The sequence below is a fragment of the Haladaptatus pallidirubidus genome (assembly GCF_020700235.1).
GTDB classification, from domain to species: Archaea; Halobacteriota; Halobacteria; order Halobacteriales; family Haladaptataceae; genus Haladaptatus; species Haladaptatus pallidirubidus.
Genome location: NZ_CP085301.1, coordinates 3,011,477 through 3,069,147 on the forward strand (window position 1 = coordinate 3,011,477; position 57,671 = coordinate 3,069,147).

The 57,671-nt window shown below is 60.5% G+C and carries 52 protein-coding genes (2 of these 52 running past the window's edge); 24 read left to right on the forward strand and 28 right to left on the reverse strand.

Translation table 11 applies throughout. The features are described from left to right. The 5 genes in view from LIX15_RS33100 to LIX15_RS16275 are tightly spaced (at most 38 nt apart) and all read right to left on the reverse strand, a layout consistent with a single transcriptional unit that may run on beyond the window. Nucleotides 1–921, reverse strand: the 5' portion of a protein-coding gene (locus LIX15_RS33100; protein ID WP_303657532.1) for an ABC transporter ATP-binding protein. It extends 384 nt beyond the left edge of the window; 921 of the gene's 1,305 nt are visible here — the first part of the coding sequence; the start codon lies at nt 919–921; its stop codon lies beyond the left edge, outside the window. Between the two features lies 1 nt (nt 922). Next, nucleotides 923–2,056 (reverse strand): ABC transporter ATP-binding protein, encoded by a 1,134-nt coding sequence (locus tag LIX15_RS16260; protein ID WP_227774201.1) that lies wholly within the window; start codon nt 2,054–2,056, stop codon nt 923–925. A 9-nt stretch (nt 2,057–2,065) separates the two neighbouring features. After that, nucleotides 2,066–3,055 carry an ABC transporter permease gene (locus tag LIX15_RS16265; RefSeq protein WP_227774202.1) on the reverse strand — a complete coding sequence of 330 codons (990 nt, stop codon included), beginning with the start codon at nt 3,053–3,055 and terminating at the stop codon, nt 2,066–2,068. A gap of 2 nt (nt 3,056–3,057) precedes the next feature. Continuing rightward, entirely contained in the window at nt 3,058–4,056 is a 999-nt protein-coding gene (locus LIX15_RS16270) for an ABC transporter permease (protein ID WP_227774203.1), read from the reverse strand. A gap of 38 nt (nt 4,057–4,094) precedes the next feature. Further along, nucleotides 4,095–5,699 carry an ABC transporter substrate-binding protein gene (locus LIX15_RS16275; protein ID WP_227774204.1) on the reverse strand — a complete coding sequence of 535 codons (1,605 nt, stop codon included), beginning with the start codon at nt 5,697–5,699 and terminating at the stop codon, nt 4,095–4,097. A 489-nt stretch (nt 5,700–6,188) separates the two neighbouring features. On the opposite strand from LIX15_RS16275, the gene LIX15_RS16280 reads away from it, so the two are divergent. The 6 genes from LIX15_RS16280 to LIX15_RS16305 all read left to right on the forward strand — a co-directional run bounded on the left by LIX15_RS16280 (nt 6,189) and on the right by LIX15_RS16305 (nt 14,244). Next, the gene (locus LIX15_RS16280) at nt 6,189–8,039 is read left to right on the forward strand and encodes a cation:proton antiporter domain-containing protein (RefSeq protein WP_227774205.1); all 1,851 of its coding nucleotides are present in this window, start codon (nt 6,189–6,191) and stop codon (nt 8,037–8,039) included. A gap of 371 nt (nt 8,040–8,410) precedes the next feature. After that, the gene (locus LIX15_RS16285) at nt 8,411–9,553 is read left to right on the forward strand and encodes a PstS family phosphate ABC transporter substrate-binding protein (RefSeq protein WP_227774206.1); all 1,143 of its coding nucleotides are present in this window, start codon (nt 8,411–8,413) and stop codon (nt 9,551–9,553) included. A gap of 102 nt (nt 9,554–9,655) precedes the next feature. Then, nucleotides 9,656–10,759 (forward strand): phosphate ABC transporter permease subunit PstC, encoded by a 1,104-nt coding sequence (gene pstC / locus LIX15_RS16290; protein ID WP_227774207.1) that lies wholly within the window; start codon nt 9,656–9,658, stop codon nt 10,757–10,759. Continuing rightward, entirely contained in the window at nt 10,756–12,351 is a 1,596-nt protein-coding gene (gene pstA / locus LIX15_RS16295) for a phosphate ABC transporter permease PstA (protein WP_227774208.1), read from the forward strand. Before pstC ends, pstA begins: the two co-directional genes overlap by 4 nt. Next, the gene (pstB, locus tag LIX15_RS16300; protein ID WP_227774209.1) at nt 12,348–13,253 is read left to right on the forward strand and encodes a phosphate ABC transporter ATP-binding protein PstB; all 906 of its coding nucleotides are present in this window, start codon (nt 12,348–12,350) and stop codon (nt 13,251–13,253) included. Before pstA ends, pstB begins: the two co-directional genes overlap by 4 nt. Nucleotides 13,254–13,266: 13 nt before the next feature. Continuing rightward, nucleotides 13,267–14,244, forward strand: a complete 978-nt coding sequence (locus LIX15_RS16305) for an AbrB/MazE/SpoVT family DNA-binding domain-containing protein (RefSeq protein WP_227774210.1) — start codon at nt 13,267–13,269, stop codon at nt 14,242–14,244. A gap of 42 nt (nt 14,245–14,286) precedes the next feature. Here LIX15_RS16305 and LIX15_RS16310 read toward each other — a convergent pair whose 3' ends face one another. Then, the gene (locus tag LIX15_RS16310; RefSeq protein WP_227774211.1) at nt 14,287–15,093 is read right to left on the reverse strand and encodes a hypothetical protein; all 807 of its coding nucleotides are present in this window, start codon (nt 15,091–15,093) and stop codon (nt 14,287–14,289) included. An 87-nt stretch (nt 15,094–15,180) separates the two neighbouring features. Continuing rightward, a complete protein-coding gene (locus LIX15_RS16315) occupies nt 15,181–15,555 on the reverse strand; it encodes a helix-turn-helix domain-containing protein (protein ID WP_227774212.1) in 375 nt (124 codons plus the stop codon). A gap of 155 nt (nt 15,556–15,710) precedes the next feature. On the opposite strand from LIX15_RS16315, the gene LIX15_RS16320 reads away from it, so the two are divergent. After that, nucleotides 15,711–16,193: a histidine kinase gene (locus LIX15_RS16320; protein WP_227774213.1), complete on the forward strand. Its 483-nt coding sequence runs from the start codon at nt 15,711–15,713 to the stop codon at nt 16,191–16,193. A 107-nt stretch (nt 16,194–16,300) separates the two neighbouring features. On the opposite strand, the gene LIX15_RS16325 is transcribed toward LIX15_RS16320, so the two are convergent. The 3 genes from LIX15_RS16325 to LIX15_RS16335 form a co-directional block, all read right to left on the reverse strand. Then, a complete protein-coding gene (locus tag LIX15_RS16325; protein WP_227774214.1) occupies nt 16,301–17,014 on the reverse strand; it encodes a DICT sensory domain-containing protein in 714 nt (237 codons plus the stop codon). Between the two features lie 3 nt (nt 17,015–17,017). Then, the gene (locus LIX15_RS16330) at nt 17,018–17,401 is read right to left on the reverse strand and encodes a DUF7344 domain-containing protein (protein ID WP_227774215.1); all 384 of its coding nucleotides are present in this window, start codon (nt 17,399–17,401) and stop codon (nt 17,018–17,020) included. Between the two features lie 83 nt (nt 17,402–17,484). Then, on the reverse strand, nt 17,485–18,099 hold the full coding sequence (locus LIX15_RS16335; RefSeq protein WP_227774216.1) for a hypothetical protein: 615 nt from the start codon (nt 18,097–18,099) through the stop codon (nt 17,485–17,487). Between the two features lie 222 nt (nt 18,100–18,321). Here LIX15_RS16335 and LIX15_RS16340 point away from each other — a divergent pair, with 222 nt between their 5' ends. Beyond that, nucleotides 18,322–18,480 (forward strand): hypothetical protein, encoded by a 159-nt coding sequence (locus LIX15_RS16340; protein WP_227774217.1) that lies wholly within the window; start codon nt 18,322–18,324, stop codon nt 18,478–18,480. 20 nt (nt 18,481–18,500) lie between these two features. Here LIX15_RS16340 and LIX15_RS16345 read toward each other — a convergent pair whose 3' ends face one another. Further along, on the reverse strand, nt 18,501–19,631 hold the full coding sequence (locus tag LIX15_RS16345) for an NAD(P)/FAD-dependent oxidoreductase (RefSeq protein WP_227774218.1): 1,131 nt from the start codon (nt 19,629–19,631) through the stop codon (nt 18,501–18,503). 102 nt (nt 19,632–19,733) lie between these two features. Next, nucleotides 19,734–21,269 (reverse strand): flippase, encoded by a 1,536-nt coding sequence (locus tag LIX15_RS16350; RefSeq protein WP_227774219.1) that lies wholly within the window; start codon nt 21,267–21,269, stop codon nt 19,734–19,736. 364 nt (nt 21,270–21,633) lie between these two features. Between LIX15_RS16350 and LIX15_RS16355 the strand changes: the two genes are divergently transcribed. Both LIX15_RS16355 and LIX15_RS16360 read left to right on the forward strand, forming a co-directional pair. Continuing rightward, nucleotides 21,634–22,920: a hypothetical protein gene (locus LIX15_RS16355; protein ID WP_227774220.1), complete on the forward strand. Its 1,287-nt coding sequence runs from the start codon at nt 21,634–21,636 to the stop codon at nt 22,918–22,920. Between the two features lie 154 nt (nt 22,921–23,074). Then, on the forward strand, nt 23,075–24,337 hold the full coding sequence (locus tag LIX15_RS16360) for a glycosyltransferase family 4 protein (RefSeq protein WP_227774221.1): 1,263 nt from the start codon (nt 23,075–23,077) through the stop codon (nt 24,335–24,337). A gap of 40 nt (nt 24,338–24,377) precedes the next feature. On the opposite strand, the gene LIX15_RS16365 is transcribed toward LIX15_RS16360, so the two are convergent. The 4 genes from LIX15_RS16365 to LIX15_RS16380 are packed head-to-tail and all read right to left on the reverse strand — an operon-like array spanning nt 24,378 to nt 27,672. Beyond that, nucleotides 24,378–25,085 carry a TOBE domain-containing protein gene (locus LIX15_RS16365; RefSeq protein WP_227774222.1) on the reverse strand — a complete coding sequence of 236 codons (708 nt, stop codon included), beginning with the start codon at nt 25,083–25,085 and terminating at the stop codon, nt 24,378–24,380. A 25-nt stretch (nt 25,086–25,110) separates the two neighbouring features. After that, nucleotides 25,111–25,890, reverse strand: a complete 780-nt coding sequence (locus LIX15_RS16370; protein ID WP_227774223.1) for an amino acid ABC transporter ATP-binding protein — start codon at nt 25,888–25,890, stop codon at nt 25,111–25,113. After that, the gene (locus LIX15_RS16375) at nt 25,887–26,603 is read right to left on the reverse strand and encodes an ABC transporter permease (protein ID WP_227774224.1); all 717 of its coding nucleotides are present in this window, start codon (nt 26,601–26,603) and stop codon (nt 25,887–25,889) included. The genes LIX15_RS16370 and LIX15_RS16375 overlap by 4 nt, the downstream gene beginning before the upstream one ends. Nucleotides 26,604–26,643: 40 nt before the next feature. Next, entirely contained in the window at nt 26,644–27,672 is a 1,029-nt protein-coding gene (locus LIX15_RS16380) for an ABC transporter substrate-binding protein (protein WP_227774225.1), read from the reverse strand. Between the two features lie 313 nt (nt 27,673–27,985). On the opposite strand from LIX15_RS16380, the gene LIX15_RS16385 reads away from it, so the two are divergent. Together LIX15_RS16385 and LIX15_RS16390 are read left to right on the forward strand one after the other, a co-directional pair. Further along, nucleotides 27,986–28,615, forward strand: a complete 630-nt coding sequence (locus LIX15_RS16385; RefSeq protein ID WP_227774226.1) for an SOUL family heme-binding protein — start codon at nt 27,986–27,988, stop codon at nt 28,613–28,615. A gap of 86 nt (nt 28,616–28,701) precedes the next feature. Beyond that, the gene (locus LIX15_RS16390; RefSeq protein WP_227774227.1) at nt 28,702–29,904 is read left to right on the forward strand and encodes an NAD(P)/FAD-dependent oxidoreductase; all 1,203 of its coding nucleotides are present in this window, start codon (nt 28,702–28,704) and stop codon (nt 29,902–29,904) included. Between the two features lie 31 nt (nt 29,905–29,935). Here LIX15_RS16390 and LIX15_RS16395 read toward each other — a convergent pair whose 3' ends face one another. Continuing rightward, complete coding sequence (locus LIX15_RS16395; protein ID WP_227774228.1) at nt 29,936–30,397, reverse strand: thiol-disulfide oxidoreductase DCC family protein; 462 nt, start codon at nt 30,395–30,397, stop codon at nt 29,936–29,938. 118 nt (nt 30,398–30,515) lie between these two features. Beyond that, nucleotides 30,516–30,980: a nucleoside deaminase gene (locus tag LIX15_RS16400; RefSeq protein WP_227774230.1), complete on the reverse strand. Its 465-nt coding sequence runs from the start codon at nt 30,978–30,980 to the stop codon at nt 30,516–30,518. A gap of 182 nt (nt 30,981–31,162) precedes the next feature. Here LIX15_RS16400 and LIX15_RS16405 point away from each other — a divergent pair, with 182 nt between their 5' ends. After that, nucleotides 31,163–32,518: a hemolysin family protein gene (locus tag LIX15_RS16405; RefSeq protein ID WP_227774232.1), complete on the forward strand. Its 1,356-nt coding sequence runs from the start codon at nt 31,163–31,165 to the stop codon at nt 32,516–32,518. A 168-nt stretch (nt 32,519–32,686) separates the two neighbouring features. Here the strand turns inward: LIX15_RS16405 and LIX15_RS16410 are convergent, their stop codons facing one another. Further along, the gene (locus LIX15_RS16410) at nt 32,687–37,780 is read right to left on the reverse strand and encodes a S8 family serine peptidase (RefSeq protein ID WP_227774234.1); all 5,094 of its coding nucleotides are present in this window, start codon (nt 37,778–37,780) and stop codon (nt 32,687–32,689) included. 483 nt (nt 37,781–38,263) lie between these two features. On the opposite strand from LIX15_RS16410, the gene LIX15_RS16415 reads away from it, so the two are divergent. The 9 genes from LIX15_RS16415 (at nt 38,264) to LIX15_RS16455 (ending at nt 46,973) form a co-directional block, all read left to right on the forward strand. Beyond that, nucleotides 38,264–39,508 carry a LeuA family protein gene (locus LIX15_RS16415; RefSeq protein ID WP_425556796.1) on the forward strand — a complete coding sequence of 415 codons (1,245 nt, stop codon included), beginning with the start codon at nt 38,264–38,266 and terminating at the stop codon, nt 39,506–39,508. A gap of 296 nt (nt 39,509–39,804) precedes the next feature. Then, nucleotides 39,805–39,963, forward strand: a complete 159-nt coding sequence (locus LIX15_RS16420; protein WP_227774235.1) for a hypothetical protein — start codon at nt 39,805–39,807, stop codon at nt 39,961–39,963. Then, complete coding sequence (gene ilvB, locus LIX15_RS16425) at nt 39,960–41,780, forward strand: biosynthetic-type acetolactate synthase large subunit (RefSeq protein WP_390184207.1); 1,821 nt, start codon at nt 39,960–39,962, stop codon at nt 41,778–41,780. Before LIX15_RS16420 ends, ilvB begins: the two co-directional genes overlap by 4 nt. Before the next feature lie 26 nt (nt 41,781–41,806). Then, nucleotides 41,807–42,514 carry an acetolactate synthase small subunit gene (ilvN, locus tag LIX15_RS16430; protein ID WP_345412329.1) on the forward strand — a complete coding sequence of 236 codons (708 nt, stop codon included), beginning with the start codon at nt 41,807–41,809 and terminating at the stop codon, nt 42,512–42,514. Between the two features lie 12 nt (nt 42,515–42,526). Beyond that, entirely contained in the window at nt 42,527–43,570 is a 1,044-nt protein-coding gene (gene ilvC / locus LIX15_RS16435; protein WP_227774238.1) for a ketol-acid reductoisomerase, read from the forward strand. Further along, a complete protein-coding gene (locus LIX15_RS16440; protein WP_227774240.1) occupies nt 43,563–43,937 on the forward strand; it encodes a DUF7989 family protein in 375 nt (124 codons plus the stop codon). Before ilvC ends, LIX15_RS16440 begins: the two co-directional genes overlap by 8 nt. Then, a complete protein-coding gene (gene leuC / locus LIX15_RS16445; RefSeq protein ID WP_227774242.1) occupies nt 43,934–45,355 on the forward strand; it encodes a 3-isopropylmalate dehydratase large subunit in 1,422 nt (473 codons plus the stop codon). The genes LIX15_RS16440 and leuC overlap by 4 nt, the downstream gene beginning before the upstream one ends. Continuing rightward, complete coding sequence (gene leuD, locus LIX15_RS16450) at nt 45,352–45,993, forward strand: 3-isopropylmalate dehydratase small subunit (protein ID WP_227774243.1); 642 nt, start codon at nt 45,352–45,354, stop codon at nt 45,991–45,993. The genes leuC and leuD overlap by 4 nt, the downstream gene beginning before the upstream one ends. Further along, nucleotides 45,990–46,973 (forward strand): isocitrate/isopropylmalate dehydrogenase family protein, encoded by a 984-nt coding sequence (locus tag LIX15_RS16455; RefSeq protein WP_227774245.1) that lies wholly within the window; start codon nt 45,990–45,992, stop codon nt 46,971–46,973. The genes leuD and LIX15_RS16455 overlap by 4 nt, the downstream gene beginning before the upstream one ends. A 33-nt stretch (nt 46,974–47,006) precedes the next feature. Here the strand turns inward: LIX15_RS16455 and LIX15_RS16460 are convergent, their stop codons facing one another. From LIX15_RS16460 to LIX15_RS16500, 9 genes are all read right to left on the reverse strand, one after another. After that, nucleotides 47,007–47,237 (reverse strand): DUF6199 family natural product biosynthesis protein, encoded by a 231-nt coding sequence (locus tag LIX15_RS16460; RefSeq protein WP_227774247.1) that lies wholly within the window; start codon nt 47,235–47,237, stop codon nt 47,007–47,009. A 227-nt stretch (nt 47,238–47,464) separates the two neighbouring features. After that, nucleotides 47,465–48,250, reverse strand: coding sequence for an ABC transporter permease (locus tag LIX15_RS16465; RefSeq protein ID WP_227774248.1), 786 nt, complete (start codon nt 48,248–48,250; stop codon nt 47,465–47,467). Then, on the reverse strand, nt 48,247–49,236 hold the full coding sequence (locus LIX15_RS16470; RefSeq protein ID WP_227774250.1) for an ABC transporter ATP-binding protein: 990 nt from the start codon (nt 49,234–49,236) through the stop codon (nt 48,247–48,249). Before LIX15_RS16470 ends, LIX15_RS16465 begins: the two co-directional genes overlap by 4 nt. Nucleotides 49,237–49,281: 45 nt before the next feature. Continuing rightward, a complete protein-coding gene (locus LIX15_RS16475) occupies nt 49,282–50,598 on the reverse strand; it encodes an aspartate aminotransferase family protein (RefSeq protein ID WP_227774252.1) in 1,317 nt (438 codons plus the stop codon). A gap of 28 nt (nt 50,599–50,626) precedes the next feature. Then, complete coding sequence (locus LIX15_RS16480; RefSeq protein WP_227774253.1) at nt 50,627–51,952, reverse strand: dicarboxylate/amino acid:cation symporter; 1,326 nt, start codon at nt 51,950–51,952, stop codon at nt 50,627–50,629. Between the two features lie 281 nt (nt 51,953–52,233). Continuing rightward, nucleotides 52,234–53,949 carry a dihydroxy-acid dehydratase gene (gene ilvD / locus LIX15_RS16485; RefSeq protein WP_227774255.1) on the reverse strand — a complete coding sequence of 572 codons (1,716 nt, stop codon included), beginning with the start codon at nt 53,947–53,949 and terminating at the stop codon, nt 52,234–52,236. A 79-nt stretch (nt 53,950–54,028) separates the two neighbouring features. Continuing rightward, on the reverse strand, nt 54,029–54,277 hold the full coding sequence (locus LIX15_RS16490) for a hypothetical protein (RefSeq protein ID WP_227774257.1): 249 nt from the start codon (nt 54,275–54,277) through the stop codon (nt 54,029–54,031). A gap of 135 nt (nt 54,278–54,412) precedes the next feature. Continuing rightward, nucleotides 54,413–54,655: a DUF8152 family protein gene (locus tag LIX15_RS16495; RefSeq protein ID WP_227774259.1), complete on the reverse strand. Its 243-nt coding sequence runs from the start codon at nt 54,653–54,655 to the stop codon at nt 54,413–54,415. An 81-nt stretch (nt 54,656–54,736) separates the two neighbouring features. Beyond that, nucleotides 54,737–55,624, reverse strand: coding sequence for a sulfurtransferase (locus tag LIX15_RS16500; RefSeq protein ID WP_227774261.1), 888 nt, complete (start codon nt 55,622–55,624; stop codon nt 54,737–54,739). A gap of 122 nt (nt 55,625–55,746) precedes the next feature. Between LIX15_RS16500 and LIX15_RS16505 the strand changes: the two genes are divergently transcribed. Both LIX15_RS16505 and LIX15_RS16510 read left to right on the forward strand, forming a co-directional pair. Beyond that, complete coding sequence (locus LIX15_RS16505; protein ID WP_227774262.1) at nt 55,747–56,019, forward strand: hypothetical protein; 273 nt, start codon at nt 55,747–55,749, stop codon at nt 56,017–56,019. Nucleotides 56,020–56,252: 233 nt separating this feature from the next. Beyond that, nucleotides 56,253–57,671, forward strand: partial view of a catalase gene (locus LIX15_RS16510; protein ID WP_303657533.1) — the 5' portion only. 168 nt of this gene lie beyond the right edge of the window; the window shows 1,419 of its 1,587 coding nt (coding positions 1–1,419); its start codon is at nt 56,253–56,255; its stop codon lies off the right edge, out of view.

Consider the following 57,671-nt stretch of genomic DNA (forward strand, 5'->3'; position numbering starts at 1 on the left):
TCGACAGCCGCTCGGCGGGTCGATGGGACTCGGAACGTCGCCTTCGAGGACGCCGCGGGTTCCGGTTTCGCGCGGGTCTGGAACCGGAATGGATTCCAAAAGCGCCTGCGTGTAGGGGTGCTGTGGGTTCTCGTACAACTCCTCTTTGTCGGCGAGTTCCACCATCTGTCCGAGATACATCACCGCCACGCGGTCGGAGATGTGACGAATGACCGAGAGGTCGTGGGCGATGAACAGGTAGGTCAGTCCGAACTCGTCCTGAAGCGACCGCATCGTGTTGAGCACCTGCGCCTGAATCGAGACGTCGAGCGACGAAACGGGTTCGTCGCAGACGATGAAATCCGGATTCACGCTCAGAGCGCGGGCTAGATTCACCCGCTGGCGCTGGCCGCCCGAAAAGGCGTGCGGATGGCGGTTGTAGTGTTGCGGGTCGAGTCCAACCTTTTCGAGCAGTTCGCGTGCGCGTTCCTCGCGCCCATTCGCGTCGTACATCCCGTGGGCTTTCATCGGTTCCTCCACGATGGGGCCGATTTTCATCCGCGGGTCGAGCGAGGATTGCGGGTCTTGGAAAATCATCTGCATGTCCTTGCGCTGGCTTCGCACCTCCTCGGCGCTCAGGTCGGTTAAATCTCGACCCTTAAACGAGACGGTTCCGTCAGTTGGTTTGAGCAGTCGAAGGATGGTTCGGGCGAGCGTACTCTTTCCGCATCCCGACTCTCCGACCAGTCCCAACGTCTCTCCCTTGTGGATGGTAAACGAAACGTCCTCGACCGCTCGAACCGACTCCTCCTCGCCGAACAACCCGGACAGGAAGCCGCCGCCGTCCGTGAAGTGTTTCGTCAATCCCTCGACTTCGAGGAGCGGTTCGCCCATCGCCGTCTCATCCGCGTCGAGTCGTCCCATCGACATCGAATCGGACATCTCAGTCACCCCCTTTCGACGTGTCGCTGACGAAGTCGCCGGTGATTCCCGCCTTCGCTTGCACCTCTATCGGTTCGCTGAACCAGTATCCGGCGTCGAACTCGTCGTGCTTGATGCACGCCGCCCGGTGCGACTGCGTATCGTGATCGTTCCCGTCGCCGATCTCCCGGCAGTCCGGGTGAACCTCGACGCAGGCTTCCCGGGCGTCGGGACAGCGCGTGTGGAAGCGGCAGCCGCGCGGCGGGTTGATGGCTTCCGGCATCACACCCTTCACGGGTTCCAATTCGTGAACCGTCTGGTCGGGTCGCGGCATCGAGTTCAACAGGGCCTCCGTGTAGGGGTGCTTCGTGTCGTAGAACAGGTCGTCAACCGTGGCCTGCTCCACTATTTCGCCGAGATACATCACGTTGACGCGGTCGCACAGTTCAGCGACGACGCCCATGTCGTGGGTGACCCAGATGAAACTGGTGTCGTATCTGTCCTGCAGTTCGTCCACCAGCGTGAGGATTTGGCCCTCGACGGTCACGTCGAGGGCCGTCGTGGGTTCGTCCGCGATGATGAGGCTCGGTTCGCAGGCCAACGCCATCGCGATGAGGACGCGCTGGCGCATCCCCCCCGAAAATTGGTGGGGGTAGTTATCGTAGCGCGTTTCCGGTTCCGGAATCCCGACCTCGCGCAACATGTGAATCGCCTCCTCCTTCGCCTCTTCCTTCGAGAGGTTTCGATTGATTTCGATGAACTCCCGAAGTTGATTGCCTACCGTGAACACCGGGTTCAGGCTCTCCATCGGGTCTTGGAAGATGATGGCTATTTCCGTGCCCCGAATCCGGCGTCGCATCGCTTCGTTCGAAAGCATATCGTCGCGCGGTTCGAGGTCGCCGCCCGGCCCCTCTTCGAGACCGAAGAGAACGTCGTCTTTGAACCGGACTTCGCCGCCGACGATTTCGCCGGGGTGGTCGATGAGTCGGAGGATGCTCTGGGCGGCGACGCTCTTTCCGGCCCCGCTTTCGCCCACGAGGCCGACGATTTCGCCCTCCCTCACGTCGAAGGAGATGCCATCGACGGCGCGAACGACGCCCTCTTCGGTGAAGAACTGCGTTTTCAGGTCGTCTATCTGGAGTATCGTCTCAGTCATTTTTGGATTTCAGTTTTTGATTCGCGGGTCGAGCGCGTCTCGGAGGCCGTCGCCGAGCAGGTTGAACCCCATCACCGTGATGAGGATGGCGATGCCGGGCCACAGGCTGAACCACGGGTCGGGGAGCATGTAGCCCCGCGACTGGTTCAACATCTGCCCCCACGACGGCGTCGGCGGTTGCGCGCCGAAGCCGAGGAACGAGAGTCCGGCCACGATGAGGATGCTGATGCCCACTTGTAGGGTTGCCTGTACGAGGACGGGCGCGAAACTGTTCGGAATGACGTGCCGGAGGATGATGTTGCGGTCGCGAACGCCAGCAGCCCGCGCCGCCTCGATGTACTCTTCTTCTCGCACGCTGACCACCCGCGACCGAATCAGGCGGGCAAACACAGGAATCGTCGTGATGCCGACGCCGATCATGGCGTAGGTTATATCCCGCCCGAACGCGGCCATGAACGCGATAACCAGCACGAGGAACGGAATCGCGTACAGCGTCTCCACGAAGCGCATCAGCGCGTCGTCTATCCAGCCGCCGTGGTAGCCCGCGACGGCGCCGACGAGGGTGCCACAGACGAGGCCGAAACCGGTTGAAACGATGCCGACCTGCATGGCGATTCGAGTGCCGTACACGAGCCGGACGAGAACGTCGCGTCCGCGATGGTCGGTCCCGAGCGGGTACTGCCACGTCCCCGTTCCGAACGTGTTTTCGATCCCGACGGGCGGAAGGAGGATTCTCGCGTTCGCCGGGTCGTTCACCGGATTGTACCAGAACCGACTTGCGATGGCGTAATCGAGCAGTTTCGCGTCTATCCACGTGAAGATAGCGACGCCGAGAATGAAGCTAATCGTGTAAAAGCCGATTCTCGCGGTCGTATCCTGCCGAACCTGTTCGAGCGTGTATCGCCATCCCACGTGGGATTCGACCGTTTCTCCGGAGTCGTACCCCTCGCTCGACTGCGGTTCGCGGAGGTTGTCTGTTGTAGTTTCGCCTGTTCCCATCGTTAGTCCACCTCGTCGTAGGTCACTCGCGGGTCGATGTACGCGTACGAAAGGTCGGTGAGGATGACGCCGACGACGAACGTCAGGCCGAAAAATACCGTCGTCCCCATGACCAGCGGATAATCCTGATTGTTGATTGCGGTGATGATGAGTCGCCCCATCCCGTTGATGTTAAACACCGTCTCGGTTAGCACCGCCCCGCCGAGCGCCGACGTGAGCTGGAGTCCGACGACGGTGATGACCGGCAGTTGTGCGTTACGGAAAGCGTGTCGTCGGAGTATTTTCCCCTCGGAGACGCCATAGGCTCGCGCCAACTTGACGTACTCCTGCTGGAGGACTTCCAACATCGACGACCGCTCGATTCGCGTAATCGCGGCCATCTGGAGCGTCCCGAGCGAAAGGGTCGGCAAGAGCAGGTGCATCCCCGCCGTCTGGAGGACGTCGAGTCGAGAGGACGCTCCTTCGACCGAACTCGGGTCTGCCCACGGGAGCACCAATCCCGTTGCGGGGAACCAATTCAGGTGGTAAGCGAAGATGATGATGAGCATCAGTCCAATCCAGAACGATGGCGTGCTGACGCCGATGAGTGCGACGACGCGCGAGACGTGGTCAGTCGGTTGGTTCCGTCGTCTGGCGGAGATTATTCCGAGCGGAATTGCGGTCACCAGCGCGAATCCGAAGCTGGATGCCATGAGGAGGAGCGTCACTGGCAGTCGCTCCATGACTTTCGTCACCACGGGCACCCCGTAGTAGATACTCTGTCCGAAATCGCCCTGTGCGATGGCGGTGAGGTAGTTCACGTACCGCACGGGGAGCGGTTCGTCCAGTCCGTACTGCGCCCGGATTTCCTCGACCATCTCGGCGCTCGGGGACGGTCCGAGCATGATTTGGACCGGGTCGCCCGGAATGGCGTTCGTCAGCAAGAACGTGATGGTGACGATACCGACGAGAACCGGAATGGCTTGCAAAGACCGGCGGATCGTGTAGCGGAGGATTCCCATGTATTGTTGGTAACTCGTATCGAAACGGGGGCGGGTGGTTACTGCGACCCGATGGATGCGTTCGTGTAGTCCGTCGAAACCACGAAGCTCAAAACGGGGTGAGCTTTGAACCCGTTGACGTTCCCTTTCATCCCGTAGCTGTTTTTCATGTTGTACGCCGGAAGATGCGCCCGATCTTCCAGCACTTTCGTAATCGCCTCCTGATACAGCTGCTTTCGCTCCTGTCGGTCGGCGGACCGCCGTGCTTGATTGATTTGCTCGTTCACGCCGTTGTAGAAGGTACCGTCCGTCGTCCCGTGTGCTTCTTCCGTGAAGAAGTAGTAGGTGAAGGCGTCGGGATCGGGCGTTCCCGACCAGCCCAGTGTGTACATGTTGTAATCGTTGGGGTCACCTGAGACGTACTGGTCGAGGAACGCACCCCAGTCGAGTCGCTGGACGTTCGCATTGTATCCGGCTTCCTTCAGGCCGTTCGCCACTGTGACGCCCAACTGTTCACGTTTGTCGTCCGGCGGAACGATGATGTTCGCGTTCCAGTTGTCAGGGACGGAGTCGGCATCGTCGAGCATCGTCTTCGCTTGGTCGACGTCTTTTCCGTGGGCGATGTTCTTCCACCGTTCCAGTGGCATTCCCCACTGCTTTGCGATTTGCTCCGGCAGCGGACTGTACTGGCGAACGCCGCTCGGTTCCACGAAGTTCGACACGGCTTGATCCATGTCGAAGCAGTAGTCGATGGCTTCCCGAACCTTGGGGTCGGTCGTCGGCCCGTTCTGACAGTTGAAGGCGAGGTAGAAGTAGCCCATTCCGACGACCGACTCGATGTTCGTGTCGCCCATGTTCTGTACCTGTTGCCACAGTTTCGGCGGGATTTCCTCGATAACGTCGCTTTCGTTCGTTTGGAGGCTCGTCATCCGCGTCGTGGGTTCCTCGATCGGCCTGAACTCGATTTCCGCGAGATTCGGCATCGGTTCGCCCCAATAGTCGTTCCAACGCGTGATTCTGGTGAAATTTCCTTCCTGCCACTCCTCGAACTGGAACGGTCCCGAGCCGACCGGATTCTGTTTGTTGAATTGCTCTTTGTTGTTCTCCCGAACGCTTTTCGGGACGATAGACCACGTCAACGAGTTCATAAACGGACCGTAAGGATATTTCAGGTCGAACTTGACCCGCCGGTCGCCCTCTTTCGAGATGTTCTGTATCATATTCAGCTCGGCGGCGTTCTCCGTCTCCTCGTTGACCGGCGCCTCGAACGAATATTTTACGTCCTCGAAAGTGACCGGGTCGCCGTTTTGGAACTTGATGCCCTCCTGCATCTCGACGATGTACGTCTGCCCGTTGTTCCTGACCTCCGGTTCGCCGGTCGCCATGTGGGGGACGACGTTGATGCCGCTATCATACGTGTACAGTCCCTCGAAAATGCGGTCCGCTACCTGCGCGGAGGGAACGTCGTTGAGGACGATAGGATCGAACTCCAGCGGACTCTTGACCTGTGCGAGCGTCAGCGTGCCGCCGGAATTTGATTGTTGATTTTGCTGGTTCTTTTGACTCCCCGTGCAACCGGCGAGCGCCGCGATACCAGCCCCGCCGAGACCTTGGAGGAGCCGTCGGCGTTTTATCGAATCCGGAATTGTATCGTGTTCAGTCATTGTGTGGTGGGGTCGTGTGTTCGCCGCTCGTTCGAAATCCGCTAATCGTCCCGAGCAACTGTCGCGTCTTTTGACCGAACAAACCATTGTTATTGGGTGGCTGAAAACATCGACCGTGAGCAGTAGCGGCACCCTACTGTAAGTTGTTAACAATAGTTGTGGATATTCGGTACGATGTCGTCTTATGGCTCTTTTCGGCCTCATCGGCGCTTCTGCTCGTTCTTTGACGATAGCACTAAGCGGCGATTCACATACTATATTCTAGAAATTCAAAGACAAATTCGAGGTATCCTGTGGTCGAACCCGAAATGAAGACAACGAAATGAACGGTGGGCGATGCGAGGAGTCGTTCTGAGAGTAGTGACCGCGTTCTCGCCGACGGCGGCCACGATATTTATCCATGAATCAGTTGACGAGGCCTTTGCGTGCGGTCAGTCTGGTGACCGTAACACTCCTCGGTGGCGACGCACCCACCGAAATCGTGAAGTGATGGCCACTGATGCACTGCTGGCGTCGGCGTCGATAATCCTCCTCGGAGCGGTGTCGAAACTTCTCGCCGACAGGTTCGGGGTTCCGAACGTCGTCTTCCTCCTCGGATTCGGTATCCTGTTCGGGCCGGAAGTCATCGGCCTCCTCGACCCGTCGCTGTTCAGCGACGCGCTCTCCACCATCGTTTCGTTGGCGGTCGCAATCATCGTCTTCGAGGGGGCGTTCAGCCTCACGTCCTCCAGAATACGGTCGGCATCGACAGCAACGCTCAGACTCGTGACGCTCGGCTCCGCGATTACGTTTCTCGGATTGGGACTCACGATTCGGTTCCTGCTCGATCTTCAGTGGAGCCTTTCGTTCCTTATCTCCGCGCTTCTCGTTGCCACCGGGCCGACCGTGATAACGCCTATTCTGGAACAGACGGACGTTCGGGAGAACGTCAAAACGACGCTCGAAACCGAAGGCATCGTCAACGACCCCGTCGCGTCCGTGCTCGGTGCCGTTATCTTTAGCGCGGCGGCGCTGGGCGAACGACCGTTCACGCGCGGCGGGCCGGTGGACGAAGAAATCGCTATCGAGTTCGTCACGCAGTTGGGCGTCGGCGTCTTTATCGGCATCCTCACGGCAATCTGCGTGACTTACGTGCTTCGGAATTTTAGCGAAACGCCGCAGAACTCGCGAATCACCGCCATCGCAACGGCCCTGATTTCGTTCGCCATCGCCGACCTGTTCGCCTCGGAGGCGGGGGTCGTTTCGGTCGCGGTCGCCGGACTGCTGGTGGGGAACGCCGACATCCCGTACGAGGCGGAAATCGAAGGGTTCAGCGGCGACATCACGGCAATCGTGTTGAGCGTCGTTTACATCATCCTCGCGTCACTGCTCAGGTTCGAGGAACTCGTCGAGTTTGGACTGGCGGGCGTCGCCGTCGTCCTGATCGCGATGCTGGTCGTTCGACCACTCGGCGTTTTCCTCTCGACGGTTCGCTCCGACTTCACTCGGAACGAACGACTGTTCATCGCCGCGGTGGGTCCGCGGGGAATCATCCCCGCATCGACCGCGACCCTCTTTTCGCTCCAACTGGCGCAAGCCAACGTCGAAAACGCGGAGAGCGTCGTGAGCGTCGTTTTCCTCGTCATTCTCGTCACCGTCGTTCTCGAAGCGGGCGGCGCGCCGTTCATCGCAGACAGACTCGACATCGTACCCATGACGATACTCATCATCGGCGGAAGCCGAATCGGACGAACCCTCGCCGAGAGGCTCGAAACCCGGGGCGAAAACCCCGTTATCATCGAACGCGACGTGGATGTCGTTTCCGAACTCCGGGCGGACGGCTACTCGGTCGTTCACGGCAACGGCGCGACCACCGCCGTTCTCGAAAAAGCGGGCGTCGAAGATGCGAAAATGGTCGTCGCCGCGACGAGCGGCGACGACCAGAATATCCTCGCCTGTCAGACCGCCCGGACGAAATTCGGCGTCGAAAACCTGCTCGCGCAAGTGAACGACCCGACGAACGCGGACGCCTTCGAAGACCTCGGGGTGCGAACCACGACGCCGACGCTCGCCACCGTCGATACGATGGACGACCTCATCCTTCGACCGAGCTTTTTCGCGTGGCTGTCTGGCGTCGGAGAGGAAAACGACGTTACCGAGGTAACCGTCGGTTCGACGTCGGTCGTCGGAAGCGAACTCGGCACCATCGACTTTCCGGACGAAAGTACGACGGTTCTCATTCAGCGCGATGGAAAGTACGTCATCCCGAAACCCGACGTTGTACTGAAAAACGGCGATGTGGTCACGCTTCTTGGAACGACAGATGCCGTTGAGAAAGCAGTGGCGATGCTGTCGGAATAGCGACTATCTCGTGCTCGGTAGTTTCAATTATGATCTTTCAACCAAAGCTTGCATCCATCAAAATGACGAGTTACCGAAAGCGAGTGTACACATAAATTATTTCTTGGAAAAGAGCTATAAGCGAATGGGTTGAAGCGTAGATAGAACCAGCACAACCCCGGTCGGCGTCGATTTCGCCCGCCACCGCGTATCGCCTCGTCGTCGAACTACCAGCATACATATATTAGATCGCCTTCACGCATGAGGCGAATAATATTGGTATATAGCATACGCTGTTCAATGTATCAGTTCATATCGAACTATTGTATTGGCCAAATCGATATATCACTAATATAAGTAGTTTTTACTGAACGACGGCCAGTGCCACCTGAATGACGCGAGACTCAGAGCGACCAACGACCGGGACATCACGACGCAAATTCATCGCACTCACGGGCACTGCAGGTGCCATGGCACTCGCGGGCTGTAGCGGAACCAGTGGAGACGACACGACGGACGGGAACGGCAACAACAGCAACTCGGGTTCGAACAACGGTGACAGTTCGTCAGGCCAACCACTGACCGCGGACGGGTCTTCGACGGTCTACCCCATCACGAGTCAAGCGGGGTCGCTCTGGAACGGAAACGCCCCCGCGTCCGACGGCGAGTACTGGGGTTCAAACGACGAGGGAAGCGTGCCGGGCTGGGACGACATTCAGACGGACAAGAACATGGCCGACTACTGGGCGGGCCTCTACGGCTTCGAACCCAGCGGCGAAGAAGGAACGCCGCCGTTTTTCACCTCCATCGGACTAAACCACACGGGCGTCGGCCTCACCAAACTCGAAAAGGGGCAGGTCGACATCGGCGATGCATCCGCACCGGTTAGCGCCGAGTTCCCCGACCGAAGTGAGTCCGAACTCGAACCGTTCACCGACCACATCGTCGCGGTTGACGCCCAGCCAATCGTCGTGAGCCGTGAAATCTACGACGCTGGCGTCGAGAAACTCACGCTCAAGCAGGTTCAGCAAATCTACCGCGGCGAGATAGAGAACTGGTCGGATGTCGGCGGCCCGAACAAGGAGATTCAGGCAGTTGGTCGTGCTGAAGGCTCCGGAACTGACACGTCCTTCCGCGCCAACGTTCTCGGCGACCCGGGCGCCGACATGGGTGGGACGGACGTTCGAAAGGGCCAGAACCAGCAGGTTGCGGCGCTCGTCGAGAACTCTAACAACGCCATTGCCTACATCGCGCTTGCGTTCGTGGAGGAAGACGGCCCGGTTCCGCCGGTTGCGCTCGAAATTGAAGGAACGACCTATACGTATGGCGACAACCTTGGAAGCCTCGACTACCCGCTCTCGCGCGCGCTTCACTGCTACACGTGGGATGGCACGTCGAAGAAGGAAGCGGCATTCATCCGGATGATTCTCCACGAGTACGGACAGAAGATGTTCGTCGAACCGGCGGACTACTTGACCCTCACGGACGAGGAGCGACAGAAACAGCTCGACAAACTCCCTGAGCCAACGAACTAGTAGCTCACTCGCCTGACCGCCATCGGAATCGAACACGAAACGACCCTCGAATATATTTAAATTTTCAAATATGAAAGTAGAAAAGCAACGTATGGGTGAATGATGACCGGAGAGACATCGCTCTCCGAATCGGTTCACGATACCGTAGACGACCGTGGGGCCGTACTGACACAGGCACTCGGCGCGATACTGCTTATCGCGTCGTTCGTCGGATTTGTCATGGGATCGCAGTTCACGGTGTTCGCAATAATCGGATTCCTGTTCACCGTGGCCTATGGATGGGTCGAACAGCAGGCGGCGACTGCTCGGGCGCTGACGTTACTCGCCACCATCTCAACCGTGTTGATACTCTCACTCATCACGGTGTTCCTCTTCATTAAGGCGTTTCCCATCCTCACCCGGATGGGAATCCGCCTCTTCGCCCTCGAAGAGCCGGTAACCATCTTTGGCACGACGGTGTGGCCGGGCGTCGAGAACTTCTGGAACACGGGTGGAAACGTCTACGCGCTCACGCCGATGATTTGGGGAACGTTGGTGACGACGGCCATCGCGATGTGCATCGCCGCCCCCCTCGGCATCGCGGGGGCGTTGTTCATCAGCGAAATCGCACCCGCAAGCGTTCGGGAGGTCGTCAAGCCCGGTATCGAAATTCTCGCGGGTATTCCATCCATCGTGTACGGTTACCTCGGATACGTGACGCTGAACAGCTATCTCATGGAACATATCTCCCTTCCGAACTTCGGGAGCTTGTTCCTCGTCGGGTTGGTTATCGGGCTGATGGCGCTCCCAACGGTCGTCTCCGTCGCCGAGGATGCCCTGTCGAGCGTTCCTCACCCGATGAAGGACGGTTCGCTGGCGCTCGGTGTCACCGACTGGCAGACGATGAAAGGAATTTCCATTCCCGCGGCCTTCTCGGGCGTCTCGGCGGCCGTCCTCCTCGGCGTGGGTCGAGCCATCGGCGAGACGATGGCCGCGACGGTCATCCTCGGCCACAACCAACGACTTCCGGAACCACTGTACGACGTTTTCGGCAACACTGAGACGCTGACGAGCCTCATTGCGAGTCAGTACGGCAACGCCCACGGGCTTCACATGCAAGCCCTGTTCGCGGCCGGTGTCGTGCTGTTCGTCGTCGTGATGATAATCAGCACCGTCTCACAGCTCATCGAGAAGCGGATGAAACGCAAGCTGGGTGGTGACACATGAGCGGCGCACACGAGCGCGGGACGGCACTCGTAGACGGCGAAAAGAGCATCCTCGAATGGCTCTCGTACGGAATCATAACGCTCGGTGTCGTCACGCCGGTCCTGACCGCGACGACGTTCCTCCGCGAAACGACGTCGCTGTTTGGCATCGGTCTGTTGGACGTGTTCGCACTGCTGACCGCCCTCATCGGTTTCGGAGTTCTCGGAATCGGCGTCGGTTCGTGGAGCGGTCGGTTCGAGACGATGCCGGACGAACGAACCGGTGTGACGACGGGCGTCGGATTTGGTATCGTAGCGGTGGTCGCGGCGGGGCTGGCTGCTTCCCAACTGGTCGGTGTCGGTGTTGTCGTCTGGGTGCCTGTCGCCCTCGTCGTTGGTCTCATCGTGGCAGTTGGCGTACTCGTTACCCGCGAAGACCTCGGGACGACGGTGCCGGTTGGAGTGTTCGCCCTTGGCATTACCGGACTCGTCTTCGGCGACGTGCTCACCGCGAGTTGGTCGTGGGAACCCTCCGGCCTCTCGGCGGCGTTCCCGGGCTATTTGGTGGTTCCGGCACTTGCCGGTGTGACCGGACTGCTCGGCGCGTGGGCCGGTTCCCTGGCGAGCGAGGGATTCGGAAGCCGCGGTCGTCAGCGCGGTGCGTTCGCACTCATCGGACTCAGTGCGGTCGCAATGTTGGCGGTCCTGGCGATGCTGCTCCTGTTCATCGGACGACAGGGATTCGGCCACGCATTCAGCGAGTTCAGCGTCGGAATCGGCCCGGCGGTCATCCCCGTGGTGAACGCCGAAATACCGTTCGTTCGAATACAGATGCCGTTCGTCACCAACGGATACACGTTCCGTCCGGACGAAATCAACGGCATCTTCCCGGCCGTCGTCGGAACCGTCTGGGTCGTCGTCGGGGCCGTCCTCGTCGGCGTACCGCTCGCCGTCGCCGCGGCGGTTTTCCTCACGGAATACGCCGAGCAGGGCCGGTTCACGCAAGTCGTCGAAATTGCGACTAACGGACTCTGGAGTACACCCAGCGTCGTGTTCGGCTTGTTCGGCTACGCCTTTTTGGTTCCGCGACTCGGCAACGACACGTCGCTACTCGCGGGGATGCTCGTTCTCGGGTTCATGCTCATCCCGCTCGTGCTCATCACGAGCAGAGAGGCGGTGTTGGCTGTTCCGGACGAGTACCGAGACGCAAGCGCCGCACTTGGCGTCAGCCAGTGGGAAACCATCAAGAGCGTCGTTCTCCCGGCGGCGATGCCAGGTATCCTCACGGGCGTCATCCTCGGTGTCGGTCGCATTGCTGGCGAGACGGCACCGATTTTGTTGGTGATGGCTGGTGGACTACGCGATTCGGCACCGAAGGTGCTCGGGTCGTTCGAGTTCTCTTCGGTACCTCCCTTCGTCACTAACGACGCGCTCCTTGCGAGCGCACCGACGCTTCCCTACCAACTGTACGCGAGTATCACCGCCGGAGTGAGTGGTGAGAACGCCGAGGCGTTCGGATGGGGGACGGCCTTCGTGCTGTTGTTGGTCGTCCTCTCGTTCTACGCCGTCGGAATCGGGACGCGAATCTACTTCAGGAGGAAACTACAGCAATGAGTAAAAATGCACTACAGTCAACGGAGACGACGCAGCGCCAGCAAACCACCACGTCCGGCGAGAGTACCGAGCAACTCCGCGATGAGTGGACCGACTACGAGTTTGCGGGAGACTCGAAACTCTCCGTCGAGGGACTGAACGTCCACTACGGCGACGAGCACGCCCTCAAGGATATCTCAATGGAGATTCCGGAACGGAGCGTTACCGCCCTCGTTGGGCCGTCCGGCTGTGGTAAATCAACGTTCCTGCGCTGTCTCAACCGGATGAACGACCGGATTAACAGCGCCCAAATCGACGGTTCCGTCCGCCTCGATGGCGAGGAAATCTATCAGGATAACGCCAATCTGGTCGAACTCAGAAAGCGCGTCGGGATGGTATTTCAGGCACCGAACCCGTTTCCGAAGTCGATTCGTGATAACGTCTCGTATGGCCCGCGCAAGCACGGCGAAATCAAAACTGGCCTTATCGCACGATTGCTCGGTGAAGCCAACGAAGATGAAGAAGACGAACTTGTCGAACGAGCGCTACGGAACGCCGCGCTCTGGGACGAAGTGAGTGATCGCCTCGACGACAACGCAATGGGGCTTTCGGGCGGCCAGCAACAACGCCTCTGCACCGCCCGCTGTCTCGCCACCGACCCGGAGGTCATCCTGATGGACGAACCCGCGAGTGCGCTTGACCCCATCGCAACTGCGAAAATCGAAGACCTGGTGGACGACCTCTCCGAGGAGTACACCGTCGTCGTCGTGACCCACAACATGCAACAGGCGGCCCGAATCTCCGACCAGACGGCTGTCTTCCTGACCGGCGGCGAACTCGTGGAGTACGACGAGACGGGGAAAATATTCGAGAATCCCGAAAGTCAGCGCGTCGAAGATTACGTCAGCGGCAAGTTCGGATAACGGTGAGTCAGGCATGGAAACGAGAAAAGTCCAATACACGGGAAGTTCGACGACGATTTCCCTGCCGAAGGAGTGGGCCGACGAACACGGCGTCGAAGCCGGGATGCAGTTGGCGCTCTACCCCGCCGAGAACGGCGAGTTGATAATCGGTGCCGAACAGACCGACGACGGCGACCCGCCGGAGGTCTGCGTTGAAGGACGCTCCGCGACGGTCGTCCAACAGACGGTGAAGTCGCTGTACGCCATCGGCAACGACACGTTTACCCTCACGGCAGATGGCGGATTCGACCGGGAGCAACGCCGTGCCGCCGCGAGGGCGGCGACCAACTTGGTCGGATTGGAGGTGCGAAACGAGTCCGAGACGGAACTCGTGCTCACCACCGTATTCGACGCCGCGGCGGTATCCATCGAACGAACGGTGCTCCAACTCCAGTATACCACACTCTCGATGCATCAGGACGCCATCCACGGACTCATCGACGGAAACGAAGAACGTGCCAACAGGGTGGCAAAGCGATGGAATGACGCCGAAAGGCGGTTTCTCGTCGCCGAGAACTGTTTCCAGCGGACGCTCACTGATGTCGAACAACTCGACCGCCTCGGACACTCGCGCCCGGACATCTTCGACCAGTACGCGACGGCGCGACATCTCGCGGACGTTGGAGAGCAAGCCCAACGAATCGCAACGCTGGTTGGAAGCGAAGCGATGGTCGAAAAACCGTGGCCCGACGAGTTTGAACGATTCGCCAGAGAGTCACGACACCTCACCGAACAGGCCGTTGACGACGTTTTGAGCTCGGACGAACCACCATACGAGACGGTACGAACCTGTCGGAAACTCGTCGATGATATCTCCGAACTGCGGCGACGGCTGTATCGGGAAAACGAAGTGACGTATGGACGATCAGTTGCTGTTGGCTCCCTCGAACGGACGGCGAGAGAGGCAGTGAAAATCGCGGAACGGGCGGTACAGGCGTCGCTTCGCCGGTAGCGAGGAAACTGCGCAGTTGGTCTGTTACTGACTTTTGCCGGACTACTGCCCGTCGAACGCCGAGCGAAGCGTCCACTCTCCCGAATCGAAAAACGGCGACCCGGAATAGCCCGCACCCCGCCAGAGCGCGTCGATGGGGTCGGCCAGTTCGGTTCGAACGTCTGCGTCGAAGTTCGACAGGCTGACGGGAAACGGCGCGAGTATCTCTTCGGCGATTCGTCCCGCGTCGTCCGACTTCCGGTCGTTCGAATCGAGTAACCAACCGCCGACGCCGTACATCGTGAGCGTAACGTGAATCGGTGCCATCTGTTGATGATACGCGAGGACGCGGAGATACCGCCGAACGCACCGCGTCAGGTCGAGTTCGAGGGTGCGGCCATCGAGTCGTTTCGCTTCCCGTCGGGTCGGTTCGTTTTGGTTCGATTCGTTTTCCTCCCACATCCCGTCGAATGGAATCGCCGAGGCGGATTCGATGACGCCGTTCGAAAAGAGGTGTGTGTAGCCGACGCAGTCGTCTTCACGCTCGTCTGCCGACTCGCGCTTGACGTAGGCACCGAATCCGTCGGCGGTCCACGTTCCGCGTGCGTCATGATTGCCGAGTACCGGCAGTTGCGTCGGTCGCGATGGGTTGGCTTCCGGCAGTATCGAGTGTTCCGCGAGGTCGATGGCGTAGCCGTCGTCGTAGACGGCGTCCGGGACGACGTGAACGACGATTCCCCGCGGTACGTCGAAATCGAAGTAGCCCTCACCCTCGCTGATTGTTTCGAGGCGGTGTTCGTGGAGCGCCGTCGCCTGTTCGTTCGACCCACCGGCGTATTTCGCCGCCATGACCGCGTCTCGATAGCTCATCCAGTGTCGAATAGCTGTCCGCGGACGTGGTTAAGTGAACTGGTACGCGGAATCGGAGAGAGCCGTTCACTTTTTCGGCTCCCTATGCTACTCCCCGAACTCGTCTATGCGCCCGTGAACGTATGCACACCACTCGTCTAGCGTCTGGTGCATCAGGTCTTTTGCGTCTTCAAGCGGCGTCGGTTCGTGTCGGTAGACGTGGCCGCCGCCGTCGAGGAGGTGGCGTCGTCTGCTGGCCAATCCTTTCTCTCGCAGGGTCGCTAACGACCGCGAAACGTTGCTTCGGTCGCGGTCGGTTTCGGCGGCTAGCTCCTCGGTTGTGCTGTTTGGCTGTTCCAACAGCACGCGATACGTGTGGCTCTCGTGGGGTTGGATGGAGAACACGCAGGTCATCACGTTCTCGAAACTCGGTTCGTCGCCGAGCATCAGGGTTCGAAACCGCTGTGGGTCGGGGTCGCTCATGTGTGAATCATACACATAATTCCTGATAAAATCCGGAGTTACTTCGAACTCACCCCGGTCGTCGGTCATCCTGGTCGTGCGGGGCGAACGCACGTGCGTTCGCCCCGCACGCGCGCCAAATCGCCTTATTCAAGATTGGAGTACACTCATCTGCAATGGCGACAGAGACTACCACGGAATCAGCGACGGACGTATCGACTTATCGGGAAAACGCATGGCAGTCTGGCGTCCTCTCAGGACTCATCGCAGGTGCCGTGATGGGCGTCATGCTGACGATGCAGATGCGGCCCGTCATCGAACACGCCATCCCGTCCCTATGGGGCCTTGACGGCGGAGCCGCCGGATGGACGATTCACATGATAAACTCCGCCATCTTCGGTGTGCTGTTCGCCGCGATGGTGTCGCTCACTGGCCTCCGTAGTTCGGCCGATTCGGTCGGAAAATCGGCCGCAATCGGCGTCGGCTACGGCGTCCTCGTTTGGGTCGTCGCCGCCGTCATCGTGATGCCGATTTGGTTACAGGCGGTCGGCTTTCCGATGGCTCCGAGTCTGCCGAACGTAAGCATGCAGAGTCTGATTGGCCACGTCGTATTCGGGGCTGTTCTCGGTGCGCTGTACCCGGTTATCCGAAATCGGTGATGGTTCTGTAGTCTTCCAATCGACACCACGTTTTCACGCCGACGCCGACTGACGTGCTGCTGGAGATTCCAATTCGCACGAGACGGGAATCGTGCGGTTTCATCACTCTAACGATACGTCTCGTCCAGATGCGCAAGCAATTCATCCACCGTTTCCGGGTTGTACGTCCAGAACCCGTAGAACTGGCCGGGGTCGCGCTCTTCCGCCAGCAGTGCGCATTTCTGTAACGAATCCCCGCCGCCGTCGTACACTAAAAACCACGTCTCGCCTGTTTCGGCCGTTCCGTTTCCGTGAAACGTCGTGTTCCGCATTTCGAACGAGTTCCACTCCCCGCGTCCGTAGATGTGGATGTCGAGAGCGGTTTCGTCGGCGAGTCGTGAGTACACCGGAACCTGCGAGCGAAACGCGGACGGCGACTGAAAGCCGACGTGGAGTTCGCCCTCCCCGACTCGCCACGTGCGGTCTTCGATTTCCCGACTCGTCGCGAGCATCTGGCGTCGGTCGAACGAGGCGAACAGCGTTCTATCGAGGAGAGAGAGCAGGTCGCGGAACGACGACGGGTCTACCTCGTCGCTCCACGGGACGGAAATCGGTGGGGTGAGAAATTCCCTGAGCGCCTGAACCCCTATCGTTCCCCTGAACTCCTCGTCGTCTCGAATGACGAGAAACTCGTCCCGACCGACGCTCGGAAGTCGTTTGTACTGAACCGTGACGTTCTTCGTTTCGAACTGCTCCGCGAGGTCAGTATCCGGGTCGGCGGTGTACACTACGAGCGTCTTTTGTTCCCGCTCGACCGCCGCGATTTGCTCTTGAAAGGTCATCGGCTACGACTCGAAGTTCGGTTCCGGTGTGTTTTGGCGCTCGTTCTTCCGTGCCCATTCGATGATTCGACCGACGGAGGGCGCCAACTCCCCGAGCGAGAGCAGTTCCGTTTGTTCGTCGTAGTGGACGAGACCCGCTTCCCGCAACACCGGAATGTGCACTTCACGCAGTTCGATACGTATCCGTTTTCGGTCGTCGGGTGTTGCCATTCGGTACTCGCCCGCGTAAATCCATCCGGTGAGAATATCCGCTAGTTCGTCCTCGAACACGCGCCCCCATTCCGTGAGGAGGTACAGCGCGTATCGGCGGTGGGTCTCCGCCAGCGCTCGATAGACGCTGTCGTCTATCGACGTATCCAACAGAACTCCCCAATCGTCCTCTCCCATGGTGAACACCCCGTGCTCGTTCGGGATGAACGTCAGTAAAGGTTGTGTCTAGTGATACCATGGGGCAGTATCCCGCGCGGCGCTCAGTTCAGTTTGACGGCCAGATAGCGACTCACCGCGAAAAGCACGCCGCTCGCCACGAACGAAAGGAGCGAAACGGTGGCCACGCTCAGTTCGGTTCCGGACGGGTCGAACGGCCCCTGTTTTCCCGCCGTCGAATACTGCTGGAGGGTTTCGACGCCCGAGAATCCGAGCAGGAAGAAGCCGAGCGTGATTCCAAGGAGCAGGGCACCGCCGACGAATCCGTAGAACGACGCCATTTCCTCGGCGCTGAGGAGTTGTCGCATCCGACGTTCGCTCAACGTGGACTCTCCGCGGAGAATCGCGCCAGCGACCGCGACGTGTCCGACCGCGGTTCCAAGTTCGAGCAGGAGGACGAGCGCGCCCGGCATCAGAACCGTCGGCGAGGACGAAAGCGGGTCGCCACCCGGAAACAACGCGGCGACCGCTGAAGGATATGCCAGCGTGATGGGCGCGACGAGCGCCAACGCGAGCAGGAGGGCGCTCTGCCACGCCAGTTTCGTCGGAATCGGTTGGTCGAAGATGCTGTGCCGACGGACGCGCAGTCGCTCGTACTTCGAGCCGTTGAGAATGACGTCCGTAATGTCGTCATCGATGTAGTCTGTCTGTCCCGTCACGGTACGCACCCAAATGCAGGTGTTTTCCATCGCTATTCACTTCTGGGATATACCGTTATCGGAACGCCTATCGGCCATTTTTCGGACAGTAGTGGTGACACAAAAATCGCGTGTCGGGACTCGTTGCCGGACGTAGGTCGAATCAAACCGATGGACTCCGAACCCGACCAAAATTCACCGGAGGTGAACCACTAATGTCACTGCCGACGATGTTGCTATCAAATGACTCACTACGATTCTATCGTCGTCGGTGTCGGCGCTGGTTTTTCGAGCCACAGATTTAAACTGTCGAGCGCGATTGGTGAGATTCTGGCCGAACTGGCCGTCGAGGGCGAGAACCGTCACGACATCGATTTATTTTCGCTCAATCGGTTTCGCTGAAACCGATTGAGCGAATCGGCTCACCGAAACCGCTTCACGCTAAACTGTTCCAATTCCATCGGCTCGCCGAAAATCGCATCCGCCACGAGTTTTCCGCTGTACGGGCCGAGTTGGAGGCCCGTCGCCCCGTGGCCGGTCGCCAGATGAACTCCTTCGACGGTCGGAATCGAACCCAACACGGGCAGTTGGTCGGCGGAACGCGGCCTGAGTCCGATTCGAATGTCGGCGATTTCTGCATCTTCCAGTCCGGGCGCGACGCGAAGCGCTTCCGACAGCACCTCGTGGACGCCGCCCGCCGTGGTTCGCGGTTCGAATCCCGAATCGACCTCCCGGGTCGCGCCGACGACGACTCGGTTGTCCGACCACGGAACCATGTAGTGCCCGCGGAACGCGCCCACGATGGGCCAGTTTTCGGTGTCGGTTTCGTGCAGGTCGAGGTGGATGATTTGGCCGCGCTGCGGTTCGACCGGAATCGAAACGCCGAGCGATTCTTCGAACCGTCGTGACCACGCGCCGCCAGCGACGACGACGTTTTCGGCGTCGTCGCTGCCGCCGTCCGCGGTTTCGACGCCCGTGACGGTTCCGTCTTCGTGGGTAATGCGTGTCACGTCTCTCTCTACGACGGTAAGGCCGTGGCGTTCTCCCGCGCGAAGCAGCGCCGCGGTGAACGTTCGAGCGTCCACCCTCGCCGCGTCGCTGTAGGCGCGACACCGCTTCGTCGGTGCGAGCGCCGGGAATTTCGCCTGTGCTTCGTCCGAGGATCGTTCGGTCGTCGTTCCGGGTTTCGGCTCTCCGTACTTCTCCTGTCGGTTCTCGATGCGCTCGGTGGCGTCGTCGAACGCCGCCACCTCGTCGTCGTCCACGGCGACCGAGAGGAGTTCGCAGTTCGAATACCCCGTATCGCCGTCCTGTTCGTCGGTCAATCGGTCGTTCAGCGTCGGGTAGTAGGCCGCGGCGTCGAGCGCGAACTCGAACCAGACGGACGAGGCGGTTCGACTGCTCGTCGCTGGCGAGATGATTCCCGCACCCGCATCGGTCGCGCGCCCCGGGTCGTGTCGGTCGATGAGGAGCGTTTCGGCGTCGTTCCGCGCGAGATGGTACGCGACGGACGCGCCGACGATGCCGCCTCCGACGACGATGGCGTCGTACATGATTCGGCAACAATCGTCCCGGCAGTGACTCGGTTATATCGGTCGCGACAATCTACGCTTGGAGTTCACGGTCGGGAAGTTTTCGAAATGGTCGATACACTGTCATTCACTTTGTGCACGTAAATATCTCTGAAGTCGCTGAATCGCCGGAACCTCCGCCCCGATTGCACCCTCGACGAACTCGATAAACACGCCGTCCTCGGGTTGCAGACAACCGGCGAGAGCGACCGCGACGAGGCCCAACAGTCCCGAACACACCAGAAAGACGGGAAGGCTCAGGGCCGTCAACGTCACCCAATGAGAGGCGAGGATACCGACGGGAAACAGGACGGTTGGGAGGACGAGATAGGTTCGCGTCGTCTGCGTCGAAAGCGGGTTGATACCCGCTTTCGACTGGAGAACCACGTTGAACGCGACGTTACGGAGGACGTAGGCCCCCGCGGACGCGATTGCGGCACCGACGAATCCGTGACCCGGAATCAGGAGGACGTTCAGGGCGAAGTTGAGCGCGAGGGTCAGCACGTCCACCCAGAGGATTGATTTCGTGTGTCCGAGCGCGGCCAGCGTCGTCCGATTCCGCCCGGCCGCGGCGCTGGTGAAGAATCCGACCGAGAGGATGGCGAGTGCGATGCCGCCGCCGACGTACTGCTGACCGAAGAAAATAGAGAGGACGTCGCCCGGAAAGATGGTGAAAACCAGAAACGCGGGAAACGTGAAGACGAATATCCACTTCGTCGTGATGCGGTAGATGTGGGTGATTTCGTCGTGTTCGTCGTCCGCGTCGAGACGGGACGTGAGCGGTAAGTAGAGATAGCCGAACGAGGAGATGACCATCAGCAAACTGTTGGCGAGGGGATAGGCCGCGTTGTAGACGCCGACCTCTGCTGAGGTTCGCATATCCGCGAGCATTAGGGTGTCCATTCGAGTGAGCAGTATCGACAGCACCATCGTCACGATGAGGGGGGCCGAATAGGTGAGCAGTTCCCGGCCGTGGGTTCGTATCGGCCCGACGAGTCGAACGAGTCGATTGGAGAGCAGGTAGACGACGATCAGCGTGCCGAGCGTCGCGACGAAGTAGGCGTAACCCACCGCCAGTAGGTCAAAACCGGTTCCGAGCAGGAAAACCAGCAGGCCGATTCGCAGGCACGGATGGAGGAAATCCTTGGTGTAGAGCTTGTAGCGCGTGTTCTCCATGCCACGGAGCGCGCTGACGCCGACGGTCAGGCCGACGCTGACGGGAATCGTCAGGATGAACAGTCTCACCAGTTCGCGTGAAACGGCCGTTTCGAACAGCGTACCCGTAATCGTATCCACGTTTATGAGCAAACCCGCGGAAACGACGATGCTGACGGCGAGAGAAACGACCAAGCCGAGCATCCAGACGCCGCGAACGTCCCGCTCGTCTTCGAACCGGGAGACGAACCGCGGAATCCCGTCGTTCAGCCCGACGAGCGATATCGTGGTTCCGACGGTCATGATGGCGAACGCGATGGAAACTTCGCCGTACAGTTCGGGCGAGAACTGCTGTGCGATGACGATTCGCTCGACCAACCGCCCGACCGAGGCGACGACGACGCCGAGAACGATGAGAACGGAACTCGACAGGAGGTTCGAAAGGTGGTCGTTACTGTCCGCCATTGCTGAACACCGTGGTTCGGACCGTGCCAGAAAAAGAACGTGCGAGGTGTTCTAAACGGTGTCTTCGCTTCCTTTCGTTCCGTTCCATCCGACGCACTCCGCACTCGCGTCTTCGGTTCGTTCTCGGACTCACGATGGGTGTATCAAGACGTCATTCGGGCTTTGTTATGATTCGCGTACCGTAGCGTAATCGCCGACAACCGGTTCGATTACTAACTTCTTTCGAGAAAGCATCGGTTATCAACGCCGATTCGCGCGGTACAACGAGGGGTGAGAGACCGTTTCACACAATCTCCTTGCGGATTTGAGAGAACGGGGAGAATACCGGAAGAATATTAAAAGATGACTTTGCATTGAAGCCTGCATGGCACGCGATTGCAGTACGACGGTAGGCGAGAGAGAGATCTCTGACAGTTCCGTTAACCGACGCTCGTATCTGAAACTGACCGGTTCGACCGCGCTCGCGCTTACGGGTGCGGGGTTACTTTCGAACGGCGCAGCGGCGGCGGAGTACGAAACCATCGAAGTTCCGGCGGGAAGCCGAGAGCAGTTCCAGGTCGGAAGCGGCGAAACGTTCGAAAACAAACTCATCGACATCAGCGCGACGGGGGCCGACGCGCGAATCGTGGCGAGCGGTTCCGACTGGACGATTCGGAACGTCGGGTTCAAAGGCGCCGCGGACATGAGCGGCCCACACTCTCCCGGCGAGAATCTAGGCGGCTACCCCAACCTCATCGCCGCCTCCGGAACCGGCACCATCGAACACGTCTACCTCGGCGACGGCGTTTCCGGCGACATGGTTCGAAAAGGCGCAATCGGCGTCTCCAGTTCCCACTCGGGCCACATCGACCTGAACGAAGTCACGATGAACGGCTGGACAGGCAACGCGATTTACGCGGCTGGCTCGGCGAAATCAGGCGGCGGTAACGGGACGCTCGCGTTCGATCGCTGTCTCCTGAAGAACAACAACATCAGTCACCTTCGCATCGCGAACGACGGCACGACCGTCAAAAATACCGTTATCTACAACACCGAGGACGTTCCGGTACACCCCATCAACGGCGGCGTCGTGAACTCCCGCGGCGTGTACGACGGCTACGGGACGACGGACAACGTCGTCGAGTTCGAAAACTGCCACATCGATTGCACGGACGCGAACACGAATGGCGGGGCATCCGCCCTGGCCGCCACGAAGACGACGTTCCGCGTTCGGGATTCGCAGGTCAAAGGACAACTCATCGGCAACGTCGAGACGACGAACGTCGGCGAGAACCCGTCGCACGAACCGCCGAAAGGTGCACCCACGACCGCCGAGCAGGCCGCGAACGGGTCGGCGACAAATGGCGGTAGCTCCGGAACCGGCAACGATCCCGGAAACGGCGGTAATTCCGGTAATTCCGGTAGTTCCGGTTCGAGTGGTTCGGGCTCGAGCGGTTCCGGACGTTCGAACGATTCCAACTCGGGCGGCAGTTCCTCGAACGATTCGGACTCCGGTAACGCCACAGAAAACGCAGTCTCAGCGGACGATTCGGTGGACGAACAGCGGATTTCCGCGTCCCCCGGTTTCGCAGACCGTTTCTGTTTCACTTACGAGGGGCGAAACTACTGCTTCGACTTTGGCAAGATTTCGACGCTGCTGACCGGCATCTGAATCCGATCGGCAACTGTCGTTCGTTTCCTTTCGGCGCTGTTTTTTTTTGGCGATGTTTGACCCTCCGGAAGTCGCCTTCAGGGAGTCCGTACCGACCCAAAACGGCGTTGCCGCCGGATCATAACAAAGTGGAATTAAATTCTCGAATCAGAGAATGAGCGACCGAAATGGGGTACGACTACCTGCCGGTGAGCGTCAGCGAACCGATGAAAACGGGACACGCGTTGATTTCGAGGGTCGAGAACGCGAGCGGGAAGCAAAACACCGAGGAGAACAACTGACCGTCGGAATGTATTTCGGAAAGGCCGGAACACGGGACGCCGGCGGCGTCGTGATGTACGTCCAAGAGTTGCTGGACGCAGTGGCGAACCACAATCCTGCGTACCTCTACACCGAATCCGGCGAGTTGACGCCGAAAATGCGGGAAACGGAGGCAAAAATCGTCCAGATGGACGGCGAAAGCGAAGCGGTCGGGAGGCTTCAAAGAAGCCTCCCGACTGCAAACTTCGACCTTCTCTCGGTGCTGAACGACCATCTGTTTCCCGTACTCGGTGCGGTTCGTAACGGCACGATTCGTCACATGAACGAACATCTCGACGTGTTGGTGACGCACGACTTTCTGGACGACCTCGTCCTCTCGAATCTCCTCGATATTCCCGTAATCCGGGTGTTCCACGGCTTCGAACGCGCGGGAATCGGCATGCATCTTCGTGAACTGCTGTCGTCCGGTTACTCGGTGGTGAACTCCGAACGGACGAGACGGGAGTTCATCGACCACCTCGATCACGAACCGGACGGTGTCGTCTATCCCGGTGTGGACGTCGAGCGATTCCATCCGGGTGCATCTCCCGCGTTCGAGCGTGACGAGTGGACGGTGTTGTTCGTCGGTCGATTCGTCGAGGCGAAGGGAATCTTCGCCCTCGTAGATGCGGTGACCGAACTCCCCGACGACGTACATCTCCGTCTCGTCGGACGCGGGGACACCGCTGCGCTGAAACGACGAATCAAGTCCCGAGAACTCGATTCGAAAATTACAATCGAGGGCGCGGTTTCGCACGACGAACTACCGGGGTACTACGCCGCGGCGGACGCGTTCTGTCTCCCGTCTCGATACGAGAGCTTCGGCATGGTCAACGTGGAGGCGATGGCCTGCGGAACTCCCGTCGTGACGACGAATCTGGCCGGTATCGCGGAGTACGCCGTCGACCGGGAAACGGCAATGCTCGTTCCGCCGGAATCCCCGGCGGAACTCGCGGATGCGATGGAAACGCTCCGTTCGTCTCCCGAACTGCGGACGCGACTCGAGGCGAACGGACGGAAGACGGCGAAGCGCTACTCGTGGGAGATGGCCGCCAAAAATCTGGTCGATACCTGCTCCGAAATCGTTCCGAAATCGAAACCCGTTTCGCAGTTCTAATTTCCACTCCGACGGCGAATTTTACTTCGACGGCGAATCTTCACTCAGGCGGCGAGCGCGGAACCGCCCGCGTCGCTGTCGCCTTGAACGACACTACGACTTCCGTGCCGGGTTCCAACGCCAACCGCTCCACGCTCGTCGTCGTGACCAGCGCGAGAAACGGCGTCGATCCATCGATATCGACCGTGACGCGAGCGATTCGTTCGCCGGTTTCGACCTCTCGAACCTGTCCCTCGAACCGGTTTCTCGCGCTCGTTTCGTTTCCCTCCGGGGCCGACGCCGGACTGTAGAGCGTTATCACGTCCGAGCGAATCGCTACTTCGACGGTCTCGGTTCCGTGGGGAACCAACGCCCGAACGACGCCAGCGTCGGTTTTCACGAATCCGAACTCGCCATCCCGTCTTTCGACGATTCCCGCGAGCACCGTTTCGTCCACCTCCGCCAGCCCCGAGGATTCGGCGGTTACCCGGCGAAACCGCTGAAGCAATCGGCGGGCGTCGTCCGTCAAGGTGCTTCCACCGCCGTGCGACCCGCCGCGTTCGCGCCGAACCAGCGAGCCGAACTCTTCCTCCAGTTTCACGATTCGCCGCTGTGCGTGCGCGTAGGAGCGTCCGAGGGAGTTCGAGGCAGCGTTCAACGACCCCTCGTCGTCGATTGCTCGAAGCAATCGCGCGTCCCGCGCGTCGAAGGTGACCGCTCCCGCGACGAGTTGCGCGTCGAACGTCGGTCGAGGTGCGTCGTTCGTCATCCGTTTCGTCTCCCGATTTTACCCGTTAGTACATCAGTTCTCCGGCGACGAACTGCCGCGTTCTGTCGTCGTCCGGACTGTCGAACACCTGTTCGGGCGGGCCGGTTTCGATTATCGTTCCGTCGAGCAGGACACCGACCCGGTCGGAAATCCGCTCGGCTTGATGCATGTCGTGGGTCGCCACGACGACGCCGAGTCCGCGACGCCGCGCATCGGCGATCGCCTCCTCGATGACCGCCGTGTTCTGCGGGTCGAGGTTCGAAGTCGGTTCGTCCAACAGCAGAATTTCCGGGTCGGTTGCGAGCGCCCGCGCGAAGGCGACGCGCTGTGCTTCGCCCCCCGAGAGCGACAGCGCGTTCTGGCCGAGTTTGTCGGCCAAACCGACGGTTTCGAGCGCGGCGGTCACGTCCGAGTCGATTCCCTCCATCGCGGTTCGACTGCCGAGGGTTCGAGTGACTGTCGCCCGAACCCGTTTAGACCACGTCTGACGAACTCGGCGGCCGTAGGTCACGTTCTGCTCCACCGGCGCGTTGAACAGCGACGGCTCCTGAAACACCATGCTGACCCGTCGTCGGACTCCCAACCGGTCGTCCTCTGACAGTCGCCACACGTCCTCGTTGCGCCACCTTACCGTTCCCGATTCGGGCGGATGAAACATCCCGAGGAGGCGCAGAAGCGTCGTTTTTCCCGTTCCCGACGGACCGACTATCGTGACGGCTTCGCCGGGTTCGACCGAGAGCGACACGTCGGAAAGTACGTCCCCGTCGTCGAAGCCGTGGGAGAGGTCGATCGCGGAAAGCGTCATCGTCGAATCTCACCCCTGCCTCTGCTTCGACTCCGAACCCACGACCCGAGGACGTTCACGCCGAGAACGAGCACGAGCAACATCGCACCGAGAACCAGTCCCGTCTCGTAGTGGCCCTGCCGCGCTTCGACCGTAATCGCCGTTGTAAGCGTTCTGGTGTACGACGTTTTTCCGCCCGTCGGGTCGTTCAAGACGATGTTGCCGCCGACGATGAGAATCGACCCAACTTCGCTGACGGCCCGTCCGAATCCGGCGAGAATCGCGGTGACGATGCCGTACCGCGCCTCCTTGACGACGAGGACGCCGATGTCCGTGTCGGTGCCGCCGAGCGTGAACGCCGCGTCTCGCACGTCCTGTCCGACCGATTCGATGGCAGAGAGGCTGATGCTGGTGATAACGGGCGTCGCCAGCACGAACTGCGAGGCTATCATCGCGGTTGGAGTGAAAACCAGTCCCAACTCGCCCAACGGCCCTTGATTCGAGAGCGTCAACAGGACGAGCAGGCCGACCACGACGCTCGGAAAGCCCATCCCGGTGTTGATACCCGCGGTGACGACGTGCTTGCCCGGAAAGTCGGAAAAGCCGACGGCGAGCGCGACTGGCAGGCTGACAAGCGTCGAAAGCGCCACGGCGGTTACGCTCACGTACAGCGAGACGACCGCGATGCTCACGAAGTACTGCCAGTCCGCGCCGGGAATGAGTTGTGCGAGCATGACGACTGAAATGGTGTAAGTTCGCCTCCGTCCGAAGTTCTTAGTAGCTTGCCGGAACTCTCGTTTCGACCCACGAGAGATATTCCTTGTCCTCGCGCGAGAGGGATTGGGCCTGTTGTGCGGAGTAGCCCTGCGGGACGTACTGGCCGAAGTTCGGTTGCTCCGACAGCGCGTTTGGGAAGAACAGTTGCGACCCGTTTGCAGTGTAGTTGTCGATGATAGTCTGTGCTTTCGGACTGGTCAAATACCCCGCGTAGGCCATCGCGGCCCGGTAGTTGACGTTGTCGTGTTTCGCGGGGTTGACCGGAATCACGCCGTATGGATTTTTCAGGATAACCGGACCGTCCTTGAGCGGGCCCTGTACGTGAATCGTGAGGTCGATGTCGCTTTTCATCGAGAGGAACGTTCCGCGGTCGGCGAGCGTGTAGGCGTTCGACTGGCTCGACTGCGTGAGCGTATCGCCCATGCCCTTTCCGACCTCCCGATACCATTTGCCGCTTGGTTGCACACTTGCTTCCTTCCAGATTGCGAGTTCCTTCTTGTTCGTTCCCGAATCGTCGCCGCGAGAGAGGAATGTCGCTTGCCGGTCGGCAATCGTCGAAAACGCCTCCGTCGCGCTCTGCGTTCCGCCGATTCCGGCCGGGTCGTTTTGCGCCCCGACGATGACGAAATCGTTGAACATCACGTCCCGGCGATTGACGCCGTGGCCCGCCTGCAAGAACTTGTCCTCCGCCCCGCGTGCGTGGACGAGAATCACGTCCGCGTCCCCGTCCTCGGCGGTTCGGATGCTCGCGCCGGTTCCCTTAGAGAGCGTCTTGATGGTGACGCCGAAGGTCTCCTCGAACGGCGGATGGAGTTCGTCCAGCAGCCCCGTATCGTATGTGCTGGTCGTCGTGGCGAGGACGAGTTCACCGTTGCCGACACTTCCGTTTCCGGACGACCCTTGATTCTGGTGCTGACTCCCGTTTTGATTCCTGTCTTGGTTCCCGAACGACCCGGTACAGCCAGCGAGTCCGGAGAGGGTACCCACACCCACCGCATGGACGAACCTGCGTCGTTGTATCGACATGGAAACAACGTTGTGTGAGTATTGTATAAGGATTTCGCCATGGGCGTAACCGCTTCTGGTTACGAAGTCAAAACTGGAAAACCACGAAAAAGGGGGGACTATCGGCGTTCTTACTACAGAATCACCGGCGGCTTCTCGGCACCCAACGGGTTCAAATGTGGTTACGAAGCGTCATCCGATTTTGGAGAGCTTCCGTCGAATTCCCGGCGTTGGGTTCGAAATATAAAGAAAACTGGTACCGATTAGTAGAATGACCGCCGCCCTACTGGGGGGAGGGAGTAGCTACTTGCTGCTTCCAGACGTATGGCATTTTATGGCACGCACTGCCAGTACGCCAGCCAAACTTACGGTCGGTGCCCTCGCCGCCCTCGGAATCGCGTGGGTCGGGTGGGGCGCGTACAGCAAAGGGACGACGGAACGACTTCCCTATACGACGGCACTGGCCCTTGACGGGGTCGAAATTCGTCGATATCCGGATACGGTCGTGGCTCGAACCACCGCCGCCGACGAGGAGGAAGCGTTTCGTAGATTGTTCGAGTACATCGACGGCGGGAACCAGTCGCGGGAGGGCATTCCGATGACCGCGCCGGTTACCACCGAACCAGAAAAAATCGCCATGACCGCTCCGGTCGCATCGGAACGGTCCGCGGAGGGCGTCCGGATGTCATTTTTCCTCCCCGGCGAGTACACCGCCGAGGGCGCACCGAAACCGGAAACCAAGGCGGTGACTATCGAACACCTCGGCGCGCGGACGCTCGCGGTTCGGTCGTTTTCGTGGTACGCCACCGAAGGGCGGGTCGCACGGAATCAACGACGACTGTTCGATACCCTCTCCGCTCACGATTTGACGCCGACGGGCGACCCGTTTTTGCTCCGCTACGACGCACCGTGGACACCACCGTTCATGCGTAGGAACGAAGTTGCAATTGAATTAGCGGACTAATTTACCAGCGCATCATTCCTTTTTGAGCTTATCACAGCTTTACGGATACACTATACTCTTATCCGAGCCGTCGTGGACGCTTTGCTATGCAGCGCGACTACGATTGTATCGTCGTCGGCGGTGGCCCGGCCGGACTCCACTTTGCGCGAGAAATCGTTTCGGACTCGGAGTTTTCGGTCGCCGTTCTGGAGCGAAACGACGACCTCCGTGACAACGACAAATCCACTGGCGGGACGTTCCCGGAAGTTATCGACCGGTACGACATCTCCCACGAAGTCGTCATGGGTGAAAACGACACCATCACCTTCGAAGGGCCGACCGAGCGCAGCCGTCTCGACATCGGTGGCTACGTCCTCGATTTTCCCGCCTTGCTGGCATTTTTAGGATCCGACGCAAAATCCTGCGGGGCCGATGTCTACACCGGAACGACCGTCACAGAACCGATTATCGAAAACGGAGCGATGCGCGGAGTCCGGTACCGCGATTCCGACGGCGGCGGCGAACTCCGCGGCAAGATAACCGTCGATGCGTCGGGGCCGAGCGCGGTTATCTCGTCCGACTTGGGGCATTTCGACACGGAAACTGCCCGGCGCGGCATCGGCCTCGAATACGAAATCGAGGGGGAGTACGAAACGAACGACACGATGCTGTTCAAATTCGACCACACCATCGCGCCGGGCGGCTACGCGTGGACGTTTCCGGCGGGCAAAGACGCGTTCAAGGCGGGCGTCTGCTGGGTGGACGATTTCCACGCCGCGCGCGAAAACGGGAACTCGATTCACGACTACGTCGAGCGATGGGTGCGCGACGATCCGCGCTGGAACGTCGGGGAAATCCGGGCGAAACACGCGGGCGAAGGCGTCTGGAACAACTCGATAAATCAGCGGGCAACCGACGGGTTCGTGGCCATCGGGGACGCGGCGTCGAGTATCAATCCGCTGTTCGGCGAGGGTATCCGACCGGGACTGGCGTCGGCGGAGATGGCCGCTACCGTCGTCCGCACTGCGCTGGCGACGGACGACGTTTCCGAAGGACGGCTTCGCGAGTACGAACGCCGTTGGAACGAGAAGAGAGGGCAACGATGGCGACTGCAACGACTCCTGAGTGACCTCCTCTACGATTTCAGCGAGAGCCAACAGGATTCGTTTGTGAAACGGGTCGGCCGCCTTTCGACGACGAAGGCGGAACGATTGCGGCGATACGACCTCGGTCTGTTCGAGTTGGTGAAACTGTACCCGTTTAGAGTGAAGGACGTGGCGAAAGCGCCCAAACTGGTTCGGCAGTTGTAGGCGCGATTCCAATCCGTGACGGATTTTCGAGCTACGACGCGTCGAGCGCCCGCTCGGTGAACCGTTCCCGAATTTCCGGTTCGGGAATCGGACACTCCGATTTTTTCCCAAACACCTGATACCGATGCGCTGCGACGAACTCATACAGTGGGTCGCGCAGTCGTTCGGGGAGGTAGATGAACGGATAAAACAGCGGCCACGGGCCATCTAATCGGCGACAAACTCGGAGAACCGCAGTGGAACGAGTGTAATAGTCGTCGCCCTCCACGAGGACGAACGAATCGAAATCGTCGGTCGGAAGGTCGAATCGGGAGAGGAGTTCCTGCCCGATTTCGGACTGGAGCGGCGCGAACCGGAACGTCCCCGATTCGTCGAATCGGATGGTGAACCGAACGACGGCGTTACAGAGGTTGCAGACGCCGTCGAAGAGGAGGACGGGGTTGTCGAGGTTGTCGGCGACTTCGGCGGGGGTGGGGTCGTCTGCCGTCGTCATGTTCGAATATACGAACTCGTGCGGGATAAGCACGAGGAGCGGAGAGAATAGTAGAGTGGGTAAACGAGTTCCGCGCTCGAAACCGGAAAACCAGTGTTTTCCGGTTTCGAGCGCGCTTTTACCGAAATTTCCGATGGAGCGCCAGACCGTCCTGTTTGAGGACGCCACTGACGACTTCGATGTCGCGTCCTTTTCGCTCGAAAATCTCGTCACACGGGACGCCCGGCATGCCGCCGAATTCCTCGGCGGCGTGCTCGCCCGAGATGCTGTAGACGACCGCCCCGAGTCCGGCGATGGCGATGCCGCCCGCGCACATCGGACACGGTTCCGTGCTCGTGTACATCACCGTTTCTTTGCGAACGTCGGGAGACAGTTCCCGCTCTGCCCTGCGTGCCAGCGTGAGTTCCGGGTGGAGCGCGAGGTCGTCGTCGGTGTTCTCGCGGTTCGTTTCCTCCATCACGATTTCGTTTTCGTGGACGAGAATCGACCCGTAGTGGCCGTCCCCGCGCTCACCCGCTTCGCGGGCGAGCGCGAGCGTGCGCTGGACGTATTTCTCGTGGTCGAGGGAATCGAGGTTTGGCATCGTCCGACGCATGGTTCGGAGGCGTGAGATAGATTGTGGTGGCGGCGTTCGCACTCGTCCGGTAATCGGCGGTACCGTTTTGCGATTTCGGCGACTACAGAGAATATGGCTCGTTTCCTCCGTCGCAGTCTCGATTCACTTTCTCGGTTCGACCCGTCCACAAACGACCAGCGAGGCCGCCGATGGTAGATGTCGTTCTCTCCCTTTCCCGCCTCCTCCTCGCGTTCTTCTTAGTGTTCATGAACGGCTTGTTCGTCGCCACGGAGTTCGCGTTCGTCAAGATACGCCGGACGCGGGTGAACGAACTGGTCGAGGCGGGCAAACCGGGCGCGAATCTGGTAAAAGAGGCCGTCGATAATCTGGACGATTATCTGGCGGTCTGTCAGCTGGGTATTACGCTCTCCTCGCTCGGCCTCGGGTGGATCGGCGAACCCGCGGTTGCGGCCCTCATCGAACCCGTTCTGGGGTCGTTCGTCCCCGAAGGGACGATTCACCTCGTCGCCTTCGCGCTCGGATTCGGCTTCATCACGTTTCTCCACGTCGTGTTCGGGGAACTCGCACCGAAGACGTTCGCCATTCAGGAAGCGGAGCGGATTTCGTTACTCGTCGCGCCGCCGATGAAACTGTTCTACTACCTCTTTCTGCCGGGCATCATCGTGTTCAACGGCACGGCGAACTTTTTCACGCGACTTGCGGGCGTTTCTCCGGCCTCCGAATCCGAGGAAGCGCACACGCCGGACGAACTCATGATGGTGCTCGCCCAGTCAGAAGAACAGGGGCACATCGACCTCGACGAAGTGGAGATGATTGAGGGCGTCTTCGAACTCGGGGACACCATCGCCCGCGAAGTCATGGTTCCGCGCCCCGACACGGCAACCGTCCCGGCGGGGATACCCCTCGGCGAACTCCGGTCGGTCGCCGCCAAGGGTAACTTCACGCGTTATCTGGTGTTGGACGAGGAGAGCGACGACCAACCCATCGGATTCGTCCACGTCAAGGACGTACTGCGGGCCATCGAGGACGAGGATGCCGTGGAACCGATCGCTCGTGACCTCGTCCGTAAAGCCATCTTCGTTCCGGAAGACAGGCGCATCGACGATATCTTGGCCGCGTTCCGGCAACGCGAGAGCCAGATGGCCGTCGTCATCGACGAATGGGGGGAGTTCGAAGGAATCGTCACCATCGAGGATATTCTGGAGGAAATCGTCGGCGAGATTCGGGACGAGTTCGACACCGGCGAGTTGGAACCGTCGATAACCGAACTCGGCGAGAACACATACGCCGTCGATGGACACGTCCCCATCCACGATGTCAACGAGGCGGTCGGTACCGACTTCGAGAGCGAGGATTTCGACACGATCGGCGGACTGGTGCTAAGCGAACTGGGCCGTGCGCCGGAAATCGACGACAGCGTGGAGTTGAACGACTACAGTCTCCGCGTCGATACGGTCGAAAACAGGCGAATTTCACAGCTCACGATACAGATCGCGGAACATCGAAGACAGGAATCGTCCACCGACCAGCCAGACGGTCAATAGGTGGGAGCTCTCGCGGTGACGGGTTCCGGCTCGGCTGTGGCTACCGACCGGTCTTCAGTACCCCGTGTTCTCGTACTGTCGAAAAAATAAATTATCCCTCGGCGAAACCGTCACCGAGCGTGTCGTCCTCGTCGTCGAGGTTCGTTCGGTACGCAGTCGGTGTCCGCGCTATGCGACCACCCCAAAGCCGCCGTTTTGGTTCGCCGTATCCGATAGCTCGCCGGGTTCGTGGCTCGATGCGGTCTGGTTTCCGGCCGCGAGCACCGTAACCGAACCGGAGCTGGTTTCTTGCAGGCTGGAAACTGCGTACTCGTATTCGCCGGGAGCAGCCGTTTCACCGACGGAATACGAGAATTCGACGGTCGTGCTCTCGCCACCGGCAAGCGTCACCTGTTGGGATCCCTGCGGGATGTACTGTCCCATCATCTCCTGTGCGCCGAGTGCGCGGAGTTCCTGGTCGGCGGTGTTCGAAGCGGACATGAAGAAGAGCCAAATCGTTTGCGTGGCCTCCTCGTCGCCCGTGTTGGTGAGCGTTGCGGTGACCGTAATCTCCTCGCCCTGTTCTGCCTCCGCAGGGCCGTTTACGTCCGACACCTGGAAGTAGGCGGGGTCGGGGTCGCTCTCGACGACGGAGATGTTTGCCGACCGCCGGTCGTCATCGGTCGCGACGCCGTGCTCGTACGTCCCCGTCTCGCTCGGCATCGTGGCCGCGAACTCGACGGTCGCGTTCGCACCGCTTTCGAGCGTCAGGTCGGACGCGTTCTCGACCGCGCCATCGAACAGATATTCGACGCTCTGTGTTCCGGAGACGTTACCGGTGTTCGTGATGGTCGCCGAAACCGTGACTTCTTCGCCGGAGTCGGCTTCGTCGGGTGCGTCGAGCCCCGTGACCTCGAAGTTCGCTTGCTCCGCGGAGCCGTCTTCGGCGACGGTGATGTTCGTCGAAACGACCTCGTCAGCGGAGACGCCGTGTTCGTAGTCGCCGACGTCTCTATCGGCGTTTATCTCGTAGGTGAATTCGACGGTCGTGCTCTCGCCGCCGTCGAGCGTCACCCGTTCGCTGAGTTCCGATTGCGATTCAAGCAACATCGAACTACCGAAATCGGTGCCCGGCGGGAAGTAAAACACCGTTCGGGTGTCCTTCTGCTCGCCGACGTTAGTGATCGTCGCGGAAACGGTGATTTCCTCACCCTGTTTCGCCTCGCTCGGTGCGGTGAGGTTCGAAACCTCGAAGAACGTTCCGAGCGTCAAGTTCTGCGTCGTCGTCTCGTTCGCCATCACGTCGACGAACGTGATGTCCGAGTCCTGGTAGCGGTCGTGCGTGGTACGGAGCGCGTAGGTACCGCGGTCGAGGTTTTCGATGCGGTAATAGCCGTTTTCGTCGGTCGTTACGTTGAACGCACCCTGGTCGGCATCGATGACGTTCGCCCCTTCGACCGGGACGCCCGCCGCGTTGGTGACGTGGCCTTCTATGACTCCGTCACGCGGTTCGACCGTGAAATCGACGCCATTGACCGTCTCTCCGGGCGCGACTGTGACGATTTCGTCCGGGCGATAGTCGCCGGGAGTGCCAGCGACGTTCACGACGTACGTGCCCGCGGGAACGTCGAGCGAGTAGCTTCCGTTCTCGTCGGTCGTCGTCTCGTAGACGGCTCCGTCGTCGTCTTCGGCGGCGACGGTGACGTTAGCGACGCCGTTGCCCGTGTCCGACGCCGTAACCGTTCCGCTAATCGTTCCCGGCGTCGGGTCGAGTTCGAAGTTCTCCGTCGCGGTGTCGTTCACCGGAACGGAGACCCTGTCGGTCAGGTCGTCGTAGCCGTCGGCAGAGACCGTCGCGTTGTGCGTACCCGACGGCACGTTTTCGATACGATACTCGCCGTTCTCGTCGGTCACGGCGGTGTAATTTCCGCCGTCGACTTCGACGTCAACCGAGACGGTTGCGCCTTCGACAGGTTCGCCGGTGTCGTTGTTCGTGACGATTCCGTCGAGGTTCCCGCGGTCGATGGTGATGTCGAGCGGTGTCCGGTCTTGGTCGTCCTCGCTGCTAACGGTGTGGAGCCAGTCGATCGAGGCGTCCATCTCGTCGTCGAGCGTGTACGTGAACTCGACACTCTCGCTCTCACCGGGGGCCAGCGTGACGTTCGCGGACGTGTCGTCCTGAGCCTGCGTCGCGCCCGCAGAGCCGAAACCGCTGAGGTAAGCGACCGAGTTCGCGAGGAGCAGGTTACCTTCCTCGGTGAAATCCTCCTCGTCAGTGAAGTAGTCGCGTCCGAGGACGGTCAGCAACACTTCGTTGCTATCGTCGTTCACTGCCACCGAGGGGCCGCCGCTTCCCGAACCGTAGTCAGCGTCAGCGAGGACGGTGCCGCTGTAATCGTCGAACCAGCTTCCCCATCGGTTGCTTCCGGTGTACATCTCGACGGAGTCCCCGGCTTCACCGACACCGTCGAAAATCGGGTGATTTTCCCGGATGTCGATGGTCGTCGGGGACGACGAACTGCTGCTGGCGTCGCGCTCGACCGGGTCGCCGCGAACGTTGTTCAGTCGGAGCACGCCGTCGGCGTACTCTTCTTCTGACGCACCCTGATAGGCGTCGAGGTAGACGGCACTCTGACTGTCGTCTAGTTCGGCGAGGAAGTCCGACGCGACCGTGTCGCTACCGAACCGCTGGACGACGAACGTGTCGTACTCGTCCATTACGTCGGATAGTTCGTCGGCCGTCACCGTTTCGACGTTGTAGATGTCGGTGTTGAGGTCGTCCTTAAGCGCGTCGGCGATGTCCGCGCTGTGGCTTCCGTCCGCAACTTCAACGACGGCGACGTCCACGTCGCGCGGCATCACGTCGTATTCGACGGTCTGCTCGTCGGTCGCCTCGCCCGTGTTGGTAACGTCGGCGGTGACGTTGATGGTATCGCCGACGTTCGCTTCCTCGGGAGCGTCGGTGATGGTCACGTCGAAGAACGCTTCGAGAACCGTGACGTTCGCGGTTTCCGAATCGTCTTCGGTGAAGACACCGTGTTCGTACGTGCCGTTGTCGATGCCGCTCGTATCCACGTCGAACTCCACCGCAGTGGATTCGCCAGCATCGAGCGTCACGTTCTTCGTCAACACCGGGGTTTCGAGGTCGTCGAAGCGGTATTCGACGGTTTGGGTGTCCTGCTGATTACCCGTATTCGTCACATCGGCGCTCACGGTGAGGGTTTCACCCTGCTCGACCTCGTCCGAAGCCTGCAGGTTCGACACGTCGAAGAACGAACCGAGGATGGTCATTTGTCCCGTCTCCGAGTCGGCCTCCGAGAACACGCCGTAGTGGACGGTTCCGCCCGGCAGGTTCGACGTATCCACTTGGAACGTGACGGTCGTCTCGTGCGGACGGTCGACCGGATCGTCGACACCTTGGGTTGCCATGTCGACCGGAATCGTCGAAGCCGGTTCGCCGTCTCCGAGGTCGCTTTCGTTCTGCGCGATGTGGAGTTCGATTTCCTCCAGCGCACCTTCCTCGCCGAGGTTTTCGAGGTCGGCGGTGACGTTAACCGTCTCACCTTGCTCGGCTTCGTCGGGCGCGCTGAGGTTCGAAACGTCGATTTCACCCTCGTCGAGCGTCCCCTGTACCTTCCGTTGTAGACGGTTCAGATCCGAGTAGGTGACGTCGCCATCGCGGCTCATGTCCGCGAGGTTCGGGTTGAAGTTCTCCGGGTTCTGTCCCGCGAGGTACCGTTGAGTAAGTTGCACGTCCTGAACGGTGACCGCGCCGTTTTCATTGACGTCGCCCAACTCGGACTCGGGAACGAATATCATCTCATCGACCGCCGCGTAGGCGTCGATGATACCCATTCCGTACCGGGTATCCCTCTCGTCTTCCGGGGCATCCCAGTCGTCGGGTTTTTCGGCCGTCGATTCGAGGGCGTTCTCGATTTCCTCGACGGAAGCGTCCGGGTTAGCCGACCGCATCAAAGCGACCGTGCCCGCGACGTGCGGGGCGGCCATCGACGTTCCGGACAGTTCCTGATAGCTGCCGCCGGGTTCGGCGCTCAGCACGTCCACGCCGGGTGCCGAGACGTCGGGTTTGATGAACGTGTCCGGCCAGCTCTCGGGTGGATTCTCCCAGTTGCTTTTGTCGATTTCTTGGCCGCTGGAGAACTCCGCGATATCCCTGTTGATGTCGGAAGCGCCGATAGACGACGAATTGAAGTCGTTACCGGGCGACCCGACACAACCTTCGCCGGAGTTCCCGGAAGAACTGACGAACGCCGTCCCGAGCGATCGGGCGTTCTCGATCACCGGAATCCACGCATCGTTGTAAACGGGGCCGAACAGACCGCAGCCAGCGCCGAGGCTGAGGCTCGCAACGTCAGCGTCCTCCTCGACGGCCCACTGGACGCCGCCGATTACGCCTTCGGTCGAACCGCTGCCGCCGGGGATGACCATTCCGTGGATGAGGTCAGCCTCGGGTGCAACGCCGATTGCGGTACCGCTGCTGGCACCGCCCATGGCGGTAGCGCTGGTGTGCGTGCCGTGATAATGGCTGTCACGCGGCTCGGAGCCGGGAACGATGTTGCCGCTGTCGTCGAACTCAGCCCACCCACCCGGATAGGTTGGGTCAGAGGGGTCGTCGGTGTACAGTTCGACGTCCGGATGAGTGATATCGACGCCCGTGTCGAGGACGGCGATTTTCGCTCCTTCGCCCCGAGTACCGAGCTCGTCCCAGACTTGCGGTGCGCGGATTTGATCCAGTCCGTACGTCGTGTCGTCCGCGGACGCCTCCGAGTCGGCTGCTTCCGAATTTTGCGGTTCGGGAACAGTGTACTCCTGGCTCTTGATGATCGATTTTACGCCGTCGATGGTGGCTAATTCGTTGATGTCGACTGCGGTAGTGTCGACCGTAACCGAGGCGGCGTTCACGATCCAGAACGTGTTTTGCACCTCGACACCGTTCCGAGATTCGAGTTGAGAAATCGACTCCCTACTCGTCTCAGCAGCGTGTTGCTTGAGGTGTCGTATCGCTTCCGCGTCATCCATCTCTGGGGCGACTGACGTTTGTTCGAAGAGCAACAGTACCTGTACGTTACCCTCCGCGTTCTCCAACGCAGGGTCTATTTTTGCGTCGGTAGAGTCGCTTTCTATTTTCTCGCCGATACTATCGAGTTGTGTCTTTTCCTGTCCTGAAGCTCCTGCGAGCCCGACAGCGCCGGTTCCGATAACCGAAACTATCATTAATAAAGACAGGAATACTGCGTCGATGGTTTTCTTTCGTGATCTCATTATCTCGTCTTTTCCGGTATTCGCATAATGTTTACAAGATTATCGTAAACATATGCTGAATGTACAATAACATCTATTTAATTAATATTTATTGCTCGTTATATTATACTACTTCCAACCTTTCCGAAGTATTCCATCGGCGCAGGAATTTCATCTTATATCTAATATTTTTATAATTTATATTCTTATATTATAGAAGAAGAAAGCCGTGAGAATATCGAGAACACCATTCTGCGATTTCCTCGCGGTAAAATAGTATCTCGGGTGATGTTTTATCTCGCGCGCGACCGTGAACTTCCGTGTAATCCACCCGATTTCGTGGCGACGATCACTGTTCGGATTTCCGCAGAATCAAAACTCACTGTATGGCCTTAATCAATTTAATCACACACCTCCTCGTTGAACGTTCCCGATTCCATCCGATAAGACGGCAATACGGATTGTATCGTCTTCTAACACGTTCTGTCTGACCACCACGCTTAAATAGGAGGTCGCCGCTCCAATCGAGTACAATGTCTGAAAACGACAGCACCTCCGAGAGGGGGGGTCGAGTTCTTCGAGGGCACGTTAGCCCACACCAACGAGATTGATACAGTTAGAGTTTTTGACACGACTCTCCGCGACGGCGAGCAGACGCCACGCACCTCGTTCACGCCGGACGAGAAGCGCGAAATCGCGACCGCGCTGGACGAGATGGGAACTCACGTCATCGAGGCAGGATTCCCTGCCAACGGGGACGCCGAGTTCGAGGCCGTCCGCGACATCGCCGAATCGACAGAGGCGACGACGTGCGCGCTGGCCCGCATCGTGGACGACGACGTGGAAACCGCGCTGGACACCGGCGCAGGAATGGTACACATCTTCGCTTCGACCAGCGACGTGCAAATCGAGGATTCGATGCACGCCACCCGCGAGGACGTGAAAGAACGCGCCGTGAAAGCGGTCGAACGAGTCGCCGAGGCGGGCGCGAGTCCGATGTTCTCGCCGATGGACGCGACGCGAACGGATCCAGAGTACATGGACGAAATCGTGGAGGCGGTCTCCGAGGCAGGCGTCGAGTGGATCAACGTCCCCGACACCTGCGGCGTGGGAACGCCCGCCCGATTCGCCGACCTCGTAAAACGAATCGACGAGCACACCGACGCCCGAATCGACGTGCACACGCACGACGATTTCGGCATGGCCACCGCGAACGCGATGGCCGGCTTGGAAGCGGGCGCGGACCAGGTACAAGTCAGCGTCAACGGCATCGGCGAGCGCGCCGGAAACGCCGCTTTCGAGGAGGTTGTCATGGCGGCCGAAGGCGTCTACGGCGTCGATACCGGCATCGACACGACCAAAATCACCGAAGTCTCCGAACTGGTCGCCGAATACAGCGAGGTTTCCGTCCCCGTGAACAAACCCGTCGTGGGCGCGAACGCGTTCGCCCACGAGAGCGGGATTCACGCTGCGGGTGTCATCGAAAACAGCGACACGTTCGAAACGGGCGTGATGAAACCGGAAATGGTCGGCGCGCGCCGGGAGTTCGTTCTCGGCAAGCACACCGGGACGCACGCGGTTCGACAGCACCTCCAACAGTCCGGGTTCACCCCGACCGAAACCGAGGTTCGGCACATCACCCGCCGGGTGAAAGACCGAGGTGCCGAAAAGGAGCGCGTCACGGTCAGTGACGTGCGACGGTTCGCCCAGGAACTGGGCGTCGATTCTCGCGAGGAGGCAGGAGCGTAACCGTGTCTTCCCGCATCCGTTCTACCACCGACCAGCGACCGCGCCCCGGAAAATCGCGCGCGACCGGGTCACGAGGAAAAAGTTGCCCGCCACGAAAGAGTTATCTCGGTCGCCGTAACAAGAGTGCAAACACAGATGCGAATGCGACAGTCACGCATGACCCTCGATTCGTGGGAGTCGAGCGTCGCGGCTGTCGAGCGCGTACTCATTATTGTAGGGGTCTAGCTACCCCTACACTATTCTCACCCCCGACTCCCGAATCGCACTCCAACAACACCGAGTTTACGCGCACACCAATGTCAAAAACACGACCGACAGCCAAACGGTATCGACCGCAGTTCGACCCGCACCGACGACCAATCGACCAGCATCGACCATCAAACGACCGGCACCAATCTCCAACCGACCAACACCTTCCGACGAACGGCGTCCGAACCGAGGTGATCGATTCGTGAGCGAAAACGCGGCTCGCGCCGTTTCACAAGAAATGGAAGGAGCGGACGACGAACCGACTCGGGAACCAGAACCGAAAGCGGAGAAATCGGAGACGCACCAGCAGTCGGCCGATTCGACCGAACCGGCCGAACCGCAAACCGGCGCAAATGCAGTCGTCAGCGCGCTCGAATCCGCGGGTGTGGAAACCCTGTTCGGCGTGCAAGGTGGCGCGATTATGCCGGTGTACGACGCGCTCGGAAACTCCGATTTGCGTCACGTCACGATGGCGCACGAGCAGGCCGCGGCCCACGCCGCAGACGCCTACGGAATCGTCGCCGGAACGCCGGGCGTCTGTCTGGCTACGTCCGGGCCGGGCGCGACGAACCTCGTTACCGGATTGGCGGACGCGGACATGGACTCCGACCCCGTCGTCGCCCTGACGGGCCAGGTGCCGACGAACTTCGTCGGCAACGACGCGTTTCAGGAGACGGACACCACGGGCGTCACGGCACCCGTTACGAAGGCGAACTACTTCGCGGGCGAGACGGAAACAGTCGGCGACACGGTCGGCGAAGCGTTCGCGCTCGCCCGCGAGGGTCGGCCCGGGCCGACCCTCGTGGACTTACCGAAGGACGTAACGCTGGCCGAAACCGACGTGCGGGAATCCACGTCCGAAACGCCGGAACATTACAACCCGCAGACGGAACCGGACGCCGACGCGGTCGCAGAGGCGGCACGGACGCTGGCGGCCGCGGATAGACCGCTGATTCTGGCCGGCGGGGGCGTCATCAAGGGCGACGCGAGTCCGGAACTGCGGGCATTCGCCACAGAACACGACATCCCCGTCGCAACGTCGATGCCCGCCGTGGGCGCGTTTCCGGAAGACCACGAACGCTCCGTTGGAATGGTCGGTATGCACGGAACCGGCCCCGCGAACATGGCTGTCACGCACTGCGACACCCTCCTCGCGGTCGGGTGTCGCTTCGACGACCGGCTAACCGGCGGCGTCGATTCGTTCGCGCCGGAAGCGACCGTCGTCCACGTCGACATCGACCCGGCGGAGATTTCGAAGAACGTCTACGCCGAAGTTCCGGTCGTCGGAGACGCCGGAACTGCACTCGAAGAAATCGGCGAGGAGATGGAATCGACCCCGGACGCGGACGATTGGCGCGAGCAGGTCGCGGATTGGCGGGACGAATATCCCATGACCTATCACGCGCCAGAAGACGGTCCGGTCAAACCCCAGTTCGTCGTGGAAGCGTTCGACGCGGCGACCCCCGACGACACCATCGTCACCACCGGCGTCGGCCAGCACCAGATGTGGGCGGTGCAGTTCTGGACGTTCACCGAACCCAGAACGTGGGTGTCCTCCCACGGCCTCGGAACGATGGGCTACGGCCTGCCCGCCGCCATCGGCGCGCGAATGGCCGCCGGAGACGACCAGCAGGTCGTCTGTTTCGAAGGCGACGGCTCGTTCCTGATGACGGTGCAGGAGCTATCGGTCGCCGTCCGCGACAATCTGGATATCACCGTGGCCGTCCTGAACAACCGCTACATCGGCATGGTTCGCCAGTGGCAGGACGCCTTCTTCGACGGCAACCGGGTCGCCTCGGAGTACGACTGGTGCCCCGACTTCGGCACCCTCGCCGAAGCGTTCGGCGCGAACGGATTCACCGTCTCCCATCCGGAGGAGGTAGCTGATACGGTCGAGGCCGCACTGGAGTACGACGGCCCCTCGGTCGTCGACTTCCGAATCGACCCCGGCGAAAACGTCTACCCCATGGTTGCGAGCGGCGGAGCCAACGGAAAGTTCGCCCTGTCGGAGGAACAACTATGAGCAGCGACGATTCGACCGACGAGAGGATGGCGGATGGGCAGTCCGCGTCGATACCTTCGGCGGGAATGCCCGGTCCTGCACCCGACGAGCGACCGCATCCGGAGGGGCGACGAAACGCACAGGGCGTTCGAATCGACCCCGACGTAGAGGCGAAACCGGAGCGGCGAACCGCGGTGGTTTCCGCGCTGGTCGAACACGAACCCGGCGTCCTCTCGCAGGTCTCCGGACTGTTCTCCCGGCGGCAGTTCAACATCGAGAGTCTGACGGTTGGCCCGACGACAGTGGACGGCCACGCGCGAATAACGCTGGTCGTGGAGGAAACCGACCACGGCATCGAACAGGCGCGAAAGCAGTTGGCCAAGCTACCGACCGTCATCCAGGTGGGCGAACTTGACGACAACGCCGTTCGGGCCGAACTCGTCCTCCTCAAAGTCCGCGGCGACGAACCAGACCAGGTTCACGCCATCACGGAGATGTACGAAGGGCAGACGCTGGACGCCGGACCGCGAACCATCACGGTCCAGATTACCGGCAACCAGCGGAAGATAGACGACGCAATCGACGCTTTCCGGCAGTTCGGCATCATCGAAATCGCGCGAACCGGCCAGACCGCACTGGCCCGCGGCGACACGCCGACGACGCCCGGCGAGGAACCGGGTCACTCCACCGAACCGACCGACGAACAGTACAGCGAGACGAACTCCGATACGACCACTAAAACCGACGAAAACTAACGATTTCCAACCATGACAAACGATTCCACGATATACTACGACGACGACGCGAACGACGCACGACTCGAAAACAAGACGGTTGCCGTCCTCGGCTACGGCAGTCAGGGCCACGCCCACGCGCAGAACCTCGCGGAAAGCGGGGTTGACGTTGTCGTCGGTCTCCGCGAATCGTCATCCTCGCGGAAGGCGGCGGAGGCCGACGGCCTGCGCGTAGCGACCCCGAAGGAAGCGGCCAGCCAATCGAACATCGTTTCCGTGCTGGTGCCAGATACGGTTCAGCCCGCCGTGTACGACGACATCGAATCCGAACTGGAAGCTGGCGACACCCTCCAGTTCGCTCACGGCTTCAACATCCACTACGGCCAAATCGAACCGCCGGAGGACGTGGACGTGACGATGGTCGCGCCGAAGTCGCCGGGCCATCTCGTCCGTCGGAACTACCAAGCGGACGAGGGAACCCCCGGATTGCTCGCGATTTATCAAGACGCCAGCGGCGAGGCGAAAGCCGAGGCGCTGGCCTACGCGAAAGCCATCGGCTGTACCCGAGCGGGCGTGGTTGAAACGAGTTTCCAGGAGGAGACGGAGACCGACCTGTTCGGCGAGCAGGCCGTGCTCTGTGGCGGCGTCACCGAACTCATCAAGATGGGCTACGAGACGCTCGTGGACGCGGGCTACTCGCCGGAGATGGCCTACTTCGAATGTCTGAACGAGATGAAACTCATCGTCGACCTGCTGTACGAGGGCGGCCTGGGCGAGATGTGGGATTCGGTCTCCGACACCGCCGAGTACGGCGGTCTGACCCGCGGCGAGGTCGTCGTGGACGACCACGCCCGCGAGCGGATGGAGCAGGTGTTAGAAGAGGTTCAAAACGGCGAGTTCGCCCGCGAGTGGATTCTGGAGAATCAGGCCGGACGGCCGGGTTACCGCCAGAAACGGCAGGCCGAAAAGAGCCACGAAATCGAGGACGTCGGCGCGGAACTGCGGGACCTGTTCGCGTGGGCCGACGAGGACGAATCGGCGGACGAGGAAAAACGGGAGGTACCGGCAGATGACTGACGAGTCACCGCGCGACTCGAAACGGCGAACGGGGAACCCGGAAGAACGTCGTTCTTCCGGCGTGAGCCGTGAGCAAAACGAGCGAGAAGAAACGCGAGTCGCGAGTAACGAAAACAGAGAGATGGCGAACGTGAGCCACGTCCATCCGTACGCCGACCAGGGCGCGATGACGCGCGTGTTCAACCGCGGGCCGGTTTCGACGGATGGCGGAACTGCAGGTGACGAGGGAACAGCTGCAGGTGACGAGGAAACCACGGCGAGCGATTCCGAGACGATGGCGGAGGTGTCCCACACCCCGCCGGAAGGGGCGGGTGACTCCTCCGAAGTATTCGAACGCGGGTACGAACACCAGGTAGGAAACACATGAGCGAGGGAACGCTGTACGACGCGGTGTGGGATAGACACCGCGTCACCGAGCTGCCGACCGGGCAAACCCAGTTGTTCGTCGGCCTGCACCTCATCCACGAGGTGACGAGTCCGCAAGCTTTCGGAATGCTACAGGAGCGCGACATGGAGGTCGCCTATCCCGATAGAACGCACGCCACTGTTGACCACATCGTCCCGACCGCGGATCAGTCGCGACCCTACGGCGACGACGCCGCGGAGCAGATGATGTCCGAACTGGAGGAAAACGTTCGAGAGGCGGGCATCGACTTCTCGCACCCCAACTCGGGTGACCAAGGCATCGTCCACGTTATCGGCCCGGAGCAGGGACTAACCCAGCCCGGCATGACCATCGTCTGCGGCGACAGCCACACGGCCACACACGGTGCGTTCGGCGCGCTGGCGTTCGGCATCGGGACGAGTCAGATTCGGGACGTGCTGGCCACCGGAACCGTGGCGATGGAGAAACAGGACGTGCGCCAGATTCGCGTGAGGGGCGAACTCGGAGCGGGTGTCTCGGCGAAGGACGTGATTTTGGAAATCATCCGCCGACTCGGCACCGACGGCGGCGTCGGTTACGTCTACGAGTACGCGGGCGAAGCCGTCGAAAACATGGGCATGGAAGGCCGGATGAGCATCTGCAACATGTCCATCGAGGGCGGCGCTCGTGCCGGATACGTCAACCCCGACGAGACGACGTTCGAGTATCTGCGCGAGACGGACGCCTTCCGCGACGACCCAGAGACGTTCGAGCGACTGAAATCCTACTGGGAGTCGGTCCGGTCGGACGAGGACGCGAAGTACGACGACGTGGTCGAAATCGACGGCGACGATCTCGAACCGATGGTGACGTGGGGGACGACGCCCGGTCAGGGTGTCGGCATCACGGAGTCGATTCCGGAGCCCGACGAATTACCGGAGGCAAAGCGCGAAACGGCCCGGCAGGCACAAGAACACATGCGCGTCGAACCGGGCGAGACGATGGCCGGCTACGACGTAGACGTGGCGTTCCTCGGCTCCTGTACGAACGCCCGACTGCCAGATTTGCGACGGGCCGCACAACTCGTGAAAGGTCGAGAGGTTCACGACGACGTTCGAGCGATGGTCGTCCCCGGAAGCCAACGCGTGAAAGCCGCGGCAGAGCGCGAGGGGCTGGACGAAATCTTCCGCGAGGCCGGATTCGACTGGCGAAACGCGGGTTGTTCGATGTGCCTCGGCATGAACGATGACCAGTTGGACGGCGACGAAGTCTGTGCCTCATCCTCGAATCGAAACTTCGTCGGACGGCAGGGAAGCCCGGATGGGAAAACCGTCCTGATGAGTCCGACGATGGTCGCCGCCGCGGCGATTCGCGGTGAAGTGACCGATGTGCGTGAGATGCAGGAGGTGGCGAAAGCATGACGGAGACGGACGAGAAATCGACGGAAACGGACGAGAGCGTGACCGAAGAAATCGAAACGGAATCCGGAACCGGCGTCGCGGTTCGCGGCAACGACATCGACACCGACCAAATCATCCCGGCGCGGTTCATGAAGGTGGTCACGTTCGACGGTCTGGGCCAGTTCACCTTCTTCGACCAGCGGTTTACCGACGAGGACGAACGGAAAGATCATCCGTTTAACCGCGACCAACACCGAGACGCCTCGGTGCTGGTCGTCAACGCCAACTTCGGCTGTGGCTCCTCACGCGAGCACGCGCCGCAGGCGCTCGCCCGCTGGGGAATCGACGCTATCGTCGGCGAGAGCTTCGCCGAGATCTTCGCCGGGAACTGCCTCGCCTTGGGGATTCCGACCGTCACCGCCGATTCGGAGACGGTCGGCGAGCTGCAGGCGTTCGTCGAATCGAATCCCGACGCTGAAATCGAGGTTGACGTGGCGAACGAAACGATTCGCTACGACGGCCAAAAAATCGAGGCGAACGTGGACGACGCCCAGAAAAAAGCCCTCGTGGAGGGTATTTGGGATACGACTGCCCTGATGAAGTCGAACGAGAAAGCAATCGCCGAGACGGCCGAAAATCTCCCCTACGTGGAACCATGACCGATCGAATCGCAGTCATTCCCGGCGACGGAATCGGACGGGAAGTCGTCCCCGCGACTCAGCGCGTTCTCGAAGCGGTCGAACCGGAATTTTCGTTCGTGGAGGCCGCCGCGGGTGATGCGGTCAAAGAAGAGACCGGAACCGCGCTTCCGGCCGAAACCCGCGAACTCGTGGCGGACGCGGATGCGACCCTGTTCGGCGCGGCGGGCGAGACGGCGGCGGACGTCATCCTCCCCCTTCGGCAGATCGTGGGTTCGTTCGTCAACGTTCGGCCCGCGCGGGCGTACCCCGGCACCGACGCCCTGCGCCCCGAAACCGACCTCGTCTTCCTCCGCGAAAATACGGAAGGAGTCTACACTGGCCACGAATCTCGACTGACCGACGACGTGGCGACCCTGACCCGCGTCGTCACGGAATTCGCCTCGGAGCGACTCGCCGAATTCGCCTGCGAGTACGTCGAGGAGCGCGACGAGGACGGGTTCACCATCGCGCACAAGGCCAACGTAATGCGCGAGACGGACGGCCTCTTCCGCGACACGGTAGACCGCGTGGCCGACGTTCGCGGCGTCCCCCACGACGAAGCGCTGATGGACGCGCTGGCGACCCACCTCTGTCTCCACCCCGAGGAGTACGGCGTGGTCGTCTGTCCGAACCTCGCTGGCGACGTGCTCTCCGACCTCGCTGCCGGACTCGTCGGCGGACTGGGGCTGCTCCCCTCCGCCAACATCGGCCCGGAAAACGCCCTGTTCGAACCGGTTCACGGCACCGCCCCGGACATCGCGGGCGAGGGCGTGGCGAACCCCTGCGCGACGATGTTCTCCGCCGCGATGCTGTTGGAGTATCTGGACTACGACGAGGAGGGGAAGGCAGTCCGAAGTGCCGTGGAATCCGTGCTGGAAGACGGCCCACGGACGCCCGATTTGGGCGGCTCTGCCGGAACTGATGCGGTTACTGACGCGGTGCTGGGGCAGTTGTCGTAACGCAACTCGTTTCACTCCTTCTACTGGGTGCGATTACAAGAGTCCGGACAGCACCCAGAATAGGCCGAAGACCCCGAGAAAGACGAATCCGATTTGCGTCAGCAGCACCTTCCATCCCGCGGGTTCGACTTCGTCCCACGGGGTCGTGCTTCCGACGGAATCTAACTGTTCGCTGAACCGTGAGAGATGATATGAAAAGCGATAGCCCACCGCACCGACCACGATACTTGCGAGACCGAGGAATATTCTTCCGGAATCTGCCATACGTTTTGTTCCGATGTTCGTGGTATACGTTTTCTGTCCTGAATGTCCGCTTTCGGATGGTCAAACTACGACTTCGAAGTGGTGTTCTGGTTGCTAAGAAACCGTTTCCGAGGATTTAGCGGCTCCAACTGCTAGGCGCAAGCCACGTCCGCCTTCCCTCCCTCCTCTCGCAGGCGTGACCTGCGCCTAGCAACTCCGAACTGGCTTCCCTGAAAAATTGTCGTGAATTAGTCCGTCAACCCGTAGCCGCGCCGGAACAGGTACGCATCGACCAGCATGAACACCACGGTCAGCCCCGACAGCACGGCGAGCGAGAGATTTGGATTGACTTCAGACGCCCCCAAAAAGCCATACCGAATCCCGTTCACCATGTACACCATCGGGTTGAGTAGGGTGACGTCGCGGAAGATGCCCGGCGGAAGGCTGTTGACGGTGTAGAACACCCCGCCGAAGAAGACGAGGGGGCGGACGAGGAACTGGTTCATCATCGTCAAGTTGTCCCAGTCGTCGGCCCAGAGGCCGCCGACCACGCCGACGCTCGAAAACAGGAGCGTGATGACGAACGCGAAGGCGAGGAGGTAGAACGGCTTTGCGACGCCGACGCTGGTGAAGAACGCGCCAATGACGGCGATGAGCGCTCCGACGAGCAGGCCGCGAACCGCGCCGGAGACGATGTACGCCGCGACCATCCGCGAGTAGGACATCGGCGAGGTCAGCGCCTCCTCGATGTAGCGGTTCCAACGCCCGTGGAAGATGGAAAACGACGAGTTTTCGAACGCGTTGGAAATCGCGCCGAGTACCACCAGACCGGGCAGGATGAACGTGATGTAATCCACGGTCAGCCCGTCGAACTTCATCGTTCCGACCCGTTCGCCGAGGACGACGCCGAACACGGCGAAATACAGCACGTTCGTCACGAACGGCGGGACGAAGGTGTTCCGCGGTCTGCGCAGGAATCTGAGAATTTCTCTGCGCGTGAGCGTCGCGAATCCGGTCACGCTACCGTTGCTCATCTTTTTCCTCCGTCCGCCATCGCCGAAACCGCCTCCTCTTCCGCGTTCTCCTCCGTTCTTTCGTCCTCAGTTCGTGTCATCGATACGAACACCTCTTCGAGCGATGTTCGAGAGATGTCGAAGTAGTCGATTTCGAACCCTTTCCGGTCGAGTTCGCGGACGAGTTCCGGGGCGAGCAGTCCGGCCTCCTGGGCCGTGATGACGAGGTCGTCGCCGTCGAGTTCGACCTCCCGAATCTTGTCGCGGCCCGCGGAGAGATGGGGTTCGGTTTCGGGCGGGTTGCGGAGCGTCACCGTGATTTTGTCCGGCCCTTGGTTCATCAATTCGTCGGGACTCGCCACCTCGACGATTCGCCCCGAATCGAGAATCGCCACTTCGTCGCAGAGTCGTTCCGCCTCCTCGATGTAGTGGGTCGTGAGCAGCACCGTCGTTCCCGACTCGTTGAGTTCGATAATCGTCTCCCAAAGTTCGTGGCGGATCTGCACGTCCACGCCCGCGGTCGGTTCGTCCAGAATGAGCAGATCGGGGTCGGTGATGAGCGCCCGCGCCAGCATGAACCGGCGCTTCATACCGCCGGAAAGCCAATCGAATCGCGTGTCGCGCTTATCGTAGATGCCGACCTGTTTTAGCACCTCGTCGGCCTTCTCCTTCGCCTCGGATTTCGGGATTCCGTGATAGCCCGCCTTGTGTTCCAACACCTCTCGAATCGGGAAAAATCGGTCGACGTTGAACTCCTGGGGCGCGAGGCCGATTCTGTCACGCGCTTCGCGGTAGTCGTCTTCCACGTCCGCACCGAACACCGCGGCGGTGCCGCCGGATTTTTTCACCAGTCCGACGAGAATGTTGATGAACGTCGTCTTGCCCGCGCCGTTCGGGCCGAGCAGGCCGAAAAACGACCCCTCCGGAACGTCGAGCGAAACCCCCTTCAGCGCCCGAACATCCCCGTACTGTTTCTCTAGGTCCCGGATACGTATCGCAGAATCCATCGAAAACCCGTAGCGGACGGGCGCGGTTAAGCCTGCTGAACCGGGTCAGAGGTTCGCAAGCACGTCGTCCGCGTCGTCCAGATAGCATTCGAGATGCTCCTCCCCGTGGGCGAACGAGAGGTGGTGTCGTTTGTACGGGTTCGGCGTGAAGAAGTGCCCCCGTTCTCGCATTCCTCCAGCGAACTCGCGGAATTTCTCTTCGTCCAATCCGAGAATGTCCTCGTAGCTTTCCGGTTCTCCCGTCACCCCGAACTGGATGCTGAAGATGCTCCGATGGCCGACGACGCGACCCGGAACACCGCGGTCGGCGAGCAGGTCGCGAAGTCCGGCGCGGTAGTCGTCGCCGAGGTCGGTGACGTAACTCTGCACGTCTTCCTCGACGATGGTATCGATCGTCTCGCGCGCAGCGGCCAGTCCCGGCAGATTTCCGGAGTAGGTTCCGCTGATGACGACGCCGGATTTGTTGTCGCCGCCCGCCTGCGAGAGCAACTCTTCGCGGCCGCCGACCGCCGCAACCGGGTAGCCGTTACCCAGCGCCTTCGCCACGCAGGTCAAATCGGGTTTTACGCCAAACTCGCCCTGCGCGCCGTTCGGCGAGTGTCGGAATCCGGAAATCACCTCGTCGAAGATGAGGGGTACGTCGGCCTCCTCGGTCAGTTCGCGGAGGGTCTGCAGGAACTCCCGTCGGGGTAAAATACAGCCGACGGAGTGCGGAACCGGTTCGAGGATGACACCCGCGAGGTCGTCACCGTGGTCGCGGAAAACGTCCTCGACGGCTTTCGAATCGTTGAACGGCACTACGAGCGTGTTCTCCACCGCGGACGAAAGCATCCCCTCGGATTCGGGATACTGCTCGCCGAGGCCGTCTTCCGGCGGATAGACGCTCACGTCCACGTAATCGTGCCAGCCGTGGTAACAGCCCTCGAATTTGAGAATTTTCTCGTTGCCAGTTGCGGCGCGCGCGAGGCGAATAGCGTGGTAGGTCGCCTCGCTCCCGCTGTTGCAGAAGTTGACCTGCTCGACGCTCGGTAACTGTTCGACCAGTCGCTCGGCCACCTCGACTTCGAGCGGGGCCGTCCCGGCCCCGTAGAGAACGCCGCCGTCGATGGCTCTCCGGGCGGCGTCGTCCACCGAGTCGTAGGCGTGGCCGAGAATGATGGGGCCGAATCCGAGGTGATAATCCGTGTATTCGTCGCCATCGACCGTCGTGAGCGTCGCGTCCTTCGCGCGCTCGAAGGCGATCTCGCCCGTGCCGTAGGCCTGTGCCCGGAGGCCGGTCTGGGCACCGCCGGGAATAACGTTTCGGGCGCGGTTGACGATTCGTTCGCTCTCCGTCGCATCGCTCGTGGATTTCTGCGTCATAGCTGAAAGGAATTCGAGTTGGTGTTCGTCAGTCGTCGGTTGTCGGTGTCGCGACGCCACCGGTATCAGCACCGTCGGCGGGCCAAACCCCAGTCGTAAAGTCGATTGCGCCGTTCCACTTCGCCACGAGGGTCGTCACGGCGAGGTCGCCGGTGACGTTGTTCATCGTTCGAAGGCGGTCAAGTAGCGGGTCAACTCCCGCAACCATCGCGATGGGGGCCAGTGGAAGGCCGACCTGCTGAAACACGACGGTCATCATGATGAGGCTCGCGCTGGGAACGCCCGCGGTACCGATACTGGCGAGGAGTGCGGTAATGAGGACGCTGAACTGTTGTGCAAGCGTGAGCGACTCGCCGACCACGTTCGCCGCGAAGATGGTGGCGATACCGAGATACATCGCCGTTCCGTCCATATTGATGGTCGCACCGAGCGGGAGCGAAAAGCCGTACACGTCCTCATCAATGCCGAGGTTTTCGTCCGCGTTGGACATCGTCACCGGAAGTGTGCCGCTCGACGAGCGGATACTCAACGCGGTCATCATGGCATCTCGACTGCCTTCCACGAAGTCAATGGGTGACTTCCGAACGAGTCCGAGGAGGATGAAGAGGAAGTAAACGACCGATATTTGGATGGTGATGGCGATAGCGAGCGCGGCACAGAGTTTGAACAGAGAGACGATGGCATCGATGCCGATGTCCCCGAAGAGGGAGGCCATCAACGCGAACACGCCGATGACGCCGTACTCCATCACACCCCAGACGATTTTGAACATGACTTCGGTGCCCACCTCGACGGCGTTGAATATCGACTCGACGCCGGTTTCCATGGTCGAGCCTGGTTTCGCCTCGTCCCGTACCACCGTCAAACCGATACCAAAGACGAGGGAGAAGAAGATGATACCGAGCATCTGCCCCTCGGCCATCGCAGCTAACGGATTCTCCGGCACGATGTTGAGGAATACCTCACCGAGCGGTGGGGCTTGCCCTGGATCGACGTTGGCGCTTTGATCCAATTCGATTCCCACACCGGGGTTAATGACGTTACTTACACCGAGTCCGATGGCGATAGCGATCATCGTCGTAAAGAGATACAGCAGAACGACTTGGCCACCGACCTTGCCGAGATTCTGCGGCGAGAGGTTTCGGGCGGCCATGATGAGCGTAAAGACGACGATAGGGACGATAACCATCTTCAGCAGCCGGACGAACAGGTCGCCGAGCGGCTGGAGGCTTGTCGCTGGTTCGCCGACGACCACCCCGATGATGGAGCCGAGGACGAACGCGGTCGCGATTCGATAAATTATCGGCACCGACCGATATCGTTGCCACGCTCCGTATACTGTGCTATCCGTCATACTCTAACAATATACATAGATACCTCCCAAAACGGTTTCGGTTCCCTACAAAATGAGTTTAGGAAACTATGTATTGCAAATTAAATTTGGAAACTTACATTGTTATCCTGATGTCTTAATATCTTCTACCGTCCGGGAACTTCGACCTCTTTTTATCGTCGAGAGGCAGATTACGGTACAGAACCTAAGCGTTCGTTCTACTCATCGCATGTTCGTTCCGAATCGCCCCGCTCGTCTTCTCTTTCGCGTATTTCGGGTCGCTTGTCCGCCGTGGGGCGTACTCACTCTCGTTTCGCACTCGGATTCGTCACCGCGCCGTTCGCCGCCGAACCGAACGATTCTCCGTATTTGGCGAGGACGCCGGAGGTGTACGGTGGTTCTTCGGTCTCCCAGTCGTCCAATCGCTCGGCGAGTTCGTCGTCCGAGAGCGCGACGGACAGTTCCCGGTTCGGGATGTCAACCGTCACTTCGTCGCCGTCTTCAAGCACCGCAATCGGACCGCCGTCGCGGGATTCGGGCGCGACGTGGCCGACCATCGGGCCGCGGGTCGCACCCGAAAACCGCCCGTCGGTGAGGAGCGCCACGTCGTCCTCGTGGCCCTGTCCGACCACCGCCGCGGTGACACCGAGCATCTCGCGCATGCCGGGGCCACCGCGGGGGCCTTCGTTGCGGATGGCGAGCACGTCACCCGATTCGATGTGGCCCTCTTGGACGTACTTCATCGCGTCCTCTTCGTTCTCGAAAACGCGGGCCGGGCCGGTGTGGTGGAAATTATCGTCGCCGGTCACCTTCAGCACCGCGCCGTCCGGCGCGAGGTTGCCGGTCAGAATCTTGATCGCACCCTCGTCGTGGAACGGGTCGTCCGCGCGGCGGATGAACTCCGCGTCTTCGTTCGCCTCTCCCGTCACTCCCAGATAGTCGAGTTCCTCTTCGATGGTTCGCCCCGTCACGGTCATGGCGTCGCCGTGGACGTATCCCGAATCGAGCAGTCGGCGCAAAACGGTCGGCACACCGCCGATTTCGTGCAGGTCTTGCATCACCCGCGACCCGCCGGGTTGCAGGTTGACGATTTTCGGCGTCCGGCGCGAAATCTCGTCGAAATCGAGGATTTCGAGGTCGATTCCGGCCTCCGCCGCGAGCGCGAGCAGGTGAAGCACCGCGTTCGTGGAACCGCCCATCGCCACCTGCACCGCGATGGCGTTCTCGAACGATTTTCGGGAGAGGATGTCCGAGGGCTTCCTGTCGTTTTTCACCGCGTCTAAAACGAGTTCTCCGGCGCGTTCCGCGACTTCGTACCGTTCGTCGGATTCCGCCGGTGGACTGGCCGAACCGAGCGGCGCCAGTCCGATGGTTTCGCTGATGGAGGCCATCGTGTTCGCGGTGAACATTCCCCCGCACGACCCCGCGCCGGGGCAGGCGTCGTGTTCGAGTTCGACCAACTCCTCCTCGGTCATGTCGCCGTGGGCCACCGCGCCGACGCCCTCGAAGACGTTCTGAACGGTCACTTCGCGCCCCTCGTGTTCGCCGGGGAGAATCGACCCGCCGTACAGGAAGACGGTCGGCAGGTCGGTGCGGACGGCCGCCATCATCATCCCGGGGAGATTTTTGTCGCACCCCGCGACCGTCACGAGGGCGTCCATGCGCTCGCCGAACGCGACGAGTTCGACGCTGTCGGCGATGACCTCGCGTGAGATGAGACTCGCCTTCATCCCTTCCGTGCCCATCGAAATCGCGTCGGAGATGGTAATGGTGCCGAACTCGATGGGCATCCCACCGGCCGAATCGACGCCGTCGATGGCGGCGTCGGCCACGTCGTCCAGATGGACGTTACAGGGCGTGATGTCCGCCGCGGGGTTCGCAACCCCGACCATCGGAGAGGAGAGGTCGTCATCGTCGAACCCCATCGCCCGGAACATCGCCCGGTGCGGGGCGCGTTCCGGTCCCTCGGTAACTTCCCGACTTCGCAAGCTTTCGTCCTTCTCGCCGCTGTTGCTCATAACTGTGGGTAAGGGTGGCGCGGGGGGTTAAAGACTTGCCAAGCGACAGACCTTGCTGTCGAATCGGTCGGACGGAAAATCACGTGGCGAACTGCTGTGGACGAGCGAAGCTAGATTGGTGCCGACGCTCGAACTGAACGAATCGTGGACTGACGACCTGCTCGTCGCAGGCGACCCGACCCACAGCGGATGCGTGGCCTTGCGGGACGTCACGGTGCGCAGTCAGTTCGCCAGTAAGGGAGTCCCGGTCGATGACGGTGACCGCGTCGAATTCGTCGGCGAGAATGCGGGCCGTAAACGGTCCTGCCATCCCTGCGCCGATCACCACTGCGTTCCCACCCTGTTTCGACAGTCGGTCACTGTCGTACCGCGAAACGGTTGTAAGGTCATAACGACCACACTTCCCACTAGTGAACCTCGCGCAGTGGTATGCTAAATTTTGTCACACAACTCTTCGAATCGGCTACTCCAGTTCGGACAAAATCTCGCCTGTCAGTTCTCGGGCCTGTTCTACGTGTCCATCCGCTTTTTCACTCCCCGTCTCATCGACGTGCGAAAGTAGTTCGTTCGCCTGCGACACGCGCTTCTCCACGACTGATTCTGGCGCGTTCCTCGCGTCCCCGACGACCGCTTCCGCTTCTCCGAGATATTGGCTCGGTCTGGTCGCCACTGGCAGGGAGGCAGTCGCTTCGAGGTGGCTGTGCAAATCGACGACGAGTTGTTGAATATCGGTGATACTGGCGGTTCGAGGACGACTCCCTTCGGTGTGTCGCTCCGCTTTTCTCCCCTATTCTCCCTCGCCCGTTTCGATGGGCGCGCGAACCAGATTCCCCCACTCCGTCCACGACCCGTCGTAGTTCCGCACGTCGTCGAATCCGAGCAGTTCGTAGAGCGCGAACCATTCGATCGAGGAGCGTTCTCCGACCCGGCAGTAGGCGATAACTGATTCCTCGCCGTCAACGTCGTGACCTGCGTAGAGGTCGCGCAGTTCGTCGGCGGATTTGAATCGACCGTCGTCCGCGAGGACTTGCGCGACCGGGACGTTGCTCGCGCCAGGGATATGCCCCGCGCGCTGGGCCGTCTCGTTCAACCCTTCCGGGGCGATGATTTCGCCCGTGAACTCCTCCGGCGAGCGAACGTCAACGAGGGGCAGTCCGGACTCGATTGCCTTGTCCACGTCGTCCTTGTACGCCCGAATCCCCTCGAACGGACCGCGGGCGTGGTACTCTACCGCCGGATGGTCGGGCTCCTCGTCGGTGAGTTCGTGATCGTTTTCGACCCAGTAATCCTTCCCGCCGTTCAGCACGCGGGCGTCCTCGTGGCCGTAGTATTTGAACTCCCAGTAGGCGAACAGCGCGAACCAGTTCGGAATCCAGCCGTCGCCGTAAAACACGACGGTCGAATCCGCGCTGATTCCGGCGTCGCCAACCACGTGCTCGAAATCCTCCTTTTTCAGAATGTCGCGCTCCGTTTCGTCGGAGAGGTCTTCGTCCCACTGCATCCCGATTGCGCCGGGAATGTGTCCCTCGTCGTATCGCGACGGGAAGTCGCTGTCCGGGGATTCGGGGCTGTTCACTTCCACGAGCCGATACTCCGGGTCGTCGCTTTGGAACTCCTCCGCGTGGTCTTCCACCCATTCCGCCGAGACGAGTACGTCGTTTGCGTAGTCTGGCATCGAGGGATGGACGACGGTGAGCAGTAAAACGTTCGCGGCCGGTTCGTCGCCGCGCCATCTGAAGTCCGATTTTCTGTCGCGTAACCGGTAGAACTACTTCGATAACGCGCGTCGATTTGGGTATGGCTCTTGGGACGGTGCGCGAGACGGTGGCAGTCCTCCGCGAATCGCGGGCGGCGATTTGGGAGGGTCGAGCTGCGATTCAGGAGGGAAGGTCGGAGCTCGAATTGCGATACAAACGTCGAAAACGACAGGTCGAAAACGTAGAACGGGTCATCGAACTACTCCGGTCGGACGGCCCGGACACCGACGTTCAGCGTCTTTTCGCCGCGTTTTCCTTCGGTGACGACGCCAACCGTCGGGACGGATACGACACTGGACGAAAGATGCGCTAACGCTTTTCGGTTCTCTCCGCGCCCCCGCCGAACACGTATTGAATACCATCGTAAAACTGGAAATATTGTCAAAGACGTATCTAAAACCCCGGTGAATGGTCGATTTTCAAAAATTCATTTCAAGATAGGAAATGATATATTCTGACTTAGGAACTAATATCGGCAAATGCCCAATATAATCGGTATGTTTATAAAGAATTCCTCGTATCTCTTACGTGCAGGAGATATTGTTAATGTCCGAGGATACACCGAAGCACGGCATGGGAGACCCCGACTACGAGAACGAAGACGGAGAGAAAAAGACGCTCACGACGAACTCCGGGGAGCCGGTTCCCGACAACCAGAACTCCCGAAGTGCTGGTCCTGAAGGTCCCCTCCTCATGGAGGACTACCACTACTTTGAAAAGATGGCGCAGTTCAACCGGGAAGAAATCCCGGAGCGCATCGTCCACGCGAAAGGGGGCGGCGCGTTCGGGACGTTCACCGTCACGAACGACGAAATCAGCGACTACACGATGGCGGATATGTTCTCCGAGGAAGGCAAGGAAACCGACCTCGTCGTCCGTTTCTCCACGGTCGCCGGTTCGCGCGGTGCGCCCGACACCGTCCGCGACCCCCGCGGATTTGCGGTGAAGTTCTACACCGAGGAAGGAAACTGGGACATGGTCGGTAACAACACGCCGGTCTTTTTCATCCGCGACCCCTCGAAGTTCCCCGACTTCATCCACACGCAAAAGGAAGTGCCCGGAAGCGGCCTGAACGACCCGACGCCGCAGTGGGACTTCTGGTCGCTCTCGCCCGAATCGCTCCACCAGATTACGACGCTGTTCAGCGAGCGCGGCATTCCCGCCTCGTGGCGGCACATGAATGGCTACTCCAGCCACACGCTCTCGCTCTACAACGACGAGGGCGAACGCTACTGGGTCAAGTTTCACTTCAAAACCGACCAAGGAATCGAGAATCTCGACCCCGAGAAAGCGAAGGAACTCGCCGGAGAGAATCCACACTACCACCGCGAAGACCTCTGGACGGCCATCGAAGAGGGCAACTACCCGACGTGGACGCTCAAGGTGCAGATTATGCCCGAGGAGGAGGCAGAAGAGTACGATATCAACCCGTTCGACCTCACCCGCGTCTGGCCGCACGACGACTACCCGCTCATCGAAGTCGGAACGATGGAACTCAACGAGAACCCGGACAACTTCTTCCAAGACGTCGAGGAGTCCGCGTTCTCACCAGCACACGTCGTCCCCGGCATCGCCCACAGTCCGGACAAGATGCTGCAGGGTCGCATTCCGTCCTACGACGACGCCCACCGCTACCGCCTCGGCGCCAACTTCGAGGACATCCCGGTCAATCAACCGAAGAACGCGGAGAAGGCGAACTACCACCAGAACGGCTTCATGCGCTCGGACGGCAACAACGGTGCCGGGCCGAACTACGAGCCGAACAGCTTCGGCGGCCCGGTCGAAAAACCGGAAGTCGAACAGCCGCCGCTGAACATTTCGGGCGATGCGGACCGCTATGAAATGCAAGAGCGCATCGACAATTACAAGCAACCAGGTGACATGTTCCGCGACGTCATGTCCGAAGAACAGCGCGATCACCTGATGGACAATTTCGCGGACAGCATGGAACCCGTGGACGAAACC

Coding starts and splice junctions, on each gene's coding strand:
- LIX15_RS16260 (WP_227774201.1), bottom strand. CDS start 2,056: ATGACTGAGACGATACTCCAGATAGACGACCTGAAAACGCAGTTCTTC.
- LIX15_RS16265 (WP_227774202.1), bottom strand. CDS start 3,055: ATGGGAACAGGCGAAACTACAACAGACAACCTCCGCGAACCGCAGTCG.
- LIX15_RS16270 (WP_227774203.1), bottom strand. CDS start 4,056: ATGGGAATCCTCCGCTACACGATCCGCCGGTCTTTGCAAGCCATTCCG.
- LIX15_RS16275 (WP_227774204.1), bottom strand. CDS start 5,699: ATGACTGAACACGATACAATTCCGGATTCGATAAAACGCCGACGGCTC.
- LIX15_RS16280 (WP_227774205.1), top strand. CDS start 6,189: ATGGCCACTGATGCACTGCTGGCGTCGGCGTCGATAATCCTCCTCGGA.
- LIX15_RS16285 (WP_227774206.1), top strand. CDS start 8,411: ATGACGCGAGACTCAGAGCGACCAACGACCGGGACATCACGACGCAAA.
- pstC (WP_227774207.1), top strand. CDS start 9,656: ATGACCGGAGAGACATCGCTCTCCGAATCGGTTCACGATACCGTAGAC.
- pstA (WP_227774208.1), top strand. CDS start 10,756: ATGAGCGGCGCACACGAGCGCGGGACGGCACTCGTAGACGGCGAAAAG.
- pstB (WP_227774209.1), top strand. CDS start 12,348: ATGAGTAAAAATGCACTACAGTCAACGGAGACGACGCAGCGCCAGCAA.
- LIX15_RS16305 (WP_227774210.1), top strand. CDS start 13,267: ATGGAAACGAGAAAAGTCCAATACACGGGAAGTTCGACGACGATTTCC.
- LIX15_RS16310 (WP_227774211.1), bottom strand. CDS start 15,093: ATGAGCTATCGAGACGCGGTCATGGCGGCGAAATACGCCGGTGGGTCG.
- LIX15_RS16315 (WP_227774212.1), bottom strand. CDS start 15,555: ATGAGCGACCCCGACCCACAGCGGTTTCGAACCCTGATGCTCGGCGAC.
- LIX15_RS16320 (WP_227774213.1), top strand. CDS start 15,711: ATGGCGACAGAGACTACCACGGAATCAGCGACGGACGTATCGACTTAT.
- LIX15_RS16325 (WP_227774214.1), bottom strand. CDS start 17,014: ATGACCTTTCAAGAGCAAATCGCGGCGGTCGAGCGGGAACAAAAGACG.
- LIX15_RS16330 (WP_227774215.1), bottom strand. CDS start 17,401: ATGGGAGAGGACGATTGGGGAGTTCTGTTGGATACGTCGATAGACGAC.
- LIX15_RS16340 (WP_227774217.1), top strand. CDS start 18,322: ATGACTCACTACGATTCTATCGTCGTCGGTGTCGGCGCTGGTTTTTCG.
- LIX15_RS16345 (WP_227774218.1), bottom strand. CDS start 19,631: ATGTACGACGCCATCGTCGTCGGAGGCGGCATCGTCGGCGCGTCCGTC.
- LIX15_RS16350 (WP_227774219.1), bottom strand. CDS start 21,269: ATGGCGGACAGTAACGACCACCTTTCGAACCTCCTGTCGAGTTCCGTT.
- LIX15_RS16355 (WP_227774220.1), top strand. CDS start 21,634: ATGGCACGCGATTGCAGTACGACGGTAGGCGAGAGAGAGATCTCTGAC.
- LIX15_RS16360 (WP_227774221.1), top strand. CDS start 23,075: ATGAGCGACCGAAATGGGGTACGACTACCTGCCGGTGAGCGTCAGCGA.
- LIX15_RS16365 (WP_227774222.1), bottom strand. CDS start 25,085: ATGACGAACGACGCACCTCGACCGACGTTCGACGCGCAACTCGTCGCG.
- LIX15_RS16370 (WP_227774223.1), bottom strand. CDS start 25,890: ATGACGCTTTCCGCGATCGACCTCTCCCACGGCTTCGACGACGGGGAC.
- LIX15_RS16375 (WP_227774224.1), bottom strand. CDS start 26,603: ATGCTCGCACAACTCATTCCCGGCGCGGACTGGCAGTACTTCGTGAGC.
- LIX15_RS16380 (WP_227774225.1), bottom strand. CDS start 27,672: ATGTCGATACAACGACGCAGGTTCGTCCATGCGGTGGGTGTGGGTACC.
- LIX15_RS16385 (WP_227774226.1), top strand. CDS start 27,986: ATGGCACGCACTGCCAGTACGCCAGCCAAACTTACGGTCGGTGCCCTC.
- LIX15_RS16390 (WP_227774227.1), top strand. CDS start 28,702: ATGCAGCGCGACTACGATTGTATCGTCGTCGGCGGTGGCCCGGCCGGA.
- LIX15_RS16395 (WP_227774228.1), bottom strand. CDS start 30,397: ATGACGACGGCAGACGACCCCACCCCCGCCGAAGTCGCCGACAACCTC.
- LIX15_RS16400 (WP_227774230.1), bottom strand. CDS start 30,980: ATGCCAAACCTCGATTCCCTCGACCACGAGAAATACGTCCAGCGCACG.
- LIX15_RS16405 (WP_227774232.1), top strand. CDS start 31,163: ATGGTAGATGTCGTTCTCTCCCTTTCCCGCCTCCTCCTCGCGTTCTTC.
- LIX15_RS16410 (WP_227774234.1), bottom strand. CDS start 37,780: ATGAGATCACGAAAGAAAACCATCGACGCAGTATTCCTGTCTTTATTA.
- LIX15_RS16420 (WP_227774235.1), top strand. CDS start 39,805: ATGTCAAAAACACGACCGACAGCCAAACGGTATCGACCGCAGTTCGAC.
- ilvN (WP_345412329.1), top strand. CDS start 41,807: ATGGCGGATGGGCAGTCCGCGTCGATACCTTCGGCGGGAATGCCCGGT.
- ilvC (WP_227774238.1), top strand. CDS start 42,527: ATGACAAACGATTCCACGATATACTACGACGACGACGCGAACGACGCA.
- LIX15_RS16440 (WP_227774240.1), top strand. CDS start 43,563: ATGACTGACGAGTCACCGCGCGACTCGAAACGGCGAACGGGGAACCCG.
- leuC (WP_227774242.1), top strand. CDS start 43,934: ATGAGCGAGGGAACGCTGTACGACGCGGTGTGGGATAGACACCGCGTC.
- leuD (WP_227774243.1), top strand. CDS start 45,352: ATGACGGAGACGGACGAGAAATCGACGGAAACGGACGAGAGCGTGACC.
- LIX15_RS16455 (WP_227774245.1), top strand. CDS start 45,990: ATGACCGATCGAATCGCAGTCATTCCCGGCGACGGAATCGGACGGGAA.
- LIX15_RS16460 (WP_227774247.1), bottom strand. CDS start 47,237: ATGGCAGATTCCGGAAGAATATTCCTCGGTCTCGCAAGTATCGTGGTC.
- LIX15_RS16465 (WP_227774248.1), bottom strand. CDS start 48,250: ATGAGCAACGGTAGCGTGACCGGATTCGCGACGCTCACGCGCAGAGAA.
- LIX15_RS16470 (WP_227774250.1), bottom strand. CDS start 49,236: ATGGATTCTGCGATACGTATCCGGGACCTAGAGAAACAGTACGGGGAT.
- LIX15_RS16475 (WP_227774252.1), bottom strand. CDS start 50,598: ATGACGCAGAAATCCACGAGCGATGCGACGGAGAGCGAACGAATCGTC.
- LIX15_RS16480 (WP_227774253.1), bottom strand. CDS start 51,952: ATGACGGATAGCACAGTATACGGAGCGTGGCAACGATATCGGTCGGTG.
- ilvD (WP_227774255.1), bottom strand. CDS start 53,949: ATGAGCAACAGCGGCGAGAAGGACGAAAGCTTGCGAAGTCGGGAAGTT.
- LIX15_RS16500 (WP_227774261.1), bottom strand. CDS start 55,624: ATGCCAGACTACGCAAACGACGTACTCGTCTCGGCGGAATGGGTGGAA.
- LIX15_RS16505 (WP_227774262.1), top strand. CDS start 55,747: ATGGCTCTTGGGACGGTGCGCGAGACGGTGGCAGTCCTCCGCGAATCG.